The 57,671-nt window shown below is 55.6% G+C and carries 38 protein-coding genes (1 of these 38 running past the window's edge); 29 read left to right on the top strand and 9 right to left on the bottom strand.

Translation table 11 applies throughout. The features are described from left to right. The 10 genes from M0P74_10945 to M0P74_10900 all read left to right on the top strand — a co-directional run. Window positions 1-663, top strand: partial view of an SDR family oxidoreductase gene (locus M0P74_10945; GenBank protein ID MCK9364096.1) — the 3' portion only. It extends 174 nt beyond the left edge of the window; 663 of the gene's 837 nt are visible here — the last part of the coding sequence; its start codon lies beyond the left edge, outside the window; it ends in the stop codon at window positions 661-663. A gap of 111 nt (window positions 664-774) precedes the next feature. Then, complete coding sequence (locus tag M0P74_10940) at window positions 775-2,472, top strand: thiamine pyrophosphate-binding protein (GenBank protein MCK9364095.1); 1,698 nt, start codon at window positions 775-777, stop codon at window positions 2,470-2,472. A gap of 101 nt (window positions 2,473-2,573) precedes the next feature. Beyond that, entirely contained in the window at window positions 2,574-3,212 is a 639-nt protein-coding gene (locus M0P74_10935; GenBank protein MCK9364094.1) for a corrinoid protein, read from the top strand. A gap of 81 nt (window positions 3,213-3,293) precedes the next feature. Further along, window positions 3,294-3,560: a hypothetical protein gene (locus M0P74_10930; GenBank protein ID MCK9364093.1), complete on the top strand. Its 267-nt coding sequence runs from the start codon at window positions 3,294-3,296 to the stop codon at window positions 3,558-3,560. Window positions 3,561-3,578: 18 nt separating this feature from the next. Further along, entirely contained in the window at window positions 3,579-4,664 is a 1,086-nt protein-coding gene (locus tag M0P74_10925; protein ID MCK9364092.1) for a hypothetical protein, read from the top strand. Beyond that, the gene (locus M0P74_10920) at window positions 4,657-5,940 is read left to right on the top strand and encodes an MFS transporter (protein MCK9364091.1); all 1,284 of its coding nucleotides are present in this window, start codon (window positions 4,657-4,659) and stop codon (window positions 5,938-5,940) included. The genes M0P74_10925 and M0P74_10920 overlap by 8 nt, the downstream gene beginning before the upstream one ends. Window positions 5,941-6,110: 170 nt before the next feature. Then, entirely contained in the window at window positions 6,111-7,952 is a 1,842-nt protein-coding gene (locus tag M0P74_10915; protein ID MCK9364090.1) for an aldehyde ferredoxin oxidoreductase family protein, read from the top strand. A 69-nt stretch (window positions 7,953-8,021) separates the two neighbouring features. Continuing rightward, window positions 8,022-8,903 (top strand): GGDEF domain-containing protein, encoded by an 882-nt coding sequence (locus M0P74_10910; protein MCK9364089.1) that lies wholly within the window; start codon window positions 8,022-8,024, stop codon window positions 8,901-8,903. Between the two features lie 76 nt (window positions 8,904-8,979). After that, a complete protein-coding gene (locus tag M0P74_10905; GenBank protein MCK9364088.1) occupies window positions 8,980-10,056 on the top strand; it encodes an STAS domain-containing protein in 1,077 nt (358 codons plus the stop codon). A gap of 141 nt (window positions 10,057-10,197) precedes the next feature. Beyond that, window positions 10,198-11,619, top strand: a complete 1,422-nt coding sequence (locus M0P74_10900) for an NAD(P)/FAD-dependent oxidoreductase (GenBank protein ID MCK9364087.1) — start codon at window positions 10,198-10,200, stop codon at window positions 11,617-11,619. Window positions 11,620-11,817: 198 nt separating this feature from the next. Here the strand turns inward: M0P74_10900 and M0P74_10895 are convergent, their stop codons facing one another. From M0P74_10895 to M0P74_10880, 4 genes are all read right to left on the bottom strand, one after another. Next, on the bottom strand, window positions 11,818-15,561 hold the full coding sequence (locus M0P74_10895) for a hypothetical protein (GenBank protein ID MCK9364086.1): 3,744 nt from the start codon (window positions 15,559-15,561) through the stop codon (window positions 11,818-11,820). A gap of 608 nt (window positions 15,562-16,169) precedes the next feature. Continuing rightward, a complete protein-coding gene (locus M0P74_10890) occupies window positions 16,170-16,298 on the bottom strand; it encodes a helix-turn-helix transcriptional regulator (protein ID MCK9364085.1) in 129 nt (42 codons plus the stop codon). Window positions 16,299-16,826: 528 nt separating this feature from the next. After that, entirely contained in the window at window positions 16,827-17,915 is a 1,089-nt protein-coding gene (corA, locus tag M0P74_10885) for a magnesium/cobalt transporter CorA (GenBank protein ID MCK9364084.1), read from the bottom strand. Further along, entirely contained in the window at window positions 17,912-18,460 is a 549-nt protein-coding gene (locus tag M0P74_10880) for an O-acetyl-ADP-ribose deacetylase (protein ID MCK9364083.1), read from the bottom strand. Before M0P74_10880 ends, corA begins: the two co-directional genes overlap by 4 nt. A gap of 230 nt (window positions 18,461-18,690) precedes the next feature. On the opposite strand from M0P74_10880, the gene M0P74_10875 reads away from it, so the two are divergent. The 15 genes from M0P74_10875 to M0P74_10805 all read left to right on the top strand — a co-directional run bounded on the left by M0P74_10875 (window position 18,691) and on the right by M0P74_10805 (window position 33,953). Continuing rightward, window positions 18,691-19,242: a PHP domain-containing protein gene (locus tag M0P74_10875; GenBank protein ID MCK9364082.1), complete on the top strand. Its 552-nt coding sequence runs from the start codon at window positions 18,691-18,693 to the stop codon at window positions 19,240-19,242. Window positions 19,243-19,333: 91 nt separating this feature from the next. Further along, window positions 19,334-20,488 (top strand): thiolase family protein, encoded by a 1,155-nt coding sequence (locus tag M0P74_10870; protein ID MCK9364081.1) that lies wholly within the window; start codon window positions 19,334-19,336, stop codon window positions 20,486-20,488. Window positions 20,489-20,491: 3 nt separating this feature from the next. Continuing rightward, a complete protein-coding gene (locus M0P74_10865; protein MCK9364080.1) occupies window positions 20,492-21,691 on the top strand; it encodes a thiolase family protein in 1,200 nt (399 codons plus the stop codon). 10 nt (window positions 21,692-21,701) lie between these two features. Beyond that, the gene (locus M0P74_10860; protein ID MCK9364079.1) at window positions 21,702-22,892 is read left to right on the top strand and encodes an SCP2 sterol-binding domain-containing protein; all 1,191 of its coding nucleotides are present in this window, start codon (window positions 21,702-21,704) and stop codon (window positions 22,890-22,892) included. A gap of 11 nt (window positions 22,893-22,903) precedes the next feature. Next, on the top strand, window positions 22,904-24,331 hold the full coding sequence (locus M0P74_10855; protein ID MCK9364078.1) for a 3-keto-5-aminohexanoate cleavage protein: 1,428 nt from the start codon (window positions 22,904-22,906) through the stop codon (window positions 24,329-24,331). 23 nt (window positions 24,332-24,354) lie between these two features. Then, the gene (locus M0P74_10850) at window positions 24,355-26,193 is read left to right on the top strand and encodes a long-chain fatty acid--CoA ligase (GenBank protein MCK9364077.1); all 1,839 of its coding nucleotides are present in this window, start codon (window positions 24,355-24,357) and stop codon (window positions 26,191-26,193) included. A gap of 78 nt (window positions 26,194-26,271) precedes the next feature. Then, window positions 26,272-26,739 carry a Zn-ribbon domain-containing OB-fold protein gene (locus tag M0P74_10845; protein MCK9364076.1) on the top strand — a complete coding sequence of 156 codons (468 nt, stop codon included), beginning with the start codon at window positions 26,272-26,274 and terminating at the stop codon, window positions 26,737-26,739. 12 nt (window positions 26,740-26,751) lie between these two features. Then, entirely contained in the window at window positions 26,752-27,897 is a 1,146-nt protein-coding gene (locus tag M0P74_10840) for a thiolase family protein (protein MCK9364075.1), read from the top strand. Between the two features lie 11 nt (window positions 27,898-27,908). Further along, window positions 27,909-29,066: a thiolase family protein gene (locus M0P74_10835; GenBank protein MCK9364074.1), complete on the top strand. Its 1,158-nt coding sequence runs from the start codon at window positions 27,909-27,911 to the stop codon at window positions 29,064-29,066. 19 nt (window positions 29,067-29,085) lie between these two features. Beyond that, window positions 29,086-29,610: a Zn-ribbon domain-containing OB-fold protein gene (locus tag M0P74_10830; GenBank protein ID MCK9364073.1), complete on the top strand. Its 525-nt coding sequence runs from the start codon at window positions 29,086-29,088 to the stop codon at window positions 29,608-29,610. Window positions 29,611-29,709: 99 nt separating this feature from the next. After that, complete coding sequence (locus M0P74_10825) at window positions 29,710-30,321, top strand: TetR/AcrR family transcriptional regulator (GenBank protein MCK9364072.1); 612 nt, start codon at window positions 29,710-29,712, stop codon at window positions 30,319-30,321. Window positions 30,322-30,340: 19 nt separating this feature from the next. Next, window positions 30,341-31,495, top strand: coding sequence for an acyl-CoA dehydrogenase family protein (locus M0P74_10820; GenBank protein ID MCK9364071.1), 1,155 nt, complete (start codon window positions 30,341-30,343; stop codon window positions 31,493-31,495). A 218-nt stretch (window positions 31,496-31,713) separates the two neighbouring features. Continuing rightward, window positions 31,714-32,886 carry an acyl-CoA dehydrogenase family protein gene (locus tag M0P74_10815; protein MCK9364070.1) on the top strand — a complete coding sequence of 391 codons (1,173 nt, stop codon included), beginning with the start codon at window positions 31,714-31,716 and terminating at the stop codon, window positions 32,884-32,886. 59 nt (window positions 32,887-32,945) lie between these two features. After that, complete coding sequence (locus M0P74_10810) at window positions 32,946-33,383, top strand: MaoC family dehydratase N-terminal domain-containing protein (protein ID MCK9364069.1); 438 nt, start codon at window positions 32,946-32,948, stop codon at window positions 33,381-33,383. A gap of 183 nt (window positions 33,384-33,566) precedes the next feature. Further along, entirely contained in the window at window positions 33,567-33,953 is a 387-nt protein-coding gene (locus M0P74_10805) for a MaoC family dehydratase (protein MCK9364068.1), read from the top strand. Window positions 33,954-34,238: 285 nt separating this feature from the next. On the opposite strand, the gene M0P74_10800 is transcribed toward M0P74_10805, so the two are convergent. From M0P74_10800 to M0P74_10790, 3 genes are all read right to left on the bottom strand, one after another. Beyond that, entirely contained in the window at window positions 34,239-36,401 is a 2,163-nt protein-coding gene (locus M0P74_10800) for a hypothetical protein (GenBank protein ID MCK9364067.1), read from the bottom strand. Window positions 36,402-36,715: 314 nt separating this feature from the next. Further along, window positions 36,716-45,361: a hypothetical protein gene (locus tag M0P74_10795; protein MCK9364066.1), complete on the bottom strand. Its 8,646-nt coding sequence runs from the start codon at window positions 45,359-45,361 to the stop codon at window positions 36,716-36,718. 228 nt (window positions 45,362-45,589) lie between these two features. Then, a complete protein-coding gene (locus M0P74_10790) occupies window positions 45,590-47,005 on the bottom strand; it encodes a DEAD/DEAH box helicase (GenBank protein ID MCK9364065.1) in 1,416 nt (471 codons plus the stop codon). A gap of 836 nt (window positions 47,006-47,841) precedes the next feature. On the opposite strand from M0P74_10790, the gene M0P74_10785 reads away from it, so the two are divergent. The 3 genes from M0P74_10785 (at window position 47,842) to M0P74_10775 (ending at window position 50,464) form a co-directional block, all read left to right on the top strand. Then, window positions 47,842-48,756: an ABC transporter ATP-binding protein gene (locus tag M0P74_10785; protein MCK9364064.1), complete on the top strand. Its 915-nt coding sequence runs from the start codon at window positions 47,842-47,844 to the stop codon at window positions 48,754-48,756. Window positions 48,757-48,859: 103 nt separating this feature from the next. Further along, window positions 48,860-49,699 (top strand): ABC transporter permease, encoded by an 840-nt coding sequence (locus tag M0P74_10780; GenBank protein MCK9364063.1) that lies wholly within the window; start codon window positions 48,860-48,862, stop codon window positions 49,697-49,699. Continuing rightward, window positions 49,700-50,464, top strand: coding sequence for a hypothetical protein (locus M0P74_10775; protein MCK9364062.1), 765 nt, complete (start codon window positions 49,700-49,702; stop codon window positions 50,462-50,464). 149 nt (window positions 50,465-50,613) lie between these two features. On the opposite strand, the gene M0P74_10770 is transcribed toward M0P74_10775, so the two are convergent. After that, on the bottom strand, window positions 50,614-52,884 hold the full coding sequence (locus tag M0P74_10770; GenBank protein MCK9364061.1) for a PAS domain S-box protein: 2,271 nt from the start codon (window positions 52,882-52,884) through the stop codon (window positions 50,614-50,616). Between the two features lie 382 nt (window positions 52,885-53,266). Here M0P74_10770 and M0P74_10765 point away from each other — a divergent pair, with 382 nt between their 5' ends. Next, on the top strand, window positions 53,267-53,671 hold the full coding sequence (locus M0P74_10765; protein MCK9364060.1) for a transcriptional regulator: 405 nt from the start codon (window positions 53,267-53,269) through the stop codon (window positions 53,669-53,671). A 92-nt stretch (window positions 53,672-53,763) separates the two neighbouring features. On the opposite strand, the gene carB is transcribed toward M0P74_10765, so the two are convergent. Then, the gene (carB, locus tag M0P74_10760; protein MCK9364059.1) at window positions 53,764-56,967 is read right to left on the bottom strand and encodes a carbamoyl-phosphate synthase large subunit; all 3,204 of its coding nucleotides are present in this window, start codon (window positions 56,965-56,967) and stop codon (window positions 53,764-53,766) included. Between the last annotated feature and the right edge of the window lie 704 nt (window positions 56,968-57,671).

The raw sequence follows: 57,671 nt of genomic DNA, 5'->3' as shown, positions 1-57,671 counted from the left end.
ATGGAAAAAATCGCCGCCGAACTTGCCGACACTTTTCAGGTAAAAACCTTCGCCGTTGCTGTCGATGTTACCGACGCCTCCTCGATAGGGCGAATGGCTGAGGCGATAAAGACGGCCTTCACGCACGTCGATATTCTCTGCAACAACGCCGGTGCGGTCTTCGGGGTTCCGAACACCGTTTTGAGCTATGGGGAGGCGGATTGGATAAAAACGGTGGATGTCAACCTATTTTCCGTCTTTCGCGTCTCACGGGCGGTGATCCCGCTGATGGCCGGAAAGCCGGGGGTAATCGTGAATACCGCCTCGCGGGCGGGCAAGGTTCCCCCGCTTTTCAACAGCGCCTATGCCGTGGCCAAGGCGGGCGTCATCATGCTGACCAAAACCATGGCTAAAGAACTCGGCGGCGCCGGCATCAGGGTGAACGCAATCTGTCCGGGGCAAATCAAAACGGATCTCGAAAAATGGCGCTTCGGCCTGGAGGCCTCTTTTCTAAACTCGACGATCGAAGAGCGAGAACAGGAGATGTGCAAAACCATTCCGCTCGGCTATATCGGTCTTCCCGGCGACGCCGGCAGTCTCGTAGCGTTTCTCGCCTCGGATGCCTCCCGTTACATAACCGGGCAGGCCTTTAACCTCGACGGCGGACAGTGCATGGAATTATAAATTTTTATATAAACCCCCATGCCCGTGGGGCACAACGAAGCATGAAAATCCCCCCTTACCCCCCTGGTAAAGGGGGGATGGGGGGATTTTCATGCAAAAGGAGGAAGGAAAATGGACAAGGTCATCGGCGCGCAGCTTGTCGCGGAGGCGCTTCAGGAACGGGGGATTGACTACATCTTCTCGCTGAGCGGCGGACATATCACCCCCATCTATCAGTACCTTGAAGGCACGAACATCACGATCTTCGATACTCGCCACGAACAGGCGGCGGTGTTCATGGCCGAGGCCTGGGGACGGATGAACCGGAAGCCGGCGGTGGCAATGGTGACGGCGGGGCCGGGCTTCACCAACGCGCTGACCGGGATTGCGAGCGCCCGGCTCGCCAACGCGCCGCTCATCCTGATTGCCGGCTGCGTCGGCCTCGAAAGCAGGGAAAAACTCGATCTGCAAGACATGAGCCAGCTTCCCGTCATCGAGCCGATGGTCAAAAAAGCGCTGGTCTGCACCGTCCCGGAGCGGATTCCCGAATACATCGACATGGCCTTCCGGATTGCCGGCGGCGGCAGACCCGGTCCGGTTTATCTCGAGCTTCCCTGCGACATTCTGAACGCGACGGTGGACATGACTAAGGTAAGGAAGCTGCACACGGCGATCGCCTCCCGTCCCGTTGATCGCGAAAACGCGAAAAAGGCCGTGGCAATGATCAGCGCGGCCAAAAACCCGATTGCGATCGCAGGCAGCGGCGCCTGGTATGCGGATGCCGGCCAGGAACTCATAGATTTCGTTGAAAAAACGGGAATTCCTGTCTTCACCGCCGGCGCCGGCCGGGGCGTTATTCCCGACACCCATCCGCTCTGTTTTGAATCGTCCCTCGCCATCCGGCCGGGCGCGGCGATGATGAGCCTGATGACCACCGACCTGGTCATTTTTCTGGGCAACCGCCTCAGTCTTTTCTATATCTTCGGCGACATCTTCCCATCGGGCGCAAAATTCATTCAGGTTGATATCTCCCCCGAAGAGATCGGCAGAAACCGGACGATTGAGCTGGGAATCGTCAGCGACCTCAAGTCGTTTCTTACTGAGGTAAACGGCCTGCTCGACGCAGAAAACGCCAGCGCCGCTTTGCGCGAAAAGTTTGGCCCCTGGGTGGAAGCCGTCCGGCAGTACGAAAAGAACGGCAAAGCACAGGCCGAAGCGACCTGGAATTCCGAAGCTCTGCCGATCCATCCCATGCGACTCGCCCGGGAACTCAACGATTTCATGAGCAGGGACGACGACATTGTCGTTGCCGACGGGGGCGATACCGCCACCTGGATGGGGATGACCAGAACGATCCGCCGGGGCGGCCACTACCTCGACTACGGGCTGTACGGCAGCCTTGCCGTCGGCATCCCCTACGCGAATGCCGCGCAGTTGAAGCATCCCGGCAAGCGCGTCCTGCTCGTTACCGGCGACGGTTCGGTCGGCTTCAACTTCATGGAATTCAACACGGCGATCCGCAAGGGTCTGCCGATTGTCGTGGTCGTCGCCAACGATCAGGCGTGGGGAATGATCATGCACAGCCAGCAGTTGCGGATGGGGCATCATATTAATAACGGGACAGAATTGAACTGGGTGGATTACCACAAGCTGGTGGAGGCGCTGGGCGGCTTCGGGGAGCTCGTCGAAAAGCCGGCAGATATCCGCCCCGCCCTGGAGCGGGCCTTTGCCTCCGGGAAAACCGCCTGCGTCAATGTCAAGGTCGATCAGACGGTCATCAGCCCAGGAAGCGTCGCCCTGGCCAATCTCGGCGGCTACAAGGCGGGATAGAAAAACCGCCATCGCAGGGGCGGTTTGCGGGTCGGAACGGTTCGCACGTTGGGGCGGTTCGCGAACCGCCCCAAACACAAAAAAAGGACAGGTTGGCGATCATGACGGATCATCTAAGCATCATCAAAAATGCGGTAATCGAAGGCAAGTACAAAGAAATACAAGCATTGACGCAGCAGGCGCTGGAAGCGGGGCTCACCCCCAGGGCGATCATCGACGATGCGCTGATCGCGGCCATGGACGTGGTGGGAGATGCTTTCGGCAGCGGCGAGATTTTCATCCCGGAAATGCTTGCCTCGGCCATCACCATGAAAAGCGGGCTTTCTATCATTAAACCGCTGCTGACAGGAGACCAGACTAAGTCCCGGGGAACCGTCGTCATGGCGACGATCAAGGGAGACCTCCATGACATCGGCAAGAATCTGGTTTGCATGCTGCTGGAGGGCGCCGGTTTCAACGTCGTTGATCTCGGCACGGATGTGGACATTGACGAAATATTGAACAAGGTGAAGGAGATAAAACCGCCGGTGCTGGGGCTTTCCGCCCTTTTGACGACCAGCATGCCTGAGATGAGGCGGGTGATTGAAGCGCTGGAGGCACAGGGCTTACGGAAAAACCTCAAGGTAATCGTCGGCGGCGCCCCGATTGACCGGGCATTCGCGGAAAAAATCGGCGCGGACGCCTCCGGCGCCAATGCGACCGAAGCCGTAGAACTGGCGCGCCGTTTTACAGATCAATAACAGTGCTTTTTCTGTGCGTTTGTTTTCAAGCGGGCGATGCGCATTTTCTCCCAATATACAGGAAGGCCCTTGAGGTGATTCATGCTGATTATTGGTGAACTTATCAATGCCAGCCGCAAGTCCATTGCCGGCTTTATTGAGAAAAAAGACAGCGTTATTCTGGCAGACGACATCGCCTTCAACAGCGGTCTAATGACGAGGCCAGCGGTTCTCCGTGAGTACTTTTTCCCGTCCCTGTCCCGACAGACAGCAGCGGCGGCGGAGCATAATCTGCTTGCATTCTGTCATTCCGACGGCAATTATAGAAATGAGCCAGCTTGGCAAATTCATTATTGCGGGGAAGTTTAAAGAAGGAGGCATTGCCTTATGAATGGGAAACAGAGGATTATCACCGCCCTGAATCTTCAGCAGCCGGACCGTGTCCCTCTTTATATTCATGGAATTAATGAGGCGCCGATCATCGGCATTGGGAAACACCTGACCGATGGTCTCCCGGATCAATCCAAACAGATTTATGACATGAATGACGCCGAGAAGATGAAACTGCTGGACACCCTTTTTCTGCTGCATGAGGCTTTTGGCGTGGACGGCTTTACCGCTTTTGAGATTGGCCATGAGACCATGCTCAATGACAAAGACGTCCAGGATGACTGGCGAGTTATCTACAGGCGGAACCCCCACGGCCTGCCCGTTCCCATCGGCCACCCGCTGCATGATCCCCATGATCTTGAAAACTATCACATTCCCGAGCCGAATCGCTCCCACCTCCTGCTGCTTGATCTTGCCCGGGAGAGATTCAAGGGACAAAAGGCGCTTTTCTGGCTGATGCGTGGTGTTTTTGTGCATACCTGGCGGCTGACCGGGATGGAAAACTACATGTTCAAGCTGATAGACGACCCCGGCTTTATTCACAGCGTTTCGGCCATCGTGACGGAATATAACTTGAAACAGCTTGAGATGTTAGCCGCGGCCGGCGTTGATGTGCTGGTGGTCGAAGATGACATTGCCTCCACAAACAACCTGTTAATCTCCCCCAGGCATTTTATGGAGTTTGTCAATCCCTACAACAGAAAACTTGTTGACCGCGCCCACGCGCTTGGTCTTAAGGTGGTGCGCCATAGCGACGGCAATCTCTGGGCAATCATGGAGGCGCTTATCGCTTCCGGATATGACGGGCTGAACCCGCTGGAGCCGCAAGCGGGGATGGATTTGCAAAAGATTAAAGACGCCTGGGGGAATAAAATCTGCCTGTTGGGCAATATCGACTGCGAAGAGTTGCTTCCTTCCGGGACTCCCGAGCAGGTTGACGCCGCCGTTAAGCATGCCATCGCTGTCGCGGCCCAGGGCGGCGGTTACATCCTTTGCTCCTCCAACTCGCTGCACCCGGCGGTTAACCCTGAAAACTGCATTGCAATGTTCGAGGCCACGAAAAAATATGGACGCTATGAATAATTTTCCGGTTCCCAAGACGCGCTCGCTGACTTCATCTCCCTACTACATCTTTGCCCTCTTGTTTTTAATCTATATGTTCGACTACATGGACCGGCTGGTAATCGTCTCGCTTTTCCCTTTTATCAAGCAGGATTGGGGCCTTACCGACACCCAGTGCGGCCTGCTTGTTTCCGCCGTTTACTGGTCGATTCTCATCTTTACGCTGCCGGTGTCCATCATCATCGATCGGTGGAGCAGGGTTAAAATTATCGGGTTTGTGACGATTTTCTGGAGTGTGGCCACGGTTGCCTGCGCCTTCACAAAAAACTTCGGGCAGCTTTTCGCGGCGAGAACCGCAATCGGCATTGGCGAAGCCGGTTACGCGCCCGGCGGAACCGCGATGATATCGTCATTGTTTCCCAAAGAGAAACGGGCAAGAATGCTGGGATTCTGGAATGCCTCTATCCCGTTGGGAAGCGCGCTGGGGATCGCCCTGGGCGGAATCATCGCCGAGCGTTTCGGCTGGCGCCATGCGTTTGGTCTTGTGGCCCTGCCCGGCATTATTGTGGCCTTGCTGTTTTTTTATGTTAAGGATTACCAGACGGTAGAGCTGAAAAAAACTGTCGGCAGGGGAGCAGAAAAAACCGGTTCGAGGATGAGGCTCGGAGAAATAGCGGCCCATTTTGGAAGAAGTAAAACGCTGATCTTCAACAACCTCGGCTTTGCCGCCAACACCTTTGTTACCACGGCCCTGCTGACATGGCTTCCCAGTTATTTTCAGCGAGTGGAGGGAATCTCCATGAGCAGGGCCTCGACCAAGGGGGGCATCGTCATGCTGCTTGCGATAATCGGGGCGCCTTTAGGCGGTTATCTGGCGGATAGATGGTTTAAAAGCCGGGGAAATGCGAGACTGCTTTTTCCGGCGCTTTCTTCGTTCACGACCGCCGTTTTGCTGTTTATCGCCTTCAGCGTTTGTCGCGGCCAAATTCAATATGCCGTACTGCTGGCAGCGGGGATCGCCGCGGTAGCCTTCGTGCCGGCGGCTGTTGCCGTAACCCAGGATGTTGTCCACCCGGGCCTCCGGGCCGTATCGCTGAGCCTGTGCATCATCATCCAGCATATCCTGGGCAGCACGCTGGGGCCTCCCGTTATCGGCGCCCTGTCCGATGCCTTCGGTCTGGAAAAAGCCATGGTTTTTCTGCCGCTGTCTGCCACGCTGGCTGGGATTTTCTTTTTTATCGGCTCATTCTTTTATGACGCGGATGCAAGCATGGTGGAAAAAGTGGAAACCGTCTGATCCATATAATGCTGATCTTCATCGGAATGCTGCTTCTTTCCCAAGCGGTTTTTGCTTGACAGTTGTTATCTAAACCGTGCATGTAACGACGCCGGAGGCATCATCTGGCGAAAAAGCTTATCCGGGGCGCAGGCCGTTTCTTGCTGTAGCAAACCTTCAGGAGGGGAAAGATGCTGACGAACAGTTACAACGGAATGATTCTCCATGTTGATCTCTCTTTAGGCATTGCCGACCGGGAAACGCTGCCGGATGAATACGCCCGCAAATTCATCGGCGGCAACGGATTCGTGGCGAAACTGATCAGTGAGCGCGTTCCCGCAAATGTCGATCCGCTCGGCGAAGAAAACGGCGTGGCGATCGCCGTAGGCCCCCTGACCGACACCCCGCTTTGGGGGACAAGCCGCGCCCACATGGCCGTCATTTCCCCGCAGACCGGCCTCTTTTGCGACTCCAATTTCGGCGGCGCTTTCGCCATTGCCCAAAAGCGCACCGGATTGACAGCGATCTTTATTCAGGGCAAGGCTGCACGGCCGGTTTATCTTTTTATCAATGAAGACAAAGCGGAGATTCGCGATGCTTCCCATGTCTGGGGAAAGACGACCGAAGAGACGATCGTGATTCTTCAGGGCGAATGCGGCAAGGGGTCTGTCTGCATGGCGATCGGTCCGGCGGGCGAAAGAAAAATCCCCTTTGCCAACGTCGTCGCTGGTGGCCAGAGGCTCGGCACGGCCGGCCGCGGCGGCCAGGGGGCCGTCATGGGCGCCAAAAACCTCAAGGCTATCGTAGTCAAAGGCGGCCTGAAGACAGCCGTTGCCGACAGGGATGGGCTCCGGGTTTTTCTTACGGAGAAGTTCCCGGAGCTGAAAAAAAGCAAGGGACTCATGACAAGTTTCGGGACCGGGGCACTCCCCGGCATGATAAATGCCAAGGGAATGATCGGAACCCGCAACAATACCCGGGAAACCTTTGACGAATGGCGGGAGATATCCGCCGATTTTTTCCTGCCGAAATGCGGGGCGGGGATCACCGCCTGCCCCGGCTGCGTGCTGGCCTGCGGGAAGAACGTCACTGTTGGCGCTGGCGAGTATGAGGGGCAGACGGTAAAAATGCCGGAATACGAGACCATCTATGCGCTGGGCTCCATGCTGGACAATCCCGACCTCAACTCCCTCTTCAACGCGGCGCATCTTTGCGATTTGCTGGGCATGGATACCATTTCGCTGGGAGTGACGATGGCCTTCGTTGCGGAATGCATCGAGCGGGGGATCGTCACGGAAGCAGATTTGGGGGGACGCGTAAATTTTTCGGATGGCAAAGGGCTGGCGGAGCTGGTAAAACTGACCGCCCGGCAGGAGGGGGTCGGCAAGTTTCTCGCAATGGGCTCCCGGCGGCTTAGCGAGCTATTCGGCAAGGATTCCGAAAAATACCTGCACGAGGTCAAGGGGCTGGAAATAGCGGGGCATTCACCGCGGGGCATCCGCGAGCTGTCGCTGGGATACGCCGTCGCCACCCGGGGGGGAAGCCACCACGATACCCGCCCCTTTTATCAGGGAACGCATCCGGATCCGGGGTTCTCCACGCGCCCCGAATATGTCGTCAAAAGCAACCATTTCACGAGCGTCGGGGACTCGCTTGTCATCTGCCGCTTCATCGAAGAGGGGATCCTCGGCCCCACCGCAATCGGGGAGAGCATGGCACGAGTGGTGAATCTGATTACGGGCTGGGGCATCGATGCCGCCTGGCTGGAGCGCTGCGGCGAGAGGATCTATAATCTGGAGCGGCTCATCAACTGTCGGCGCGGTGTGACCAGAAAAGACGATACCCTGCCCTGGCGGGTAATGCACGAGCCCATCCCCGCGGGACCTTCCGAGGGACGGTTTTGCCCGCCGGAAGCGCTGTCGGAAATGCTGGATCGGTACTACCAGATGCGCGGCTGGGACAAAGATGGCGTCCCGACACCGGAGAAGCTAAGGGAACTCGACTTGCCGAAAGGGCCTCCCAAGGATAGTTGACCTTGCGGCGAATAATCGGGCCGACGCCTGCCGTTGTCATTTCTTCCTGATGCACGGAGGACAGAAGGTATGAACATTCTTGCTCGCCTGGAAAAACAGGATAAAATTTTCAAGATGGCGGTCGGTTTTGCCCTGCTTGCAGCAATCGTCATCCTGGATTTTTTTACGGGACAAAAGCTCGCCATTTCACTGTTTTATCTGCTGCCGATTTCTTTTGTCACCTGGTTTCTCGGCAGATGGCCAGGGATCGTCGTTGTCCTGGCCGGCGTTCTGGTGCTGTTTGCGGCGGGTATTTACTCCGGGCATATCTACCAGAACGAAATTGTTGCTGTTTTAAATATTTTGATCAGATTCTCGTTATTTGTTTTTGTCTTGTTACTCCTGTCGGCATTGAAAAGCGCCATGGAGCGGGAAAAGGAATTGGCATCCACGGATTACCTGACCGGCGCGGCCAATGCCCGCCGTTTTTTTGAACTGCTGGGGCTGGAATGTCACCGTCTGCAACGATATGGACGTCCCTTCACGTTAGTCTATTTAGACCTTGACAATTTTAAGGAAGTCAACGATCGGTTCGGACATCCGGAAGGAGACCGGGCTCTTCGCACCATCGTTCGTTACGCCCGGGAGCATTTGCGGAAAATTGATGTGATTGCGCGACTGGGAGGCGATGAATTGGCATTTCTGCTGCCGGAGCTTGATCAGGAATCGGCCCGCGCCGTTCTCGTCAAACTCCAGAACGGTCTTCTGGAAGAGATGAAGCTGAACCACTGGCCGGTTACCTTCAGTATCGGCGTCGTCACCTGTAACCGGGGTGTGCCCAAAACCGCCACTCAGCTTTTGCAAATAGCCGATGCGCTCATGTACTCAGTAAAACATAACGGGAAAAATGGAATCGCCTATCTGACCTATACCGGCAATGCCGGCGGGCAGCTTGCAGACGATTGCATATAGATTTTTTCTTATAGAATCTGCGAGGGGATGATTTTTAACGAAATATTCTCGAAGGCATAAAATCAAGGAGGCGGTTATGGAGCTTCAAGCTCTCAACAAGTCAACAGGTATAATTGCCATAGCCGGCGTTCTTTGCTCCGACAGCGAAGCCGTCCTGAATAATATTTTCACGGATGCCGGGGTGCGGGGCATGAAAAACATCATTCTCGATTTTCGTCCGCTGGAACAGATGAACAGCGCCGGCGCCAGCGTCCTGGCCAAACTGGCGACAACGGCAAAAAGGCAGCAGGTTAAATTATCCGCCTTCGGACTAAATGAACGCTATCGGGAAATCTTCGTTCTGACCGGCCTTGACGAAGGCATTGTCTTTCTTGATGAAACAGCGGCAGCGCCGGACGCGCTATCGGGAGATGAGCTGCGGCAACTGAAGCAGACAGATACCGGCCACGGCCGGCAGGATGATGGCGGCTGGGCGCCGAATATTCCCACGCTCAGAGTTACGGAGAAACCAGCCGGGGCAATGAACAAAAATGTTGATGGGCGCCGGGTGCTGGGACCGCTCCAGGGATTCGGGCCGCTGTGGCAGAAGACTTACCTGCTTGCCATAGAGAAGCCGGGCTTGCAGCCTCCGGATATCATTGAAATAATGAAAAATCATTTCCCGGATTTTCAGCCCCCCGCAAATAAGTTTTATGCAACCTCCAGGGGCATCGCCGCGGGCGAGATAGTGCTGATAGATTCAGCGACGCCGGGTGGCATAGTTTCCACCGGGGTGCTTGTTTCCTATGCCGACGCCGGAAGCTTTACCCTGATGACGCCCCAGGGACATCCGGAAGCGGGCTGGGTCACTTTCAGCGCCGAGAAAAAGGGTGATTCGGTGCAAATGCAGATTCAGGGGCTGGCCCGCGCCTCTGACCCGTTGTACGAAGTCGCCTTCCGCATTGCCGGTTCGAAATTGCAGGAGTCTATCTGGCGGCACGTATTGTCATCGCTTGCCGCCTATCTTGAAGTGGAGGCGGAGGTGCTGGTGGTAAAAACCTGCGTTGCCGCCGACCTGCAATGGGAAAGAGCGGGCAATCTCTGGTACAGCGCGCAAATCAGATCGCTTCCCTACAATATTCCGCTGCTTTTTAAAACGACGGCGACGTATTGAATTGTTTGTGAAAATCCCCCCATCCCCCCTTTGCCAAAGGGGGGCAAGGGGGGATTTTCATGCTTCGTTGTGCCCGCGTCGGGCATGGGGGTTTATCGGACAGAACAAATTTACCGTGTGCTGAAGGTTGAGACAATAGAAATGCCCGATTCAAAACATAGTTCCGCGATCGTCGTCGGTTCAGGGCCAAACGGCCTCGCCGCGGCGGTTACGCTCGCTCAGGCCGGCCTGGCGGTGACCGTTTATGAAAAAAACGGGATGATCGGCGGCGCCTGCCGCACCGAGGAACTTATCCAGCCCGGATATCTGCACGACGTAGGCTCGGCGGTCCACCCGCTCGCCATTGTGTCGCCGCTTTTCCGGAAATTGCCGCTCGCCGAATACGGACTTAAATGGATAGTGCCTCCCGCTTCCCTGGCGCATCCCTTTGACGACGGGACGGCCGTGCTGCTGGGCGGATCGGTTGGCCAAACGGCCTCCCAGCTCGATGCCGCCGACCGGAATAGCTATAAAAAACTGATGGCGCCATTGGTCAGGCATTGGGAAGAAATAGTTATCGAGGCGATGAAGTTTCCCCAAATACCCCTGCGCCATCCCTTTTTGATGCTCAATTTCGGACGGCATGCCCTCTGTTCGGCCGCGGGACTGGCCCGAAGCATATTTGTGGGGGGGCGCGCCCGGGCCTTGCTGGGCGGCCTCGGCATCCACTCGGTAATGAATATGGAAAGCTCAGGCAGCATCGCGGCCGGGATGGTGCTGGCCCTGGCGGCGCATACCACCGGCTGGCCCCTTCCGGAAGGCGGCTCCCGCAGCATAACCAAGGCCCTGGCTGATTATCTCATAAAACTGGGAGGGAAAATAGTAACCGATTATGAGGTGAAAACGCTGGAGCAGCTCCTCCCCGATCAGCTGCTTATGCTCGATATAACGCCCGGGCAATTTCTGGAAATGGCCGAACGGCGCTTACCGGATTCCTATAAACGCCGCTTGCATAATTATCGCTACGGGCCGGGCGTCTTCAAGGTGGACTGGATACTGGACGGGCCGGTTCCGTGGAAGGCCAGGGAATGCCTGACCGCAGGCGCCGTGCATCTGGGAGGTCTGCTCGAGGAAATACAGGCTGCGGAAACAGCGGTCTGGGAGGGTCGCCACCCGGAGCAGCCCTTCGTCCTGCTGGCGCAACCCAGCCTCTTTGACCGGACGCGCACCGTAGGGGATGAGCAGATTGTCTGGGGCTACTGTCATGTGCCCAATGGCTCGACGCTGGACATGACCGGCAGAATCGAGGGGCAGATCGAACGCTTTGCGCCCGGGTTCAAGGATCGGATAAGATCCCGGCGCGTCATGTCTCCCGCCGATTTTCAGGCAGATAATCCCAACTGCGTCGGCGGCGATATTACCGGCGGCCGGCAGAGCCTGAGAAAAATGGTCTTCCCCGAAATTTCCTGGAAAACGCCGTTGGATAACGTTTTTCTCTGTTCATCCTCGACGCCGCCCGGTCCCGGAGTCCACGGCATTTGCGGCAGCCGGGCGGCGCAGGCGGCTTTAAAAAGGTGGGGATAACGTAATTGCGGTTCATTCGGTTGATGCGTACTTTCGTGAAAAAAGAAGAGATCAGATCCCGATAGCAAGCAATTTCATTGTCACCTGATCGACGAAATCGAATAATCAGGCGCTTGTCGATATTTTATTGAAGTAGATTAATGCGGAAAATGGATGTGCTTGGTAGCTTTCGAACCGTATTGAATTATTTGTCCCTCCCTAAGGAAGGGAGCAGTCTATGACGCAAACTGAAATCAACTCTTTCTTGTCCGCAGGAACTAAGTCAACAAGGAGCTTTTCTAATTCAGCCGTCGAGGTGGGTTTATTACCGTTCGGAGGCATCGGCATGCGCATTCCCCCGAACCAGATTGCCAGAAAGATACCCCTACCTCTTGATTCGGGTTCTCGCGTATAAAGCTCAATAAGCTGGTCGGAGATCGCTTTCCACAGATCCGGATGAGAATCTCGTTTAATCTCAATGGGTATCGCCATCGACGACTTGACAGTCGTACAGGAAACGCGGATGTCAGCCCTCTTGTCGTTGGTGTAGTGACCCTCGGGGATCGCCTCTACGCCAAGTCTGCGCAACCTGTCCTGGAGCCTCGCCAAGAGCGAGTCGCGGCAGGCGTCTTCCGGGCGCGGATCTGTTGGCCGCGCGTACTTATCCACGTTCCAAAATTGTTTGTATTGATCCGTGTTTCCATGGCAAATTTCACTGGCCAACTCCCGCAGGTGCTCTGTAGTTAAAGCGGCAAGATCGGCCGCGTTTGCGGGGTTGCGATTATCAAGAGTGCCGCAGACCTCCTGGACTGTGGGATGGCGAAAAGTGGACTCACGAAGGGAAACTCGATGAGCGTGCAGCGCATGGCGAAGCGCTCCATGCCATGGTGAGAGCTTAGAATCATCAAGAAGGTGTTGAATCTCTTTATTCGCAGCCTGCGTCGGAATACCGACGAGTCGGTTCAGCAAGGCTCGGACAAAATCTGTTGTCTGCATGTCCTGAGAGACCCAGCCTCCTCCCTGAGGCCATTCCGGTGAGCATACGGGCGCAAACAATCTGATAAGATAAGACAAACAACCCACATGCATTCCATCTCGAACGAGCCAGTGTTCAAATCTATCGTTAAAGAAAGAAGCGAAAATTTGCCTTCGATTGCGGCTTCTCCCCATAAACACGTCGTTTGCGGCCTCGTATTGGAAGAAGTCAACGACGATCCCCGCTGCAAGCCAGTAAATGCGCTGCGTGACGTCCATCGTTTTGACAGCGAGTTTCTCATTGATGATGTTCGTTAGCTCCTGGTCGCTCAAATACCTGAGTGCGGCCTTGAGCAAATTCCCTAAAACGCTGGACGATAGCTTCTTGTTTACTCGGGAAGGGAAAGCACGTAGCAGTGGAGCAACCGCAAGGAGGGCAACGCCTTCATACTCTTCATCATTGGCCAAAGGGTAGATACCGTTAATATGCTCCTTCTTTCCCTTCACCTGCATCATTACGTGCTTGATTAACACTTTTGCCACAACATTGGGGCGGTCACGGACGCATACTTTAAACCAAGCTTGTTCGTTGCTTGAATATGTGTATTGGAAAGCAACAACCTTTTCTATGACCGTATCACTGAGGTCCAACACCTGAGATGGATCCGATTTGTAGCGCTCTTCCATTCCTGCAAGGCAGGCTTGCCGAATATAGTGCATCCTGCCTTTGACGTCTAATTCCAGAATTTCATTGACTGCGGGCAAGTCCGGCCGCTCGATAGATCGACGGAGGCCCTCAAGAGCAGCTGAAGTCAATTCTTCGTCGCCGTTTAGAAAACTCTGCAAGCGCTCCAAACCAGTTTGGCCATCAGCATCGATCAGATGGCCCAGATACGCGCTCGCTAGGTCGTGCAGAACCTTCGAGTGAGCATCCCCAGCCAGGATATGAGACAAATGGCTTCTGAAATACTGAATCCATTCCTCCTTGTGTTTCTTCTCTTCCTCTTTGTATTGCCAGTTGCGCTTGGCGTCTTCACGTTTCCAATCGGGTATTTTTACACGGGTGTTGCTCTGATAAACAGTTACAAATCGAGGCCTTTCATTGACCCATCGCTCAAAGAACTCCACAGACAGATCAGCAGCTCCTTGGTCATTAAAGAAATTGCTTATAGCCTCAGAAAAGAGGCAATCCGCTTTTTCCTGATCTTGCTCGACCTCCGCACGGCTAAGCCACCAAGGTCCCATATCATCAGGCGGTCTAGCGACAAATAGTCGCATGATAGTCTTATAGATACACAGCCGATATCTTTCCTCGTTTGCTGACTTTGCGATGCCGACTAATAGAATCCCTTTGTAACACTCGGGATTCGCCTCTATCCATGCCTTGATGCATGCGCTTTCCTCACGGTCGATTCGAGGAAAGTCGTACTTGTCTAGCGCAGTTCCAAGCCAGTCGTAACGCCTTTCATCCGTGATTTTGTCACCGTGCTCCCTTATTGCACGACAGAGGAGCCCACCCACCATTTTCTTTACTCCATGGTTATTATGGTCCTCTAACACTGGCGGTTTTTTTGCTGCCAATATGTCCATCAAGATTGGGACATCTGAGTCTCCGGCCACTTCGCTAATTTTGTGGGACCAGAATATGTGGTACATGCCGATTAGGTGGTCGTTTTTTGGTTTATGCAGATACGAAAATACCTCATCGGCTTTAATCACGTCCGGGAACAGTTCATTTAGTAACACTCCCAGCATTTCGTCTTCAGGATCTTCAATTTTCCCGTCTCTGATATCCTCCGCAATTTCTCGCAGATCATTTTGTTGCGAACCAAATAAATGGATATAGGCAATTAGGGCATTGTTACGGATCCTTGGCCAGCGCGTTGTGTCTGATATAGCAGCGTTCAATTCATCTTTCAATTGCGGCAGGGGATCGCCGAAGTGAACAGCATCGATCACGCAATCAGTAAGCGCTTGAGAACCTTCATCACGCGCGGGTGATGCAAGGATTAATTTGAGGTGGGCCACCATATCCGCAGTTGCCAAAGCACCGAAGGGTTTGGCCGACCAGTCCTGCCACCGAAATCCGCTGTATTGTTGCGCTTGACCATGTATGGCCTTCAGAAGAGTCAACTTGTCATCAACTGAAAACAGTTTGGTATCGCCGTAGAGAACCACACCTAAAGGGTCGATCTGGATCAAGCGATATCTCGACTGGGGGTGATGAACTGACAACCAAGCATTAAGGCCACGCAGCCCAGCCACGACTCCGCCGTCTGCAGCGGTCATGAGTGATAGAACCCTGCCAATTGGCAAATGTTCCTTCTCGATTAGCTGCGAGAGGAAACGGGCAGAGAGATATTCGGCCACACTCCTATGTACCGGAGCGAACTGCCCTTCGCCGATTCCAACGAAAAGTCTCGTCTTCAATGCCTGAGAAACTGTTAACCCGTCCAGAAATCCGATGTCACGTAAAGCAAGAACCTCTTGGCGCGTTTCACCAGTCTCCGTAAAGCCGGAAATATCTGCAAACAATTGAATAGCGCAGAGAGCGCCAGCAGCGTGCAGGAGTGCCGCAGTGTTCACAGCCTGGCCGCGAACAGTAGTTCTGTGCTCTGGATTGGGTTCTGCCGCCAGCTTTTCGCATGCAAGCCGAAACGTCTCTTGGCGAGTTGTCGGCCATTCATTTTCCTTAACTGCTTCTATTAGAAGATTGAGCGTCTGAGGGTTTTGAAGAAGCGCATCGAGACCCCTCTCCTCTGCATTTTTCAAAAAATCCACTGGATCAAGGACAGCGGGGTGATGCGCCAGGATATCTCGAATTTGTTCTTGAGTAAGTTGGTACAGATGTACAATTGATAGCTCGCGCACCGGCGCTACGGCTTCAAGAGCGTTCCGATCACTGGCCCCAAGCCAGTCTGCTTCCCTGCATGACAAACGAAATGACGGACGACCCAGCTCGTCTAGGCGACTACGGATCCGGTCCAATGGGGTACGCCCGTCCCCCTCGCCTGCGCGGCTTTCGTCCAATCCATCAATGAATATCGTCTTACCGCAAGCACTTGTTGGGAGTGATAACGCCAGAAAATCACGCGCGGTCACATAGTAGCCATTGCATGCCTTAGCCTCCGCCTCAAACGACGCCGTCTTTCCTGATCCTGGATCACCTAGTAGTACGTAGGCCCTCCGGCTTCGGAGATCCTCAATAGACTGCGATACTTTCTCCCCAGTCGATTGTACAACCTCCGTGCAGGTCCTTGCGACCAAATACGTCATTTGCCGAGATCTCCCAGAACCAGAGTCTAAAGCCCTTACATTAGCGGGTATGCCTCAATTAACGCTTTCCGATCCTTAAAAGCCATCGGAGTGCATAATTCAAAGGAACAACTGATTAAGTCGGGCTTCACTATCAAATTTTTTCGTTTGTTCGAGGACACACAAGTATCGCCGATGAGCGAAAAAAGCAATTTTAAATTATGACACATTTCATCCTGAATTCAATGATCAGGACCGATCAGCAAAACTGAAGAGTAGTATTTGTTACATGCATATAATTTTACGAAGAGATTCGTCCGAACTTTAAATTGTATGGCAGACTATGCCGTAACGAACTCGATTTTAATTCGCATACCGGTTACTTCGGCGATTTTTTCCAAGGTCTTGAGCGTGAAGCCCTCATACTCGCCGCTCTCTATCCTTGAAATCGCCTGCTGGCTGGTTCCCATAAGCTTTGCAAGTTCCTGTTGCGATAATCCCTTCTAATCACGCAGTTCCGCAATCTTCATTGCCAGCTTTAGAGCTTGTCTCTCTTCTTGATAATGCGCTTTGAACTCGGGATCCCTCATGTCTTCCTGCAGCCTGCTTTGAAATGTCCGAACTTTGCTATTTTTCATATTTCACCTCCCTTAGGAAACCTCCGCATCCAGTCTTCCATGCGTTTTTCAGCTAACTCAATATCCTGCTTTTTCAATTGCGGCGTTTTCTTGGATAATGCATGTACCAACACAATCTGATCAAACATCTGGAAGAAGTATAGGATGCGGAACTGGTTGGAACTGTAATGTATTCGCAATTCTCTTATTTTACCCCTGACAATATTGAGCACGGCCATAGAAAATGGGGGACAAATAATCTGATTTAGCCAAAAAGGGTGAGGGGAAGTAAAAGGAACCCCCTCGCGTTTCTTGGCCGATTCGATGAAGGGATTCCTGCCCAGAGAAAGGCGGGAGTGATAGTTACGGAAGAACTTATTTTCACAACCATTTGCGCTTTTTGAAAATGGCCAGCATGATAATCGCAAGCGCCGCCATAAACCCCAGAAGCGTAAAATAACCCCATTTCCATTTCAATTCCGGCATGTATTCGAAGTTCATCCCATAGACGCCGGCAATGAACGTCAGCGGGATAAATATTGTGCCGATGATGGTGAGTACCTTCATGACCTGGTTCATCCGGTTGCTGATGCTGGACAAAAACGTGTCGTGCATGCCGCCGATGATGTCGCGATACGTCTCCACCATGTCGATGATTTCGATTGTATGGTCGTAGAGATCGCGCAGGAAGATTTTGGTCGAAGCGCCGATCAGCGGCGATTCGCTTTTGGCAATGGCGGAAATTTCTTCCCGGAGCGGCCAGATGGCCTTGCGCAGAAACAGAACCTCCCATTTAAGGCGGTGGAGTTTCTGCATCGCCACGGCGCCGGAGGACGCCAGAATCTCGTCATCGAGATCCTCAATATGATCGCCGACTTTTTCGATGGCAATAAAATACTCGTCGATCACCGCATCCATGATGGCGTATGCCAGATGATCCGCCTTTTCGCCGCGTATACTCCCTTTGCCGGCCCGAATCCGCTCTTTCAGATGATCGAGGATATTGCTGTCACGCTCCCGAAAAGAGATGACAAAATTTTTACCGAGGATGATGCTGACATTTTCATAGTCGATCGCGGCAGTATCATCAGAATAAGTCATTATTTTTATGACAAAAAATATGTAATCGCCAAATTCTTCAACCTTGGGGCGCTGACTGGTGTTGGCGATATCTTCGGCGGTCAGGGGATGAAGGCCGAAGAGAGTTGCCAGATTCTGAATCAAACTTACGTCATGGATGCCGTTGACATTAATCCAGGCAATGTTGTCGCCGCTCTTGAAACGCGCGCAATCATCAAGGTTCGCCTCGGGAATGTCCTCGAGGTGATCCTGGGAATAATCAAGGATGCTGATGTTTGTCTTGTCCTGTTTCCGCTCGCCGATAAAAACAGGCGTTCCGGGCGCGAGGCCCGCCTTTTTGCCGGAGCGGGGATTCTCGCGGCTTCTTTTGCGCTTGCCGTTTTTCTTCATTTAATCAAGTCCTCCAAGCCCAGCTCCTTGAGACGCTTCTGGTAAGCCGCCAATATCTGTTCATTAAAGCAGACGAAGCTCACCCGTTCAAGTGTATCATCCGTCTTTAAAAATTCAGCTACGGTCTTCAGGGCCACCCGGACCGCCTGTTCCACTGGATAGCCGTAGATTCCACAACTGATTGCGGGAAACGCCAGCGTTGTTAGCTGTTTTTCCGCCGCAATTCTCAGGCATTCGGCATAACACGAAGCCAGTAATTCAGGCTCGCCGGCGACTCCGCCCTGCCATACGGGCCCCACTGTATGGATAACATACTTTGCCGGGAGTTTATAGCCTCGCGTAAGTTTGGCCTGACCGGTTTTACAGCCGTTGAGCAAACGGCATTCCCGGAGCAGTTCCGGCCCTGCGGCCCGGTGGATCGCGCCATCCACCCCCCCGCCGCCCAGCAGCGAACTATTGGCGGCATTGACGATCGCATCTACCTTGAGTCTTGTAATATCTGCTTTAATTGCTTTGATTCGATTTTCCATTTTCATATTGTGCATGCATAGCCTTTTTAGTAAATAACCGCAATGAATTTTGTAACCAGTGAATACAGTAAAAGATTTTTAAAAAAGCAAACTTTCCTGTTGACAATTAATATCCGGGGGAGTAATCGAATAATCATTGGTTGAACGTCCAATCAGAAATTATATTAATCGTCCAAGAAAAATATTAGCGGATAAGCAAATCCGGCGAACTGTTATTTTTTTGAGTGAACAACAGGTTGGCCCCCATGCTCCTCAAAGGCTGTTTACATACGCACACAACTTGCTCGGATGGTGAACTTTCCCCCCAGGAAGCGGCCGCTGCCTACGAAGCAAAAGGATATGATTTTATAGCCTTTACGGATCATGATCACCTGCTGAAGAAAAACTATCTGGACGTTTACCGGCAGGTAAAAACGGACATGATTATTTTTTACGGCATCGAGCTGACGGTCTTTGTGAATGGCTATGTCCATGTGGGAAAAATCGCCGGCGACCAGGAAGAGCTACATATTTTCAACCACATCGGTGAATATGACTTTACCCCGGAGCAGTTGCTGGCGCGGCTTGCGGAACTGGAAAAGCTGTATCCCTTAGATGCGGTGGAAATAACGAAGAAGGGCTTTCGCGATCGTGTTTTTGAAGCGCTGGAGATAGCCTATCCCAAAATCGCCTCCGATGACTCGCACACACTCGCCGGCATCGGCAGGGCCTGGGTGGAGCTGGATGCGAAGCGGGAAAAGGATTCGATCATCAAGTCAGTAAAAAAGGGAGAATTCTGGAATTGCTATCTGCACTGAAACGGGTTTTCGAAAATTGCAGTTCCAGCAGATCAGTCATCGAAAAAACGGGCATTTATCAAGTCCGCTCAAACAGGAAGGAGCGTTGGCAATGGATAAAAGATTAGCTGTCTGTGCAGTGGCGCAGATTAAAAATCATCCCAATTATCATTATTTGCGTTTTCAAAACATGCTGCTCGAGTGCTTTGAGCCGATCCTTGAGCAGACGAAGGCGACCTTCGACATGGAAACGGGCATCCGCACCATCATCACCTGCTCGGATGACGTGTTCGATGCGCGCACCATCTCCGACAATGGCATTACGGATGTCGTGGGGGCGCATTTCCGCGGGGAGGAAAAGATCGCGCAGGAGAGCATCAACGGCCTCGGCTACGCGATGGCCTGCATCCTTTCCGGTCACGACGACGTCATCCTGTTTATGGGCCACTGCAAGGAGTCGCAGGGGGAAAGCCGCCGGATGGTTTCCAACCTCGCCTATGACCCCTTCTATTGCCGGCCTCTCGGCATGGACTACCACAACGTGGCCGCCCTGCAGGCCCGGACTTATATGGAAAAATCGCAGGTTACCGACGAGCAGATGGCAAAAATAGTGGTGCGTTCACGAAAGAACGGGGCAAAAAACCCCTATGGCCGCGAAAATAAAATCGTTGACGAGGATGAAGTGCTGAATTCTCCTTTGTACTCGGACCCGCTGCGGGAGCTGCACCTCTATCCGGTCACCGATTGGGCGTTCGGAATGCTGCTGTGCAGCGAAGTGCGGGCAGAGGAGTTTACGACAAATCCCGTCTGGATCACCGGCTATGGAAGCTGCATGGACCGGTATTTCATAGGTGACCGGGACCTTGCGTCCAACTTTTCGCTGAAAAATGCCGCCCAGCGGGCATACGCGATGGCCGGGATCAAATATCCCCGCGAGGAGATACAAATTTTCGAGCTTGGCGACCAGGCCGCGTATCAGCTCCCGCTGTGGGCCGAGGGGGTCGGCATTGCCGATGAAGGGCAGGGCGGTAAGTGGCTCGACGAGGGCGGCATGGAGACATTCAACGTGAACCTGTCCGGGGGACAACTGAATGGCAACCCGCTTCTCCTCGGAGGGGCGGCCAGGGTTATTGAATGTTACTATCAGCTCTCCCATCAGGCCGGTGAGCGACAAGTCAAAAACGTGAAACGGGCCGTCGCCCAGGCGGCAACCGGCGGGGCCGGGCAGCATCAGGCCGTAATCGTCATGGAAGCGCAGGGAGGTTGAGCAATGGCGCATCACAAAAAAAACAGAAATGTCGGCATTATCGGCATCGGTCAGACGAAGCATTCCAGCCATCGCGAGGACGTCAACCAGCCGGAATTGATCCATGAAGCCGTCAGATTGGCGCTGCAAGACGCGAACCTGACCATGAAAGACATCGACTGCGTCGTGCACGGCAACATGGAGCTCTTTGAGATGGTCCACCAGCCGGATCTCTGGCATGTTTTGGGAACCGGCGCTTACGGCAAGGACTGCATCCGGATCACCACCGGCGGCACAGTTGGAGCAACGCTTTCCTGCGCTTCAGACAATCTCGCGGCTTCGGGAATGTACGATATCGTCATGGCGATCGGATTTGAGAAACTGCAGGAGGGACACACCACGGGAGGCATCACCAACATGGCGGATCCCCTCTGGTTTCGAAAAATTCAGGCGGGGGCGCTTACCGGCTCCTCGGCCTACGACGTCGAACGGGAATTCGGTTTGGAGCGCGCCAACCGGGCGTCGCTTACCTACCGCATCATTATGGACAAGCACGCGTGCCTCAACCCCAACGCACACCGCGCCTTCGGCCTTGAATTCAGCCAGATCGACGATTTGATCCGAACCTCGCCTAAACTCGTGGGCGAGCTGAAACTCATCGAAATGTGCTCCCAGTCCGACGGGGCTTGCTGCGTCATCTTCGCCTGCGAGCAGAAGGCGAAGGAGCTTGCCCCGACGCCGGTCTGGATACGGGACCATATCACCGTCCACCGGGAGGAGACATTCAACATCTTCGGCTACGACCGGACAGTCCCTGTCATAAAAACTCATAAATTCGCGGCGGAGCAGCTCTTCCGGCGCAACGGGATCAAAGACCCGATAAACTACTTCGATGTGTTCGAAATGTACGATCCGGCCACCTGGTGGGCCATTGACTGGCTCAGGGACTTTTTTGCCCTGCCCGGCGATGAGCATCTCAAGCTCGTCGAGAACAAGGAGATCATGATCGGCGGCAGGATGCCCATCAACCCGTCGGGCGGCGTTATCGGGTCGAACCCCATCGGGGCAACCGCGCTGATCCGGGTGGCCGAGGCGGCGCTGCAGGTGCGCGGCAATGCCGGCCCGCACCAGATTCCTACCCCGGTCAGGCACGCGCTTGCCTCCGGGTTCGGCGGCACCATGTGGACCGTGATGACAATGCTGGAAAATGAACTGAACTGGTAGGAGGACAATCATGGCAGAATACTGGGGCGTAACAGTAGCAGATATCTTCAACTCGATGCCGGAGCGTTTCCGACCCGAAGGGGCCAGGGATGTCGCTGCGGTGTTCGGCTACGACATCAAGGATGAAGGGAAATGGCAACTGACGGTAAAGAATAACTCAATGGCGCTCGAAAAGACCGACGACCTCTCCTGCTGCGTCGCGACCATGGCGGCCGACGGGGAGACCTTTGTCGGGGTCAACGTCGGCAAAGTCGATGCGACAAATGCCTTCATGAGCGGCAAGTTCAGGATTGAAGGCGACATGGTCGCCTTCGGAAAGACCGGCCGGCTTTTTCGCAAATTTGTCCTTGCCGGAAAGGGGATGACGACAAGGGAGTATCTCGCCGACATGTTTGCGACGATTGTGCCGCGGTTCAAGGCGGAAGAAGCCGAGGGGCTTGATGCCTCCTTTGCTTTTGCGCTTGGCGGAGCGGATGGCGGCCAGTGGAGCGTCTTCATCAAGGACAAGGCCTGCACGGTCACGACGACCATTGAGGGCAAACCGACTGTAACGCTTGAATTTAACGACGCCAGGGATTACGTTGACTTCATCCTCGGGAAGATCGACGCCCAGAGCATCCTGGCTGCCGGAAAGGCGGCCGCGAAAGGCGACATCAACATGATGGCGTCGAAGTGGCCTCTCCTGTTCGAGAAATACAAGGACCCCCTGGGCGGGAACGTCAAGGAGCAGGAACTGCTGACGCTCAAAAAAACCATCTCGATAAACCAGAGGTTTGCAACCGGCCCCGTGATGGGGAAGTTTCTCCGGGGGCTGAAGGATAAAAAAATATACGCGAATAAATGCCCCCAGTGCGGCCGCCTGCAACTCCCGCCGCGGGAGGTTTGCGCGGAATGCCGGGTGCGCGCCGCTGACTTTGTGGAGGTCGGGCCCAAGGGCGAAGTCCGCTACATGGACGTTGTTTACTACGCCATGCCCGACCCGCTGACCGGCGTGGCCCGGGAAACCCCCTACGGATCAATCAACATCCGGCTGGACGGCTGCAAGGGCAATGAAACCCTGCCGCACTTTATCCGGAAGGATCAGATAGAAAAGATTCAGATGGGCTGGAACGAAATGCAGGGAACCCGCGTCCGCCCCGTCTGGGAGGAAAACCGGAGCGGGGATATCTGGGACATTAAATATTTCGAGATAGACGAGTAAGGAGAAGGGATATGGCAGCAGAGCAGCTTAAGGGATTGGAAGAAAGCTATGAAGTTGAAGGCAAAATGGCGCTCCCCTACACCTACTTCGCCGGGCGGGTGGGCAGCAAATTTATTACGACCATCCGTGATCAGCAGAAAATCATGGGCGTAAAATGCCCCGCCTGCAACACCGTTTATCTGCCGCCCCGCCAGGTATGCGACAAAGACTTTACCGACATCCGCGACAACTGGGTAGAACTCAGCAATACCGGCACGGTGATTAACTTCACGGTAGTGCGCTACGACGATCGGCACCTGCCGCGGAAGGCGCCCTTTGTCCTGGCCCTCATCCAGCTCGACGGCGCCGGCACGCCGTTCATGCATATCGTAGAGGAGTGCAAAATAGCGGACGTGAAGGTCGGGATGAAGGTAGAGGCGGTCTTTGCCAAAGAGACGACGAATACCATCCTCGACATCGATCATTTTAAGCCGGAGGCTGAGAAAATTTCGATCCACGCGCTGAACGCGGCCCGGAAACAGTGGATTCCTGTGGAAGAACCAGTGACTAACGAAAAACGAAGAGGAGGCAAACCCGATATGGCAACGCCAGTCATCATTACCGCAGCGCTCACCGGCGCGGCAACCATGAAGAATCAGAACCCGTCCGTGCCCTACACGCCGGAGGAATTTGCCGAAGAGGCCTGGAAGTGCTGGCAGGCCGGCGCGGCCATGGTGCATGTGCATGCACGGGAAGACGGCGGCATGGCCACCCATGATCACGGCCGGATCAAGGCAACCCACGACGCCATCAAGGACAAGTGTCCGGAACTCATCGTCAACCTGAGCTCCGCCGTCGGCATGGGCAAAACAGCCGAGCAGCGGATCTCCCAGATCGTCGCGATCAAGCCCGAAATGGCGTCGCTGAACACCAACACGATGAATTTCGGCATCGTCGAACGCAGAACCGGAAAGATATTCATTGATTATGTGTTTGAGAACACCTTCACCATGCTGCAGGATTTCGGCCGGGCGATGGAGGAAAACGGCGTGAAGCCGGAAATCGAATGCTACGATATGGGCGGTTTGGACAACACCCTGCTTATCGCCCGGCAGGGCATCTTCAGCGACCCGATGAATTTCAACTTTGTCTGGGGAGTGGCGGGCGGGCAGGCTTTCCGCGCCGAATCATTCATCGCCATGATGAACGCGCTGCCGCCGCGGGCCAACTTTACCACCTGCGGCGTCGGCACGGACGAGTTCCCCTGCATTATGCAGTCGTGCCTGCTCGGGGGGCACATGCGGGTGGGGCTGGAGGACAACATCCGGATGCCGGACGGCAAGCTGGCCCGGGGAAGTTACGAACTGGTGGAAGTGGCGGTGCAAGTTGCAAGCGCCCTGGGACGACCGGTGGCGACAGCGACCGAGGCGCGTCTGATTATGGGCCTGAAGCCAAGATAGCCTTTAACTGTGGGGGATGCGCTATGGAATCATCAGAAAAAACCATGAATGATGTTTTTCGGAACCGCGCCAAAAAATACGGGGAGCGTCTTGCCGTCGAAAAAAAGATGAACGGCGTCTGGCAAGGCGCCTCCTGGCATGAGTATTACGAACGGGCGCGCGCCATCGGCCTGGGGCTCTGGTCGCTGGGAGTCAGGAAGGGGGAGATGGTTTCCATCCTTTCTGAAAACCGGCTGGAGTGGCTTTATGCGGATATGGGCGCGCTCGGAATCGGCGCCTGCGTCATCCCGATCTACCCGACGCTGGCGGCCGAGGAGATCGAGTATATTGTCAATAATTCCGAATCGAAGGTTATTATCCCGGAAAACCGAAACCAGCTCAAAAAGGTGCTGGAGATTGTGGAACAGTGCCCCCGCCTCAAAAAGATCATTGTCATGGAGGAGACGGAGGCCCACGGGCATCCCCTGATTATCAGTTTCCAGACTCTGCTGGAGCTCGGCCGGAAGAAACACGCCGCAGACCCAAATCTTTTTGAGAAGCTGTCCCAGGAAGTCACCGTTGACGATTTGGCGACGATTGTTTACACATCCGGGACCACCGGAATGCCCAAGGGCGCGATGATTACCCATGGGAATGTTTTCTGGGTGGTCCAGTCCTTAGACAGGATTCTGCCCCATTTTGCCTCCGACCGGGACTGCACGGTCCCCTTCCTGCCCCTTTCCCATGTTTTTGAACGGATTGCCGGCCACTTCTATGGCATGTACTGCGGCATCACCGCTTCCTACGCCCAGAGCATCGACACGCTGCTTAATGATTTTGCGGAGAAACGGCCCACGATGATCCTCGCAGTTCCGCGCGTATGCGAAAAGGTTTACCAGAAGATCATGGCGCAGGTTAAGGAGCAATCCCCCTTCAAACAGAGAGTTTTTTCCTGGGGGCAGAAGGTAGGCAGCCGCATCAGCGAGCTCCGCGAGGGGCACACGCCCATCCCATTTTTTTTGAAGCTCCAATACAAACTCGCCTATGCGATCATCTTCAAAAAACTCCAGGACAAATTAGGCGGACGGGTCACCTGGATGACGGCGTCCGGCGCCCCCACGGCCCCGGAGATCATTCGCTTTTTCAACGCCGCCGGCATTACGGTCATTCAGGGATACGGCATGACGGAAACGACGGCGCCCGCCACTATGCAGTCGCTGGCTGATTACCGGATAGGGACAACCGGCAAGCCGCTCCCCGGCCAGGACATCAAGATAGCCGCCGACGGAGAGATTTTGATCAAGGGCGGCAACGTGACGAAGGGATACTGGAAATTGCCGAAGGAGACCTGCGAGTCCTTTACCGCGGATGGATATTTCCTGTCGGGCGACATCGGAAAATTCGATGAAGAAGGCAATCTTCTCATCACAGACCGCAAAAAGGACATCCTCATTACCTCGGGCGGCAAGAATGTCGCCCCGCAGAAGATTGAGGGTTTGTTCAAGTCGGATCCGCTGTTCACCCAGTTTATCGTCATCGGGGAAAAGAAAAAGTACCTGACCGGGCTTTGCAATATCGATCTTGACCTGGCGGCGATGATCGCGGCAGAAAAAAATATCCCCTATCAAAAACCGGTCGATTTGCTGGATAACGCCCTTTTTCTCGCCATCGTCAAAGAGCGCGTCGAGGAGCGCAATGCGCACCTGGCCAGGTATGAAACAATCAAGGATTACCGAATCATCAGGGATGATTTTTCACAACAGGGCGGCGAGCTGACGGCAACGCTCAAACTGAAGCGGCGGGTGGTTATCGAGAAGTATCAGGACTTAATCGCCGAGATGTATGAAAAAGAGGCCATAGATGAGCTTTATCGGGTAAAATAGTCCGCATCCGGTAATGACTGCCGAAAACGCGCCCCGGCGCTCCTACGGGTACAGGCGCACAAGAAGAGGAGAACAATCATGTACGAGCAATTTCCAGGCATTGAGCCGATGGTCTGCCAAAGCAAAATCAATGTCCCCTATTCCTGGTGGGCCGGCAACACGGCGAGCAGATTTTTTGCAGCCCTGCGGGATGAAAAAATAATAATGGCGACAAAATGCCCGGTCTGCGGCAGGGTTTTTCTCCCTCCGCGCAAGGCCTGTCCTGCCTGCTTTACCGAAAATACTCAGTGGGTGGAGCTGTCCGGCGAGGGGTGCGTCCTTTCCTTTACCGTGGCGAGGCGCCAGTTTGCCGCCATCCCGAATAACAAAAGGGTCCCGGTCATCTGGGGGCTGATAAAACTCGAGGGCGCCGATACCGCTATGCTGCATTATATAGAGGAAATAGAGCCGGAAAACGTGACCATCGGCATGCGCGTAAAGGCGGTGTTCTCCGAGGCGCGCAAGGGCGCCATCCTGGATATTTCGCATTTCCAGCCAATAAAATAAGGAGCCAGTGACATGGACAGAGCGGCGATAATCGGCGTCGGCATGACCAAAATAGAAAAAAACAAGGTGCGGGAGACCTTCGCCGACATGGCGTGGGAGGCCGTAAACAAGGCCCTGAACGATGCGGGCATGACGATTGCTGATATCGACAACGTGGTGACCACCTCCAGCGACTTCTGGGACGGACGTACAATTTCCTGCATGGCCGTAGGAGACGCCAGCGGCGCGGCCCACAAAAACGTCTCCTGCGTCGAGGGAGACGGCGCCTACGGGGCGCTTTACGGGATGACCAGATGCCTTTCCGGCTCATACAAAACCACGCTGGTCACCGGACACTCCAAGGGTTCCGAGGGCGTGTCGAGCCTCATTACCAATGCGGCCTTCGATCCCATCTACGAACGCGCCCTCGGCATGGACATGGTTACCGCCTGCGCGATGCAGGCCAGGTCATACATGCACCGCACCGGGACCACCGCGGAGCAGTTGGCGCTGGTCTCGGTGAAGAACCACGGCAATGCGCTCAAAAACCCGCTGGCGCAACTGCCGCTGAAAATTACCGTTCAGGACGTGCTCTCATCCGAGCTGATCGCGGACCCGCTCCACAAGCTGGACTGCTCTCCGGTGTCCGATGGGTGCGCGGCGGTCATTATCGCCCACGAATCGGTGGCAACCAGGTTCAGGCAGAAGCCCGTCTGGATCAGGGGCGTGTCGTTTTGCGCGGACAGCTTCTTTTTTGGCGACCGGGACCTTTCCCGCGCCCAATCGCTTGTCGAAGCGACGAAGAAGGCCTACGCGATGGCCGGCATCAATGATCCGAAAGCAGAGATCGATGTTGTGGAACTGCACGACGCTTTCACTTATCAAGAGCTTATGTGGCTCGAGGAAATGGGGCTTGCCGAGGCGGCGACGGCCGGGAAACTCCTCGAAAAGGGAGATTTTGACAGAGACGGCCGGCTGCCGGTGAATGCCTCCGGCGGACTGCTTTCCGGCCACCCGGTCATCGCCGCCGGCCTCTACAGCCTGGCCGCAGTGGTCAGGCAGATTCGGGGCGACGCCGGAGGATTTCAGGTAAAAAAGGCGAAAACCGGTCTGGCGCACGGCGTAAACGGGCTTGCCGGCCAGTCCCACTGCGTGTTTATCCTTGACAGGGACAAGTAGGAGGAAGAACCATGGCAAAACGAGTGGCAATTGTCGGAACCGGCCAGACATTCCATACGAGCCATCGCCCGGACGTAAACGGACAGGAGCTCATTAACGAGGCGGTTCTCCGGGCGCTCAACGACGCCGATCTGCAGATGAAAGACATTGATGCCATCGTCATCGGCAATATGGACCACTTTGAAGGGATCAATTACGTCGATTGCTGGAGCGTGGACGGCTCCGGCGGCACGATGAAACCAATCATCAAGCTTACCACCGGCGGAACCACCGGCTGCACCGTCGCTATTGGCGGCTTCCATCTGGTCGGGTCGGGCATGTTCGACAGGGTGCTGATTATCGGCTGGGAGAAGAACTCCGAGTCGAACACCACCGGCGCCATCACCACCGCTTTTGATCCCATCTGGGATCGCCTGGTATTCGCCGGCGCGATTTCGGGACTGGCGGCGGAGGCCCAGGCCTATATGGCCCGCTACGGCGCCACCGACCGCGACGCCGCCCGCGTGAGCGTTCGCGACCGAAAACACGCGCTGAACAACCCCCACGCGCATCTCCGCAGGGAGGTGACCCTCGAACAAGTGCTTGCCTCTCCGATGCTGGCCGATCCGATCCATCTGCTGGACGTCTGCCCCCGTTCCGACGGCGCGTGCGCCGTAATCATGGCCAGCGAAGACGTTGCGGAAAAGAGCTGCCCACAGCCCGACTGGATTTTGGGCACGGCTGCGCGCCATTCATACAGTTATCTGGGCGACGCCGATTACGGACGGCTCACCAGCATGCGCGAGGGCTCGCAGGAACTCTGGAAGAAGGCGGGCATCAAGGAGCCACGCAAGGAACTGGACGTAATCGAGCTCTACCAGCCCTATTCGTTCGGCGGTCTGATCTGGATTGAGGACATGGGGCTTGTCGGCCCCGGCGAGGCGCCGCGGTATATCTGGGATGGCAATACCGACATGGGCGGCGAGCTCCCCATCAACCCGTCCGGCGGCGTTATCTCTTGCAATCCCATCGGGGCAACCGGGCTTATCCGGTGCGCCGAGGCGGCGCTGCAGGTGATGGGGAAGGCAGAGGACAGGCAGGTTCCGGACGTCAAGCTTGCCTTCAGCAGCGGGTTCGGCGGCTGCTGGTGGACCGATATGATCCTGCACGGCAGGAAAAAACCGCAGTGATTTTACGGGAGTGAACATTATGGTCAGGCAGGAACAGCTCATCATCGCCTCAGGCGACGCGGTTCAGCCCTTCGCGTATAGCGTGGGGATGCACGGGAGCAGGTTTTTTACAGAGATACGGGACAACTGCCGTTTTATGGCGGTTCGGTGTCCCCAGTGCGGGAAGGTTTATATCCCGCCGCGCGCGGTCTGCGGAGACTGCTTTGTGGAGATGAAGGAGTGGGTCGAAGTAGGGCCGCAAGGGGTCATCGGCACCTTTACCATTATTCGCTTTGCCTTCCTCGATCCGGAAACAGGCCTGCAGAAGCCGGTCCCCTATGGTTACGGCTTCATCAAATTGGACGGCGCCGATACCCTTTTTCAGCACTACATCAGCGTTGAGGAGGAAAAGAGGCTCCGAATCGGCGCCCGGGTCGAACCGGTATTTTCCAAGGAGCGAAAAGGCAGCATCCGGGATATTGAGTATTTTAAGGTAATAGAGCCAATTGCAAAACTCCCAACGCTGTCATTCCCGCGACGCTTCTGGGCGGGAATCTGGTTCTAACTGCTTGAAAAACCATATTCCCGATAGAGACATTCGGGAATGACAAATGGTTTTGCAATTGGCTCAATAGATTGATCTTTATGGGGGAGAGCGCCAATAATGATGGATGAGCAAAATAAAAGTGATTTATTAAATCTGCGACGCGCCCAGTTGACCAAAGCGGCGTACAAGGTCGTAGGCGAGAAGGGTTATTCCGATTTCACGATAAGGGACATCGCCGAGGAGGCCGGCCTGTCAACGGGACTGGTCCACTATTATTTCAAGAACAAGGCGGACCTTCTGTTCAAGCTGTTGAAGGAAATGAACGCTAAACTCAGCAATAATCTCCAAAGGGCGCTTTCAGCGCTGACCGAACCGCAGGACAAACTGCTGGCCTTCTGCGACGAAGCGTTCGATCTGGTGGATAAGGAAAAGGCTTATTTTTACGTGCTGATCGATTTTTGGGGGCAGATGAATCATGACAGCCGGATCCGCCAGGCCAATATAAAGCTTTACCAGAGCTACCGCGACGAGATCGCCGCCATTCTTGAGGAGGGTGCGGCAAAAGGCATTTTCATGTCCCTGGATGTGAAAGTGACTTCAGTCATCATCATCTCCCTGATTCAGGGAACCATCATCCAGTACGTGATTGATAACGAGGCATTTGCCTACCGCGAGCTCAGAGAGAAAATCAAGGAACAGATTCTCTCTATAGTCATCAAGCAAAAATAATATATCGAAAGGGGCTTTCATGGAATTCGGCTACACGGAAGAGCAATTAATGTTTAGAGATTCGGTCTATAAATACGCAAAAAAGGAAATAGTGCCGCTGGTCGGGGAGGCTGATCTCAAAGGGGAGTTTTCGCTGGAAGTGTGGCGGAAACTGGGGGAGATGGGACTTCTGGGCCTGCCGTTTCCGGAGGAACTGGGGGGGGGCGGCGCCAGCGTCGTGACCTGTTGCCTGGCAGGCGAAGCCCTGGGACATGCCGGCGTTGATCAGGGACATCTGCTGGCGTTGGGGGCGCATACGTATTTGTGTACGGATACCATCTTCAAGCATGGGACGCCCGCCCAGCTCACAAAGTACGTGCCTAAGCTCGCGAGTGGCGAGTGGATCGGCTGCATGGGGCTCACCGAGCCGGGCGCTGGTTCCGACGCCGCGTCGCTCACTACTACGGCGCTCAAAAAAGGCGACAAATGGATCCTCAACGGCACAAAGACCTTCATTACCAACGCCCCGGTCTGCAATGTCTGCGTTGTTTATGCCACGGTAGATAGGGCGCTGAAGCACAACGGGATTACCGCCTTCATCGTCGAGCGGGGCTTCCCCGGCTTCTCTACCGGCAAGCCCTTCCACAAGACGGGGGTGCGGGCCTCCGCCACCGCCGAGGTGATTCTCGACAACTGCGAAGTCCCGGAGGAAAACCTGCTGGGCGAGATCGGCAAGGGCTTTGAATACACCCACGAGACCCTCTCCTGGGACAGAAGCTCGCTGCTTTCACCCTTCATCGGCGGCATGCAGTTCGCAATCGAGGCTTGCGCCAAGTACTCGCAGGAGCGGGTGCAGTTTGGGAAGCCGATTAACGCGTTCCAGGCGATACAGCACAAGCTGGCGGATCTCAAAATTATCAAAGAGGCCGCGCGAATGGTAGTTTACCGGGTTGCCCATGACAAGGATTCCGGCAAACCGCTCGATCACATGCACACCTCAATCGCGAAGGCGATTGTGGGCGACTGGGGCATAAAAGCCGCCAACGATGCAGTCCAGGTATTCGGCGGGTACGGTTACATCCATGAATACCCGATCGAGCGGTTCCTCCGGGATGCGAAGCTCGGGCAGATCGGTGGCGGCACCTCCGAAATTCAACGGCTCATCATCTCCCGCATCCTGAGCTACTTCTCATGACACGCCCGGAAGCAGAATAATTAGACAGGAGAGGCAATTGAAAAACCATTTGTCATTCCCGAAAGCGAAGCTTAATGTTCATAATGTCTCTATCGGGAAAGCGAAGCTTAATGTTCATAATATGGTTTTTCAAGCAGTTAGAACCAGATTCCCGCTCAGAATCGTTGCGGGAATGACAAGAATGGGGAGTTTTGCAATTACCTAAGGAGAATAATATCATGAACTATGATTTGACCCCGGAACAGTTATCCATAAAGGACAATTTTACGAAGTTCTGCACGAAGGAAATAGAACCGCGCGCTGAAATTCTTGATAGAGCTGCGCATGAAGAAGCGGGCAGGCTGATGAAGGAAAACATCAAAATGATGGCGGGCATCGGCTATCTGGGGATCGGCCACGAAGAGGCTTACGGCGGTACAAATCTCGATTTGATCAGTCAGGCGATCGCAGGAGAAGCGGTGGCTGCCGCCTGCGCCTCCACGTTTTTATCCTGCGGCGCCTCCAGCGGCCTCTTCGGCATGCCGCTTAGGCTGTTCGGCACTGCTGCGCAGAAAGAAAAATACCTTCCCGGCATCATCAAGGGCGATCTCATCGGCTGCTTTGGCCTTACCGAACCGGAAGCCGGCTCGGATGCTGCTTCCATAAGGACAACCGCTGTGAAAAAGGGCGACAGGTGGATCCTCAATGGAACCAAGATCTTCATCACCAACGCGACGATCGCCGATGTGGCGCTGATCTTCGCCTATAACGACAAAGAGAAGGGACCGGCGGCCGGCGTTACCTGCTTTCTTGTAGATCGCGACACCCCGGGATTTTCAGCGGGCAAGCCGTTCGATAAAATGGGCTTCCGCGGCTCCCCCACTGCCGAACTGGTCCTGATGGATTGCGAGGTCCCGGAGAGCGCGGTGCTCGGCGTGGCGGGCAATGGTTTTATCCAGGCGATGCAGACCCTCGAATACGGTCGGATCGGCATGGCGACTGTCTGTCTGGGAATCGCGGCCAAGTGCCTGGAACACGCGAACAAGTATTCCAAGGAGCGCAAGGCCTTCGGCAAGCCGATCAACCGCTTTCAGGAAATCGCCTTCAAGATTGCGGACATGATGATCATGTCCGATACGGCCAGGCTCCTCATTTACCAGGCCGCCTGGGCCAAGGAGACGAATCAGCCGGACTCCGCGGTGCTGGCGTCGGTGGCGAAGGTTTGGGCTTCCGAGGCCGCCACGCAGATCTCCAGCATGGCGGTGCAGGTTCATGGCGGTTACGGCTATATCAAGGAGTTTCCGGTGGAGCGTCTCTACCGCGATGCCAAACTGGGAGAGATCGGCGAGGGAACTTCGGAAATACAGCGGGTGCTGATCGCCAAGGATCTTATCCGCAAGTATTCAGCTTAAAAGGTAAAATTGTGTTGTCGCCCGGACTTCGGGGATGACAGGAACAGGGAGAGATAACTATGTCAATAGATACCAAATTCATCGGCAAAACATATCCGGCTTACACATACGAGGTGGGAAAGGAAAAAATCAAGGAGTACGCCAAGGCGATCAAGAATCTCGATCCCCATTATCTCGATGACGATTTCGCCAAAAAATCCAAATACGGCGCGATTATCGCGCCTCCCACCTTCGCGGTTGTCATTGGCGCGTACCTGATCGAGCCCGTTTTCCTGGACAAGGATCTGAACCTGAACATGCCGATGATCGTCCACGGCGAGCAGGAGCTGGAATTTCTGGAGGTTATCAAGGCGGGCGATTGCATCACCAGCAGCGCCAGGATTGTCGCCATCAAAAACAAGGAAAAGCTGGATGTCATTGCGATCGAGGTCAAATCAACAAACCAGCGCGGCCAAGAGGTATGCCGGGGGATATATACCTTTGTCGCCAGGCACTAAAGCATTAGACCTACACAATTGACAACGACGGGATAACTACGCGAGAAAACGTAAAAAGTGCAGGTTTGACACCCATAAAAACCCCCATGCCCGAAGCGGGCACAACGAAGCATGAAAATCCCCCCTTGCCCCCCTTTGGCAAAGGGGGGATGGGGGAATTTTCATACAAACAGGAGACTCACGATGACAGTTGAAAAAGGACAAACATTCACCGGCAGCGAGAAGGTCGATAGATACCGGTCAATATACTACGCCGGCGCCTCGGGCGATTTCAACCCGATCCATATCGATCCCGAGTTTGGAAAGATGGTGGGGCTGGGAGGGTCGATTCTCCAAGGCCTATGCACGCTGGCCTTCGCGGCGAAAGTCGTTACCGATTGGACCGGCGACCCTGGCCGGCTGAAAAAAATAAAGTGCCGCTTCAGCGCCCCGGTCATGATGGAAGATACGATTTCCGTTGAGGGAGCCGTGACAGGCGTGCAGGCGGGCCGCGCTAAGCTTTCCATCCAGGTCGTAAACCAGAACGGGTCGGAAGTGCTCCAGAAAGTCGAAGCCGAGATCGATGCGTAAAGCATACCAATGAGCCAATTGCAAAACTCCCAACGCTGTCATTCCCGCGACGCTTCTGGGCGGGAAAATGAAGTTTAATGTTCATAATCCAGTTTTTAACTATTTTAAATCATGGATGCCCGACAAAAGCATTGTGTACATTAAGCTCCGCTTTCGGGCATGACACGGAGTTTTGCAATTACCTCCAATGGGATGTTCCGGCTATGCGCGAATTCAGATACAGGCTCGCCAAAAGTATCATAATAGGTACTCGTTGATCTTATGAAAGCGGCTTCACAAAGCAAATTACCGGGTAAGATATAAAATCAAGACCAGGGCGATCAGCAAAACTGCACAAACGTACAATCGCCAATGACTTTTTTTTTCGGCAAAGGGGTCATTGAACTGCCGGGACGACCCCGACGGAAGCGCCGAGAGGTGACTGAGCGTTCCACCGAAGGGAACGTTGATCTTTAACTTGCCGTTTACCGCCCACCCCTCCGCATTCAGGAGCGGGCCGATATTGCGCCGCCGGAGTTTCATGTAGGCAAGAATCATTGACGGGCCGGAAATTAACAGGATCACACCAATAATGCCCACCGGCATCCAGACGCCCATCCCGAAGAAGATGCCGAGTGAACCGGTCACCATGGCCCCGATGCTGCCCAAAGCGACGCCGATTGCCGCAACTGTGCCGACATCGATCTTTTTCGCGGCCGCCGGCAGACCGGCCTTGGCCTCAGCGCCGCCTTTAGTAGAGGCCGCTGCACCGGCAGAATCCTTCATCTTGTTCAGCGATTCCGCCTCGGCAGCCGCGGCCCGCTTCATAGCGAACCCTTCAACTGTGCGCACAAACCACTTGTAGGGGCTGAAGAAGGCCTCCCTGATGCTGATCGGCTGCACGACAACCTTCGTTATCACCGCATCCCAGTCGTTATTTTCGGCGTCGTAAAAAATGCCGTTCCGGCCGACAAAAATGTCGCCGGCATCCCCGGCGGTAAATGCTGACATGACTGATTTCTTCGTGCCATCCTTTTTGGTCAGATCGCAATAGATAAGATACATCGAGGAAAGACCGGCGGTTGCGGCATGGGCGGCAGCGTTGGTAACATCCATGCAAAGCTCCAGTTCCCGGCTATCGAGAAAAAGCCGCCCCGATTGAAAAATGCCCCGTTTGTTCAGATAGAACTCATCCAGATTTACAAAGTTCTTCAGAATCCGCAAGAAATCGCGTTTTAAAAGGGCGACCTGTCGCAATCTCTGCAGTTGCAAGGCAACATCAGCCATCTTTTTGTCCGCTTCTATCAATGCCTCAATTTTCACAAGATCACCGCTATAAACAATGGCTGAGAGGGTTGCGGCGCCCAGCGCCTCCGCATTGACGATCGGCTTTGCGCTCAACCACGCTTGATATGATGCAAACCGGGCTTTTACCGCCTCCCACTTTGCCGATGTCAGTTCGTTATCCAGTTCGACAAGGGCGAAGAAGGCGCGCAGAGTTTTTTCATATTCCGGATGCAGCGGTCCGTCGAGATGCAATATCCCGTCACTGTTGGGAAAAGCAACCGGAAGGGCCTTCAGTGCCTCTGAATCAGGGGAAACCGTTTGCGAGAGAACAGCCGAAAAAGCCGCCTCCAGTTCCTTCGTCGTCGCCTTCGCATCCGCCATCGCCAGAAGCTTGCAGCGCCGGAAATATTCATCAAGCTGAAGATGGATTTCCTTAAAAAGGGAAACTGCCTCGCCGCTTTTTTCCCCGGCAGGCAGCAGTTCCGGATTTCTCTCGAGCTCCTCGGCCCACGCCAGATATGCCTTGGCATCCGAGACAAATTTTTCGCTGCAGGCCGCATCCAGACCTTGCGCGCCGCTTGCATCGGCGACAGAATAGCCCGCCTCGATGAGCGTCCGCAGAAGCGCCTGCAAGCCTATGTCATTCGTCGATTCGGGAACCACCACGCCATCGCCGTTGAGCGGCAGTTTGGAAAACAAGGATATTGCCTTGCCGATGCCGACGAGATCAGCGCTGCTGTCGTTAGTCTGACCGGGAACAGGGGTATTTCCGGAATCAGGGGGAAGGTTTTGCGATTTTTCACTAATGATTTCATTAACATTGACAATAGCCAGACGCAGCTCTGCATCGGCTGCCTGACCGGTGGAGATTTTATCCGTCTGCTCAAAGAGAATATCGAGAGACGATAGCGCCGCCTTCAGTTCCCCAATGGTTTTGAGGATATCCGGCACCCGGATTCTGCCATCCTGGTCGGCATCGAGGTGTTCGAGGGTATCGCGCATCAGATGCTGCCGGGCCGGCATGGTAAGCACCGCCCAAAGCTTCTGATCGAGCTCGTGCAGACAGGCAATATCGTCCCCACTCTTTAGAACTACCTGGTCAACACCGCCAATGCGGCTGAACGTCCATCGATGCAGCGCCTCATTCATAGCATTACCGCCCCTTTCCCGGTTTGCAGTCATTCGGATAACCCCCCGAAACCGCGTTTAGAGAATCTTTCCGAAATGGTAAATTCCCACATAGTAAACAAGCAGGTGATTGACTATAACAAGAGAAAATATTTTTCAAGCGCATGCTTTCCTTTTGTAAAGAACCCCCATGCCCGTGTCGGGCACAACGAAGCATGAAAATCCCCCTCAAATCCCCCTCTATCTCCCTTTGCTAAAGGGGGACTTCATTGTTCCCCTCTTTGGCAAAGAGGGACTTCATTGTTCCCCCCTTTGCTAAAGGGGGGTAAGGGGGGATTTTCATATAAATGGGCACTCTCCGTCACGCTCTATTTTTCAAATATTCGGACCTCGACCGAGTGTTCCCGGCGGTCATCCACGAGGGTAATTGACTGCCCGGTCCGCAAGTCGCCGTCAACCGTCACCCCCGCCCGACCAGCGACGGCCGGCGTGGACAGGACGGCGATGTGGTAAACGGTTTCCCGATAACGGTAATGCACCGTGAAGCCCTCCCAATCCACAGGAAGAAGCGGTGCGAAACTCAGTCTGTCCCCCTCGATGGTCAAGCCGAGGAGCGACTCCATAACGAGCCGGTAGAGCCAGCCAGCCGAACCCGTGTACCATGTCCAGCCGCCCCTGCCGGTGTGCGGCTGCACGGAATAAACGTCAGCCGCAACGACGTACGGCTCGACTTTGTAGGTTGCAATAGCCTCGGGAGATTTGGCATGGTTCACAGGATTGATCATCGTCAGCAGTTCCCAGGCGTGCGGGGCGTCGCCCAGGGCGGCAAAAGCCATAGCCGCCCAGATCGCCGCATGCGTGTACTGCCCGCCGTTTTCCCTGACACCGGGCACATACCCTTTTACGTAGCCGGGATTCAGCATTGACTTGTCGAAGGGCGGATCGATGAGCTGGATCAGACCGTATTCCCGGCGCACGAGCCGCCGCTCCACCGCTTCCATGGCCAGTCGGGAGCGGCCGGGATCCCCTGCCCCGGACAGAACCGACCAGCTCTGTGAAATGGAAGAGATTTGGCATTCGGCGTTTTCGGCAGAACCCAGCGGCGTGCCGTCGTCAAAGTAGGCGCGGCGATACCACTTGCCATCCCAGCCATTTTTCTCTATATTCTGACGCAACTGCACCGCTTCCAGTTCACAGCGGTCGGCAAAGGAGATGTCGCCGCGTGTGCGCGCCAACCCGGCGAACCACGTCAGAACATCATAGAGAAAGAACCCCAGCCAGACGCTTTCGCCTTTTCCCTCGGCGCCCACCAGGTTCATGCCGTCGTCCCAGTCTCCGGAGCCGATGAGCGGCAATCCATGTTCGCCGAACCGGAGCCCCTTCTGAATCGCCCGCACACAGTGTTCATAGAGCCCGGCCGTTTCCCCGGAACGGGAGGGCAGATCGTAATACGAATCTTCCTCCGCATTGACCGGACGCCCCAGGACGAAAGGAATGGACGCGTCGAGGACGCCGGTGTCTCCGGTAGCCGTGACGTAGCGGCACGTCGCCAGTGGCAGCCAGAGGTAATCATCCGAGCAGTGGGTCCGCACGCCCCGGCCTGAGGGGGGGTGCCACCAGTGCTGGACGTCCCCTTCGGAAAACTGACGGGACGCGCAGAGGAGCAGATGCTCGCGGGTAAGCCGCGGTTCGGTGTGGATGAGGGCCATCACATCCTGCAACTGGTCGCGGAAACCGAAGGCCCCTCCGGACTGGTAATAACCGCTGCGCGCCCAGAGGCGACACGCCAGGGTCTGATACAAAAGCCAGCCGTTGGCCAGCACGTTGAGGGAAGCATCGGGCGTTTCCACCTGGACGGCGCCGAGCGTATGTTTCCAGTACTGCCACACCGCTTCCAGCGCCTCCCGCGCCGCCGCCGCTCCCCGAAAACGATTCGCCAGGCGCCGAGCGGCGGCGAAATCCTTCTCCGCACCGAGCGTGAAGACGATCTCCCGCTCCTCGCCATCGGCAAGCCCAACATAAACCTGAATCGCGGCGCAGGGATCCAAAGAGGCCCCGACGCGGCCGGAAAGCCGCGACCGGCTCATCGCCGCCGGACTTGCATGCGTGCCGTTACGTCCCAAAAACTCCGTCCGGTCGCCGCTCACTGTCCGCTTCGCGCCGTCCGTGTTGAAAAAAGCGGTCCGGCCGGGAAATTCAGTATTGTATGGGTTCCGCGCGAAGAGCCCCCCGCTTGCGGGGTCAATTTCAGTCGCCACGTGCATGGCCGATTTCGGTCGCAAATCCCCCAGCACCCACTCTGCATAGCCCGTGACGGAGAGCTGCCGAAAACGGCCCGACTCGTTTTTGATCTTCAGCACTGTGAACTTGACGGGCGCGTCCGGGGCCACATAAACCCACACCTCGGAGCGGATGCTGCGCTCCGTGTGTTCGAAGACGCTGTAGCCGAATCCGTGCCGGGCGACGTACGGCGTCATCCCGCGGGCAGGCAGCGACATTGGGGACCAGAAGTCGCCGCGCTCTTCATCGCGGATGTAAAAGGCCTCCCCGCTCGTGTCGCTTACGGGGTCGTTGTGCCAAGGGGTCAGACGAAACTCGTGGGCATTTTCGGCCCAGGTGTAGGCGGAGCCGCTTTCGGACAGAACCGTGCCGAAATTTGGATTCGCCAGGACATTCACCCACGGCGCCGGGGTCGTCTGGCCCGGCGCGGTAGAAATGACGTACTCCCGCCCATCGGGGGTGAATCCGCCGAGTCCATTGAAAAAAATCAGGTCGGGGCGGGGAAGCGCGGCCAGAACCGGGCCGGCGGCGCGGTGAGTCCGGGACAGCGTCAGGCGCGGCACGGCCATCTCGACAGTCTTTTGTCGGCTGAGCTGGTCGGCAAGAGATCCTCGGGAGTCGCTGATGATGGCGCGGGCGACTGTCTGGATCAGGATACGGTCCTCGTTCGCGATCTGGTCTGCGGGTCTCACGAAGATACTGCCGCGTTTTTCCGTCACGTTGGTTTCGACGCCGGCGGCAATCAGCCCCATGATCTGGTCGTGGAGCAGTTGCCGGTAACCCGCATGATCTTCGTTCCAGATCACCAGATCCACCGCCAGTCCCTTGAGCGACCAGTACGCGTGGGCCTGCACAAGCTGGCGTACCAGCTCGATATTCGCCGGATCTTCGATCGAAAGCAGGACGATCGGCAGATCGCCGGAGATGGAGTATCCCCACAGCCCCGATTGACCGCGGCGGTTCTTCAGGATAATGCCCGCATCGGCCCGCATCGAGGCATTGGCATAGATCACCGAACCGGCGAGACGCCCGTAAAGCTGGGCGTCGGCCTCGGTGGCGTTGATCTGCTGCAGAAGCACATGACTGTGCGTCCACGCCAGATCGAAGACCCGGTCCGCCAGACGCCGATCCTGGTATTTTTCCACCAGGCCCAGAGCGGCGGCGCGCGTCTCCCCCACCCCGGTGACAATGCTGAGAGTGGCCTTTTCGTCCGGCTCCAGCGTGATTAGACAACGGATCGAGACGATCGGATCCAGTACGGAACCCTCACTGCCCGTCAGGTCCGATAAATCCGTCATCGCCCGGGGGTTGGCAACGGTATTGCCGCGGCCGATAAACTGCAGGCGATCGGTTTCATAGGATATTTCCCCGAGATCCGCACACTGAACGGCCATCAGATGAAACAGACAAGGGGTTGGCTCCCCCTGGGAACGGGGGCGCCGGGTGCAGAAAATCGCCCGCTCCCGGTGGAGAATCTCTGTCTGCACAAAGAGATTGCTGAACGCCGGATGTAATGCATCGGCAGCCGGCGAGGCGAGCACGACCTCCGCGTAACTCGTGACGTCAATGGTTCTTTTCCTTCCCGACGCGTTGGTGATGGTGATGCGGCGCAGCTCGATATCGTCTTCGGGGGAAACGGCGATCTCCGTATGGGTATCGATGCCGTGGTCGAGGCGACGGAACTCCGCCCGCCCCTCTGAAAAGATCGCCTCGTAACGATCCGCTCGTTGGGGAGTCGGCTGAGAGGAAGCGGCCCAGAACTCACCGCTCTGGACATCACGGATGTAATAGAAGCTCCCCCAGGAGTCGCAGGTGCTGTCTTCGCGCCAGCGCGTGACGGCGAGATCCTTCCAGCGGCTGTAGCCGCCGCCCGCACTCGTCACCATCACATGGTAGCGGCCGTTCGACAGCAACTGCACCTCCGGAATCGGTGAATCGGGACTGCTGAAAACACGAATCGGCGTCGCCTGAGGGCTTAAGTCCCGATGGTTGTCGGAGGAATCGGCAATGTGCGCATAAAACGCTGTTGACTGGGGAATTCGTTCCTGGAGCAGCAGCAGGGTCGCCTGAAACCGGGGTTCCGACTCAAATCGTTTCTGCATTGGCCGGTCGAGGAGCAAAAATGCCAGAGACAGGAGGCTCATGCCCTGGTGATGGGTCATGAAGGAGCGGACCACGGCGCTTCCTTGCCCGCGCGGCAGACGCGAAGGCGTGTAGTCGATCGCCTCATAGAAGCCGTAGCGCCCGCCAAACCCATCCGCCGCAAGGCGTTCGAGATTCCGGCACGCCTCTTCCGGGGCAACCATCAACGCCATCGCCGAGGCATAGGGCGCAATGACCAGATCTTCGGCAAGCCCGCGTTTGAGGCCGAGGCCCGGCACGCCAAAGGCCCGGTACTGGTAGTTCTGGTGCACATCGATTGCGTTGTAACCCGATTCGGAACTGCCCCAGGGCGTCCCGCGCTGCCGCCCATATTCGATCTGCCTGGCCACCGCCGCCTTCATGGTCTGATCGAGCAGGGTGTTTTCGTAAGTCGGCATCACCAGAAGCGGCATCAGGTATTCGAACATCGAGCCGCTCCACGAAAGGAGGATCTGCTCCCCGCCGGCAGTGGTGAGCAGACGTCCCAGGGCGAACCAGCTCTCCTGAGGCAGAAGCCCCTGGGCAATCGCCACGAAGGTGCTGAACCGTGCCTCAGAAGCCAGCAGGTCATAAAAACTCTGATCCTGCTTGTGTTCCGTGACGTTGTACCCGATGGACAGCAGCTTGCGGGCCTTATTGAACAGGAATCCGTATTCGCTCCGGGCGAGCCCGCCGCATTGCCGTGCCAGTTGTTCGATTGTCTCTATCCGTTCTGCGGCGCGCTGACTTGCCGCGCCTCCCCCCAGTTTGGCTAATTGGCGCAGCGTCGGAATCCCATCCCACTCCCCGGAATCAGCGGGCGGGGCAGGCCCGGCCGCCCCCGGCACCAAAAAGGAAAGCTCAGCGAGCGCCGCTTGGCATTGTCCGGCAAGGGCCCGCGTCCATACCCGCAGGGAGCTCTCGGGATCGGTGTCGAGACCTTCGCCTTCGGCGATCAATTCCGCGGCGGAAGCTGCAAGCTGTTCCAGGCAAAGAATCACTGCGACGAGCGTTGCCGGCGGGGAGGCGAGCGCGGCCTCCAGAAGCTGCGTAAACTTTGCGAGTCGGACCGGAGGAATCATTCCCGGGGTGACGGCTGCCTCGTCCGCAAGGACCTTCAGTGTGTCGCCAAGCCCCTCCCATAGTCGCGGCCCCGTGATTTTTTGATCGGGAAGCGCCAGCAGCCCCGGCCGCAGCGTCAGCAAGTGACCCGCCAGGTTGCCGCTGTCCACTGAAGAGATGTAGAGGGGCGTCAGCGGTTTCAGGGAGCGGGTGTCGTACCAGTTATAGAAATGTCCCTGATAACGTTCCAGGGCTTCCATGGCTTGAAAGGCATTCTGCGTGCGCTCGATGAGTTGTCCCGCCAAGAGGTAGCCGAAGTCATAGGCAGACAGGTTGGCAAGGAGCGCCAGGCCAATGTTGGTCGGCGACGTGCGGTGAGCGACCACGGGGGAGGGTTTCTCCTGAAAGTTGTCCGGTGGCAGCCAATGATCTTCCGGCCCAACGAAGGTCTCGAAGAATGCCCATGTTTTCCGCGACAGCGCTCTGAGAAAGAGGGTTTGCTCCTTCGTCAGCCTCGCTTCGCGGCGTACCAGCGGCCTGCTTATCCACCAGGCAAGCGCGGGGGATAAAAACCAGAAAAGCAGGATGGGCGCGGCCACGCCCAAGGAATTCGAACGAAACATAGTAAGGGCGATAAAAGCGGCAGCGGCCAGCGCCGGGGCGAAAAACATGGTCCGAAAGGCGCCGACCAGATCGCCGCGGTTACGCTCCGGCCCCCCCGACGGATTCCATTCGAGAAACTTCCGGTGCGAGATCAGCATCCGCCAGGCCGTGCGCAGGATTGCCTCCATGCTGAAAAAAGCCTCGTACGGCAGACAGGCGAATGTAAAGGCGGCCTGGGCGAAGCGCCGGCCGGCGGAACGCAGGACGACGCTCAGATGCTGGCCGAAAAGGACCTCCGCCGGTTTCTGAAGCCCATCAAGGAGGGAAGTCAGCACCGCGGGAATCAGGATAATCCCCAGCACCGCGAGTGTCCAGTACCAGGCCGGCGACAGGGAAGTCCAGGCCAAAAGCAATAAACAGGTCAGGGCCGCCGGCACCAGAGAGCGCCGCAGATTATCGAGGATCTTCCAGCGGGACAAATTGGAGAGCGGATTTTTTTGCGGTTGCCCGGTGGGGCCGGGAACGCCTGGCAACAGCCATCTGAAAAGCTGCCAGTCCCCGCGGATCCACCGATAACGGCGGCTCACATCCGCGCTGTAGCGGGAGGGATGCTCCTCATAGAGCTGCACATCGCTCAAGAGACCCGCCCGGGCGTAACACCCTTCGATAAGATCGTGACTGAGAATCCGGTTCTCGGGAAAACGCCCCTTGAGCGCCGCTTCGAAGGCATCCACATCATAGATGCCCTTGCCGATGAATGATCCCTCGCCGAACAGGTCCTGGTAAACATCGGATACGACCCGCGTATAGGGATCAATGCCGGGATCGCTCCCGCACATGGCCGCGTACCGCGACCGGTTCAGGCCGGTCAGGCTTACCGCCACCCGGGGCTGGAGGATTCCATATCCCTCGCTGATGCGCCCCAGGGCATCGTCGTAGCGGGCCCGGTTGAGCGGATGCGCCATGGCCCCCGCAAACTGACGGGCGGCATCGCGCGGCAACTGGGTATCGGTGTCTAAGGTGATCACGTATTTCACATTTGTCAAAGCGGCCGTGTCACCGACAACAAGCGAAAAGCGGGCCCCGGAACCATCCTCGGGGTCGCCCCGCAGCAGGGCATTCAAATCCGCCAGTTTCCCCCGCTTGCGTTCGTAACCCATCCAGATCCGGTCCTGCGGATTCCAGCGGCGCGGACGATGGAAAAGGAAGAAGCTGTCGCCATTCAGGTTCCTGTACTTTTTATTGAGGCCTTCGATCCCCGTTTGGACCAGCCGCAGCAGACCTTCATCCTCCGGCAAAGTTTCAGCGGGGGCATCGCGAAAATCGGTCAGCAGCGCGAAATGCAGGTTATCGTCCCGATTGGCAAGGAAACGGACCTCCATGGCCTCAATCAGTTCCGCAATGTTCCGGGCGCTGGCAAGCATCGTCGGAACCACGGCCAGGGTGCGAAATTGCGCCGGGATTCCCTCGGAGAAGTCCAGGCGCGGCAACGGCTGCGGCATAACCAGCAGCGTCGCCAGCCAGTTCACCAGGGCGATTGCCAGATGACTGGCGCCCAAAAGCAGCAGCACGCCCGTGAGCAACAGCGGCCACTCCCGCAATCCTCCGTTATATGCGTTATTCAGCAATATCCATAAAAAGGACAGTGTCAAAAGGAGGATCGCGCCGCCATAGAGCAGGAAAGGACGTCGCCGGCTCCATTTCCGGAGCGCTTCGGAGGGCGGCCAGCGCACCTCGGCCAGACTGTCCAGCTCGGCAGCTCCCTGATCGATCAGGTAGAAGCCGACATGCGCCGTGCGGTTAGCGACGCCCTTTTCGGCCTCTCCCTTCCGGGCGAGCCCGATCGCCAGACGCGCGATTTCTCCCTCGGATAATCGGCTGAACTTCGCGATCTTCTCTATAACATGGCGGTACCGGTCCCGGGTCGAAAAATCCATCAAGCCATAAAGAGCGGCGGGATCTTCCTGCAGAATCTGATTGACTGCGCTCATCGTCTCGACGAACTCCCGCCAGTCCATCGCACCAAGGAAACGGAGGCTGCCGATGCTGTTGCTCATGGAGATCTGGTCGGCGGCCTGCTGCTGGGTCTCCGCATCCACGAGTTGTTTGATAGCCTGACCGTCCTCGGAGAGGCGCTGCTCGATCCAGGTCAGGGGCAGCGCCAGAGCGGGGCCCTGACCCTGCAGGCGGCGGGTCATTTCTGCGACAAACGAACTGACTAAGGGCGGATTCGATCTGGCCATGTCTGCAATCACCAGAATCAGGTTCTTCGGATCCTTGGCGGCGCTCTCGGTCATCCGATCCGCCCAGTAATCGGCCAGATTACGGTCGATTCTGTCCGTCGCGATCCGGGCGGCAATGCGACGAAGATTCTCGATCAGCGCCAGGCGCAGCATGATGGGGATGGCCCACAACTCGCCCAACTTGAGGACAGTTATGCCCTGATAGGCGGCAACAAACCGGCGGAGACTCTCCGGATCGGCCCGCCCATCGCCGTGGGAAATAGTCGAAAGCGCAATGTCATAAACACGCGGAAGGTCGGCCGAGGGGCCATTCAGCAAACGGGGCAGCTCCCGGCTATAACCCTTTGGCAGATGCCGCCTGGCAATGCGAATCTGCTCTTCGATCAGGTAGAAGTTATCGAGCAGCCATTCTCCGGCAGGCGTAATCCGGCGGTTGTCCTTAGCCGCTTCGGTCAACAGGTTGCGGACGCCCAGCAGAATGTCCTCGTTTTCCGCCAGCCGCGCCAAAAGCAGCTCCGGGGTATGCACAGGATTCAATTGGTGCAAACTCGCCAGTTTCTTGCCGTGCTGCTCCATCTGGTCGGCGCTGAACAACTCTGCGCGCAGCGGCGGCTCATCCACGTCATGTTTTTTCCCAAGGTCCCTGCGCAGGTGCGACTTCAGACGGAGCAAAAGCTCCCCTATCTTGTAATTGCTCACGTTCACGCCCGATATCTCCAAAATAAAAACCCCGTTTCTGCCATTGCGAGAAACGGGGTCTAATTTGTATCCGCCCATTTCCCCAAAAGGTTAGGGGTTAAATGATCAGGCTTACCTCATATATGTATGGGGTGGCCCTTGCGGGTTAATTATCGCACAATTTTCAATAAATTACACCCTTTTATTCCGGGAAAGAGGCGCACTCACCGCTTTTGACGCTTTTTCGCGTTGCCGTTACCAGGCGCGGCGCACCGCCGCAGACGAGGGAAGCGCTTTGCGACGCTGGGGGGTGGTTTGACTGCGGGAAGTCCGAGCGCCCGCTGGATCGCCGCCCCGCCTCTGGGCCACATAAGCCGGCCTGGTTCTGGGAGCGGCCTGTCCCTGGGCAGGGCGTGCCGCACCCGTATTCAAACGTCTTACCTGCGGCCTGGGCTGCTGGGGGCGCGTGGAAATAAAGGCGCTTTCCTGCACCTGATTTCCGTAGTCAAAATCGGGAAGGCGGCGGCGTTCGATCCGGGCGCCCAGAACCTGCTCGATCTGCCGGATAATAATCTCGTCCGCGGGAGAGGAAAAGGTGAAGGCCTCGCCGGTCTGCAGGGCCCGTCCCGTCCTGCCTATCCGGTGGGTGTAGGCGTCCACCGTATCGGGCATGTCGAAGTTGATTACATGCGAGATCTCCGAAACGTCAATGCCGCGCGCGGCGATGTCGGTGGCAACGAGGATGTCGTACTTGCCCCCCTTGAACCCGTTGATCGCATCCTGACGGCGATTCTGCGTCATATTTCCCTGGAGGGCCGAAACGCGGTAATTGCTCTTTTCCAGGCTGCTGGCCAGGTTGCGGGCACGGTGTTTGGTGCGGGTAAAGATCAGAACGCGCCCGGTCGGCGTCTGCTGCAGCATCGCCAAAAGCAGATCCGTTTTGCGACCGTCCGGCGCCGGATAGAGGGCATGGGTGACGGTCTTGGCCGGGGCGATCATGCCGATCTGCACGCTGATCGGATTGCTCAAAATCCCATCCGCCAGGGAGCGGATGTCATCGGGCATTGTCGCGGAAAAAAAGAGCGTCTGACGCTTTGCCGGAAGAGAGCGGATTATGCGCTTGATATCGGGCAAAAAACCCATGTCGCACATGCGATCCGCCTCGTCGAGCACCAGCACCTCGACATGGCCGAGATCGATATTGCCCTCGCCAAGGTGGTCGAGGAGCCTTCCCGGACAGGCTATGACAATATCCACGCCGCGTCGCAGGGTAATAAGCTGTGGTCCCTTGCTCACCCCGCCGTAGATGGTGGCGCTCTTCACGCTGGTATTGCGCCCCAGGGAAATCGTCGCCTGATGGATCTGTTCGGCCAGCTCCCGGGTCGGCGCGACGATGAGGGCGCGGATATGACGCTTCGTTCCCGGGGCTTTGTCCCTTTCATGAGTGGGACGGGCCCTTTCAACTAAGCACTGTTCTGCAATTAGGCGCTGGAGGATGGGCAGCACGAAGGCGGCGGTTTTACCGGTGCCGGTCTGCGCCAGTCCCAGAACGTCCCTGCCGGCCAGAACGGGGGGCATCGCCTTCTCCTGGATCGGGGTAGGCGACGTGTAGCCTTCCGCCCTGATGGCGGACAAAAGATGCGGATCTAAAGAAAACTGTTCAAAATTCACTGAAAATACTCCTTGACTCCTTCTTGCCAAGTCGCACTCTCAGCGTGATGAAGCTCTGCAAATTTCTTTGCGGTGATGCCCGCGAAAACGGAGTTTAATGACTCCAAAATTTTCCTCGCGGGGGTGAACGGCGGCAGTTGCCTGCCGCGTGACGGTTTGAAAGGGGACGTCTTGTTCCGTGGCGTTTGATGGGCAAAAGCCCCTAACGCCGGAGATCAGTGCGCGTGTTTCGCCTGGCGGAAACAACATCCCTTGACAACCGCGATAACAATCATTTCAAATAACGAGCAACCGGCATTTTTCAACAAAAAAGGGGCAAGCTTCCGCTTAACCCCTCATAAATGGCCTGCTGAAGTCGGCAAGAACAGAACGTGCGGCACATCTATGCTGCCGCTTACGCACTCACCCCGCCGATACTGCAACCCTGCACGCACGGCTTTCGCTTACTGTCGGGCGGCACCTAACACGTAATTGCGCATTCTGTCAACACATTTTTGCCGAGCCTGCATCCGGATTAATAATCGGCAGCGTCATCGACGGTGACGCAGGGAGACCTTTGAAAAACGTCCCTTCTTTGTCATTCCCGCGCAGGCGGGAAAGCGAAGCTTAATGTTCATAATCTATAAGTTCCCGAAAAGACCAGATTCCCGTTTTCACGGGAATGACAATTAACAACATTTCGGGAGAAATTCAAAGTTCTCGCAGGCTGTTGAAGCAACAGCATTTTACCAACACATATTCTTTGACATACAAGCTTTTTCCGTCCTATACTCGCGGACGCGAAAAGGCGAGTTCCTGTCAAGTATCAAGGCAATCGATCAGGAGACCGTGGGATCATGTCCGAAACCGTACTGCGCACCATTGGGCTTACGAAGCGTTACAAAAACCGACTGGCAGTGGATCATCTGAACATCGAGGTTCAGAGGGGAGACGTGTTCGGTTTTCTCGGACCCAACGGCGCAGGTAAAAGCACCACCATCCGGATGATTCTGCATCTCGTCTTTCCTGCGGAAGGGGACGTGGAGATCTTCGGGGCGTCGCTCAAAAAGGCCGGCCACAAGGCCCTGGCGAAGGTAGGGGCGGTGGTCGAAAAGCCGGCGTTTTACAATCACCTCTCCGCTCTGCGCAACATGGAAATCCTGGGGGGACTCCAGAAGCCCGTTTCCCGCCGTCAGATCATGAAGCAGTTGGAGCAGGTTGGGTTGGCAGACCGGGCCGATGATCCGGTGAAAACCTATTCGCACGGGATGAACCAGCGCCTTGGCCTGGCCCTGATCCTTCTGAACGAACCAGAGTTGGTGATCCTTGATGAGCCGACGACCGGCCTCGATCCGCAAGGGATGAAGGAGGTACGTGAGCTTATCCAGGAGCTTGCCCGCGAGCGCGGGGTGACCATTTTTCTCTCCTCCCACCTTCTTTACGAGGTGGAGTTGATCGCAACCCGGATGGCGATCATACATCAAGGCAAGCTCCGCGTGGAGGGAAGCGTACAGGATCTCCTGAAAAAGGGGCCGTCTTATGTTTTGGTGAAGACGGACCGTCCCGAAGAGGCCCTGCAGTTTCTCAAAACAAATGCATTCGGCAGGTCCGCGGCAATCCAAAGCGACGGCATCAACGTGGAGCTCGATCTGGAGCGTATTCCGGAGCTCAACAGGCAACTGGTCAATGCCGGCTTCAACGTGAACGGCCTCATTCCCCAAAGGACACTGGAAACCTATTTTCTGAACCTGATCGAAGGGCGCGAGCCGTGAGGCATTCATCGCTGTCAAGAAAGCGTAGCTTAATGTTCACAAATAGAAGATTAATGTCCATAAAGCGTAGCTTAATATTCATAAAGGGGAGAGCGGACATACCATGATGCATCTAATCTGGTTCGAACTGATCAAGACCTTTACCCGCTGGCGCACTTATATCGGGTTTTTGGCCTTCGGCATGATCGTCCCCCTGGTAGTGATAGGCCTGAAGCTGGGAGGAAAGCTTTCTTTTGAACGGCACCTGCTTTCCCTGCTGCAGAACGACTTCGTGATCGGCGGGAATGTCTTGAACGGCTGGTTTTTCGGCTTTTTCTTCATGGGCGCCCTCTGGGTGCATGTTCCGATCCTCCTGACCATAGTGGCCGGGGATCAGATCGCCGGCGAGGGAAATGCAGGAACCTTCCGCTTCCTTCTCATTCATACAGTTTCCAGAACCAGGATCATCACGGCCAAGTTCATCGTCACCCTCATCTATACGGCGCTTATGGTACTTTTCATCGGCGGCCTGACGCTCGGCCTTTCCCTTTGGGCCTTCGGCAGCGGCGATCTGCTGGTTATCCGCCGGGGAATCCTCGTTATCCCGGAATCCCATCTGCCCGCATATTTCCTGATGGCCTACGGTCTGGCCACACTGGCGATGTTCGTCGTCTCCTCCCTCAGCTTTCTATTTTCGGCGTTTACCGACAACTCCATCGGTCCGATCATTGCCACAATGGCGGTCATTATTGTCAGCATCATCATTATCAGCCTGCCCTTCGAGCTGTTCCAGGCGATCCGCCCCTATCTGTTCCTCAATTACTTCGATGCGTGGCAGAAGGTGTTCGATGATCCGATTCCCTGGGGCGTCATCCGCACCAATGTCATCATCCTGGCCGGCTTCATCATTGCTTTTTTCTTGGCGGCGATCGTCTATTTTTCCAGAAAGGACATTCTTTCGTAAATGAAATTTCCTACCCTGAACAAAGTATTGACGTTTTGCCTGTTCTTTCTTCTCATTGCCCCAGCGCAGGCAGCAACGCAGGAAAAACCCGGCGCGAAGCAGAGGCCTGATCCCCGGCATGTCTTTACCGAACTGGTAAAGCCTTATCGGGACTTGAACGACTACACCGTCAGGATTCACGCAAAAGTGAACATGCCAACCATCCGGATTCCCGATTTCAGCGCCACCCTTTACTTCAAGAAACCAGACAAGTTCCACATCGAAACCAGGAGTTTTGCACCGATCCCCCGCGACAGCGGCGTGTTCAACCCGTTCCAGTTCGATCCCGCAAAAAATCTGATCACCTACGAACGGACCGAGAATCTAAACGGGAGTACGATGGACGTGTTCAGGGTGGAACCACTCGAAACCAAGGCACTTATTAGGTATTATCATGTCTGGGTCGGGGGAAATCCCCTGCGGATCCGGCAGATGGAAAGCCTCTCCGTCAAAGGGACAAAAGGGCAGGTGAAGCTCACTTACAGGACCGTTGAGCAGGGTCTTGAGAAATGGCCGCTGCCGGAAAAGGTCCACATCCACCTCACCTTTCCCGAAGAGATGCGCAATGCCGATGCCGCATTTTTTAGCACAAGCGATAATCCCGTTTCCTCAGGCATGCGCAGACTCGATGATGTGTCGGGGGAAGGAGACATCGATATTTCTTACAGCGAATGGCGGATCAACACCGGTCTCGATGACAGCCTTTTTCAAAAAGATAAGAAATAAGGCTCATCCGGTTGACGCGTATAGCAGGCTGAAAGCAGTAATGGGAGACAAGGGCGGAAAGAAAGATAAGGAAAAGGGTCAGAAACAGAACGGCCAAATTGATTTGTGTACGCGTTCTGTACATCAGTCGTGTAACCGATTGTTCCCGATTACATTCTCTGGTTCGCTTTCGCTTTTTTCTGGGCGTACATCCGCTGATCGGCAGAGGACATCAGTTCATCCAGGGACAGAGGTGATTCGGGATCGTAGACGGCAGTGCCCCAACTCATCGCCAGCTTGTAGGGCCGGGATGCCCTTGCATTGAATTCAGCAATATGCTGTTGAAGACGTACCGAAAAGTCCTCAAGATTCATGACCGCTGCATCGATGGACAGGACGGCGAATTCATCCCCGCCCGGGCGGGCGATGATGTCCGATTCCCGAAACGTCCGGCGGAGCACATCAGCCGTATCGATCAGTGCCCTGTCCCCCTCTGTATGACCCAGGGTGTCGTTGATCCGTTTAAGGCCGTCGTAATCAATGAAGGTGACTAACACTGCCCTCTTGCCCCGGTTGGCCGCCCTGATCTGCTGCTCCGCCAGGGTGATGAACCCCCGCCGGTTGTAGAGTTCCGTAAGCCCATCCCGGAGGGACATCTCCCGGATCTCCTCCTCCATCCGCTTGCGGTCCGTGATGTCCCCGACTACGATCATGTTCCGCCCGGGTATTTCCCCAGGCTTCCAGAGCGGCGACACCGTGATGTTCACCCAGACGGTCTCCCCGTCCTTCCGGAGGTAGCGCTTCTCCAGGCTGTAGTGCCCGATCTCCCCGGCCAGCATCATTCGTCTTTTTTCATCGTGCAGATGAAGATCTTCCGGATGCGTGATCGCCATAACGGTGGTGGCCATCATTTCACCCTGAGTTCTGCCGACCATTTCGCAAAGCCGCCGGTTCACCGTCAGGAATTGGCCCGTGTTCATATCGATCTCGGCCACGCCCACCGCGGCCTGCTCCACCAGGCCGCGGAAACGTACCTCGCTCTCCCGCAATGATTTTTCCGCCTTTTTGAGATCGGAAAACAACTGCGCGTTGGCGATCGCCCCGGCAATCTGCGCCCCGATCCTCTCCGCCAGGCGGAGATCGTTCTCTGTGTAGGCATTCGGCGTTTTCGACCGGAAATGGATGGCGCCGATCAATTCGTCCCGGTAGATCAGGGGAACACTCATAAACGAGTTTATCCCCGCCTGAAAAGTGGATACGATATGAGGATATTGTCCCGCCAGTTCGTCCGCGCCTGTCGGATGGAGCAGTATGCCGGTCTTTGTGTGTGCAAGCGCCTCATTTATCGACCCCTGCAGAGGTAAAGAATCTCCCAGTCTTCGGCCGGGAACATTTGACCCGAAAGCGTATGCGACAGTAACGGTATTCTGATCATAGTCGTTCAGGTTGATAGTGAGCCTGTCAAAAGGGATAAGTTTCCGGACCTCGGCAGCGACCCGCTCGTACACCTCATCGATGTCCAGCGTGGAGCCGATCAGCCGGCCGATGTCGGAAAGGATGGCCGCCTCTTTCTCAATCTGCTTCCGTTTAGTGACGTTTCGCATGATACCGCGAAACCCTATCGGTTGATTGGATGTATTTCTTATGAGAGATATAGAGGACTCAATGTGTAGTTTTCTTCCATCTTTTCTAATAATTTCATTACCTACTCCTATTGAGGGCTCCCCTGTCTTGAAGACTTTGTTAAAGGCTCGATATAATATTTCACTGTTCTCCTTGTCGGCATATTGACGGTTATTCATACCCATCATTTCAGCGCGGGTAGATCCGGTCATTCGGCAAACCGCGTCGTTAAAGAAAGTCAAATTACCGGCAATATCAACTTCGAAGTAGCCATCCTCGATGTTTTCAAGAATCGTGCGATATCGCTCCTCGCTCGCCCGCAAAGCATCTTCCATCTGCTTGCGATCGGTGATGTCGCGGACATTCATCACGAAGCCTGCAACAATCGGATCATCAAGGAGATTCTTGCCGATCCCCTCCAGAATGTGCTCGGCGCCGTCTTTATGCATTATGCGGAAAACGTTATGGATGGGGACTTCTTTTGTCAGTAATGCCCTGCTAAAATCCTCAATAGCCCTCGGCTTATCGTCAGATACAATCAGATCCAATGTTCTTTTCCCGATCAACTCGTCCGGCGCGTAGCCGAGAAAACGCTCAGTAGAGGGACTCGCATAGGTAATGGTTCCAACCTTATCCAATATGAGAATGATATCGGATGAGTTCTGGATGATCGCCTTGAAATATGCCTCACTCTTCCGAGCTGCCTTAGAGGCTCTCACACCTTCCGATTCCGATTGTTCCAGTTCCTTGATTTTCTGTTTCAGGGCGGACATCTCTTCCAACAGGTCTTTATTATTCGCCTGGGATGAATCCTTCATCGCATACCTCACGCAACCTTCCCAACCCCACAAATAATCAGCAGTCAAATGTATGTTCTTATAGTCTCGATATTGATATTTATGTCAAGCCGTTTTTTTTAAGCGGTTCACTATTACGCAATGAAGTCAAAGCTTTTACAAGAACATGATCGTTATTGACTTCGGGATGAAACACGCTGGCTTGGACGGCAGAAGCGGTCGGGCCCTGGTCTGCGTGCCATGCACTGAAAAAAGCATTGCGATTATTATCATCTGATGATAACGTATCTCTCCATGAAGGGGAAAAGACATCGCCCTACGATTACGAATCGGCGGAACAGTTGCTGGAGGACTTCTGGCGCGAGGCCGAGCGGATCATGGGAGAGAAATGAGAGGAATAAACATGGCCCGGAAAGTGCTCCACATCGGCATCATGCCCTATCAGGACTATAAGAAGCGGTCCTTGGCCATCGCCCGCGGTGAACACCATCCGCGGCCTGACGAACCCAAGGTGTGGTTTGAATCGGTGCGATCCATGGCGCAGGTCTTGAGCAACGAAAACCAGTTGCTGCTGAAGACCATCCTGGAACGGAAGCCCGAATCGCTCAAGGAGCTGGAAGAGGCGACAGGCAGGAGCAGCAGCAACCTCTCCCGGACGCTCAAGACGATGGCCCGCTACGGCATCGTGAGGATGGAAAAGGTGCGCCGCAACATCCGGCCGGTGGTCGAGGCGACGGACTTCACGGTTCAGTTCGGTTTGTACGCCTCTTCCCGCCCTGAACAGGGAACGGACGCCGCACGGTTTTAAGCCAATGGCACAGGCAAGAAGGCAACCCTGGTTCGCACAGGGTTGTCTTCTCTTTTTTTCTCCAGTCATCCTCTCTGATTCAGAACGGGATCTCAGTGGATATCGCGATGGTAATCCTGCAGGGACTTCGCCCGGCCGTGTCCCTGACGGAAAGCGGCGATGCCCTTCGCGGCGGCGACGGCGGCGGCGATCGTCGTAATATACGGGACTTTATACTTTATTGCCGCCTTGCGGATGTAGGAGTCATCCGTCTGGCTCAGCCTTCCCGCCGGGGTGTTGATCACCAGATCGATCTCCCCGTTCTTGATTGCATCGACGATATTCGGACGTCCCTCGTGCGCTTTCAGGATTGACTGCGCCGGTACGTTGTTGGCGGCGAGAAATTCCTGTGTCCCTCCGGTCGCCAGGATCGCAAAACCCATCTGCCCAAAGGCCCGGGCCACTTCCAGGGCGCCTCCCTTGTCCTGATCATTGACCGTGATGAGAACCGTGCCTTCCCGCGGGAGAACCTGCTGGGCGGCCTCCTCTGCCTTGTAAAACGCCAGGCCGAACGAATCCGCGAGACCGAGGACCTCGCCGGTGGAGCGCATTTCCGGTCCAAGAATCGGGTCAACCTCCTGGAACATGTTAAATGGGAAAACCGACTCCTTTACCCCGAAATGAGAGAACGAACTCTGCTTGATCTGCAAATCCGCCAGCTTTTGCCCCAACATCACCTGTGTGGCGATTCTCGCCATCGAGATGTTGCAAACCTTCGAAACAAGGGGAACCGTGCGCGAGGCGCGGGGATTAGCCTCGAGGATATAGACCATCTCTCCGGCAATGGCGTACTGGATGTTCATCAGGCCAACCACTCCCAGTTCGATGGCAATGCGTTTTGTGTAGTCCCTGATCGTCTCCTGGTGACGTGCGGAAATGCTGATCGGCGGGATGACGCAGGCGGAGTCGCCCGAATGGATGCCGGCAAGTTCTATGTGCTCCATGATCGCCGGGACAAAGGCGTCCGTCCCGTCACAGATCGCGTCCGCCTCGCACTCGATCGCGTTTTCGAGAAATTTGTCGATCAGAATCGGCCGCTCTGGGGTCACCCCGACCGCCGCTTCGACGTAGCGCTTGAGCATCTCCTCGTCATGAACTACCTCCATGCCGCGACCGCCGAGGACATACGACGGTCTCACCATCAGCGGATAGCCGACCCTTTCGGCAATGCCTATCGCTTCGGTGAAATTGCTCGCCATGCCCGAAGCCGGCATGGGAATGCCGAGCTTCTCCATCATTTTCTTGAAGAGATCACGGTCTTCGGCCAAGTCGATCGTATCGGGGGAGGTGCCGATGACGCGAACCCCCGCCTGGGAGAGCTGCCGGGCCAGATTCAGCGGCGTCTGACCGCCGAACTGGACGATAACCCCTTCCGGCTTTTCCTTTTCGTAGATCGCCAGCACATCCTCGACCGTCAGCGGCTCGAAGTAGAGCTTGTCGGAGGTGTCGTAATCGGTCGAAACAGTTTCCGGGTTGCAGTTGACCATGATCGACTCATATCCCTCGTCCCTAAGCGTGAAGGCCGCATGAACGCAGCAGTAGTCGAATTCTATCCCCTGTCCGATCCGGTTGGGGCCTCCGCCCAGAACCATGATCTTCTTTTTGTTCTTGCTGGCGCTCACCCGGTCGGGGGCGTTGTAGGTCGAGTAGTAATAGGAGGCGTTTTCCACCCCGCTTACCGGGACCGCGTCCCAGCACTCGACAACACCCAGCGCTGTCCTCCCGCGGCGAATTTCATCTTCCGGAACCCCGAGAATCTGGGCAAGATAACGGTCGGAAAACCCCTCCTGCTTGGCCCTTTTGAGAAGCTCGTCCGGCATGACCTTTCCTTTATAAGCGAGAATTTCCTCCTCCGTCTCGACCAGTTCCTTCATCTGTTCGAGAAACCAGCCCTTGATATGAGTCCTTCTGTTCAGTTCCTCAAGGCCGGCCCCTTTGCGGATGGCCTCATAGAGGATGAACTGCCGCTCGCTGGAAGGCTCGGAGAGCATTTCGAGAAGGTCGTCAACCGATTTTTTGTTGAAATCCTTAACAAAACCGAGACCCGCCCGCCCCTTTTCGAGGGAGCGAATCGCCTTCTGAAAGGCCTCCTTGTAGTTTTTGCCGATGCTCATCACCTCGCCGACGGCGCGCATCTGCGTTCCGAGCTTGTCGATCGCGCCGGGGAATTTCTCGAAATCCCAGCGGGAAAACTTCACGACGACATAATCTCCCCACGGTATGTATTTGTCGAGGGTTCCCTCCCGCCAGTAGGGTATCTCGTCAAGGGTCAATCCTCCCGCCAGGAACGAGGAAATAAGCGCGATCGGGAAGCCGGTAGCTTTCGAAGCCAGGGCGGAGGAGCGGGAGGTGCGGGGGTTGATTTCAATGACAACGACCCGATCCGTTTTCGGATCGTGGGCAAACTGGACATTCGTCCCGCCGATCACCTCGATCGCATCCACGATATCGTACGAATATTTCTGAAGGCGGGTCTGGAGTTCCTGACTAATGGTGAGCATCGGCGCGGTGCAGTAGGAATCGCCCGTATGTACACCCATCGCGTCCACATTTTCGATGAAGCAGACGGTAATCTTCTGGTTTTTTGAGTCCCGCACCACCTCCAGCTCCAGTTCCTCCCAGCCGAGGACGGACTCTTCGACAAGTATCTGGCCGACGAGACTCGCGGAGATTCCCCGGCTCGCAATAAGGCGGAGCTCCTCCACATTATAGACAAGGCCGCCGCCGGTGCCGCCCATCGTATAGGCGGGACGGATCACAACCGGGTAGCCGAGAGCGAGGGCAATCTTCTCCGCATCTTCGACATTGTAAGCCGGTTCGCTTTTCGGCATGTCTATCCCAAGCCGGTTCATCGTCTCTTTAAAGGCGATCCGATCCTCACCTCGTTCGATGGCATCTACCTGCACGCCGATCACCTTGACGCCGTATTTTTCCAGCACCCCTGCCTTGTAGAGCTCCGACGTCAAATTGAGGCCGGTTTGCCCTCCCAAATTGGGAAGCACCGCATCGGGGCGCTCATTTTCAATAATCTCCGTCAAGGATTGCAGGTTAAGCGGCTCGATGTAGGTAACATCAGCCATGCCGGGATCGGTCATGATGGTCGCCGGATTGGAATTGACCAGCACGATCTTGTACCCCAATTTGCGCAGGGCTTTACAGGCCTGTGTCCCCGAGTAATCGAACTCGCAGGCCTGACCGATAACGATCGGACCCGAACCAATAATCAGAACTTTATCAATGTCGCTTCTTTTGGGCATGGTCACTCTCCTTGGATGGCGGTGTATTTGTATGAAAATCCCCCCACCCCCCCTTTGCCAAAGGGGGCAAGGGGGGATTTTCCTCCTTCGTTGTGCTTGCCCCAAGCATGGGGGTTTTTAGTTAATATAGACCTGTTTAACTTACCTGCGGGTATATAGGTAAAGGGCGCCTGCGTGTCAATCAATTTTTCGGGAAAATCAGGATGTATGCCGATGCCCCGGACGCGACGGAGCGCGTCCCTCCAATTACATTAAGGCGTGCCGTAATGAATGTTTCATCACTATTTTCCGATTGTAATTATCTCCAGATATGTTAAGAGGCCTAAACTTTCCGGTATCGCTCGCTTTTTACAACCTCTGTTTACATGCGACTCCCACGAAAGCGCACCGTCACCAAGAAAGATGGAAACGCAGTTTAATGTTCATAAAATTGGAGAGACGCGCTCCGTCGCGTCCGGGGCGCAGATAGGGGCACGGCATGACGTGCCCTTACACCCCACACCCGGGGTGAGAGCTTTGAAAATCTATACCCTTTTGTCATTCCCGCGCAGGCGGGAAAGCGAAGCTTAATGTTCATAATCTATAAGTTCCCGAAAAGACCAGATTCCCGTTTTCACGGGAATGACAATTAACAACATTTCGGGAGAAATTCAATAATTCTATAGAAAATAGTCAAGCCCAAAATGGACATCGTCAATCATGAA

The organism is Syntrophales bacterium, assembly GCA_023229765.1.
In the GTDB taxonomy this organism is placed as follows: Bacteria; Desulfobacterota; Syntrophia; order Syntrophales; family UBA5619; genus DYTH01.
Note: the sequence above shows the minus strand (reverse complement) of the source record. Positions and strands in the feature narration are given on the sequence as shown.

Coding starts and splice junctions, on each gene's coding strand:
- M0P74_10770 (MCK9364061.1), bottom strand. CDS start 52,884: ATGAAGGATTCATCCCAGGCGAATAATAAAGACCTGTTGGAAGAGATG.
- M0P74_10765 (MCK9364060.1), top strand. CDS start 53,267: ATGGCCCGGAAAGTGCTCCACATCGGCATCATGCCCTATCAGGACTAT.
- M0P74_10920 (MCK9364091.1), top strand. CDS start 4,657: ATGAATAATTTTCCGGTTCCCAAGACGCGCTCGCTGACTTCATCTCCC.
- M0P74_10845 (MCK9364076.1), top strand. CDS start 26,272: ATGTACGAGCAATTTCCAGGCATTGAGCCGATGGTCTGCCAAAGCAAA.
- M0P74_10940 (MCK9364095.1), top strand. CDS start 775: ATGGACAAGGTCATCGGCGCGCAGCTTGTCGCGGAGGCGCTTCAGGAA.
- M0P74_10930 (MCK9364093.1), top strand. CDS start 3,294: ATGCTGATTATTGGTGAACTTATCAATGCCAGCCGCAAGTCCATTGCC.
- corA (MCK9364084.1), bottom strand. CDS start 17,915: ATGAAGAAAAACGGCAAGCGCAAAAGAAGCCGCGAGAATCCCCGCTCC.
- M0P74_10775 (MCK9364062.1), top strand. CDS start 49,700: ATGAAATTTCCTACCCTGAACAAAGTATTGACGTTTTGCCTGTTCTTT.
- M0P74_10910 (MCK9364089.1), top strand. CDS start 8,022: ATGAACATTCTTGCTCGCCTGGAAAAACAGGATAAAATTTTCAAGATG.
- M0P74_10935 (MCK9364094.1), top strand. CDS start 2,574: ATGACGGATCATCTAAGCATCATCAAAAATGCGGTAATCGAAGGCAAG.
- M0P74_10800 (MCK9364067.1), bottom strand. CDS start 36,401: ATGACTGCAAACCGGGAAAGGGGCGGTAATGCTATGAATGAGGCGCTG.
- M0P74_10785 (MCK9364064.1), top strand. CDS start 47,842: ATGTCCGAAACCGTACTGCGCACCATTGGGCTTACGAAGCGTTACAAA.
- M0P74_10870 (MCK9364081.1), top strand. CDS start 19,334: ATGGATAAAAGATTAGCTGTCTGTGCAGTGGCGCAGATTAAAAATCAT.
- M0P74_10905 (MCK9364088.1), top strand. CDS start 8,980: ATGGAGCTTCAAGCTCTCAACAAGTCAACAGGTATAATTGCCATAGCC.
- M0P74_10810 (MCK9364069.1), top strand. CDS start 32,946: ATGTCAATAGATACCAAATTCATCGGCAAAACATATCCGGCTTACACA.
- M0P74_10820 (MCK9364071.1), top strand. CDS start 30,341: ATGGAATTCGGCTACACGGAAGAGCAATTAATGTTTAGAGATTCGGTC.
- M0P74_10890 (MCK9364085.1), bottom strand. CDS start 16,298: ATGGGAACCAGCCAGCAGGCGATTTCAAGGATAGAGAGCGGCGAGTAT.
- M0P74_10915 (MCK9364090.1), top strand. CDS start 6,111: ATGCTGACGAACAGTTACAACGGAATGATTCTCCATGTTGATCTCTCT.
- carB (MCK9364059.1), bottom strand. CDS start 56,967: ATGCCCAAAAGAAGCGACATTGATAAAGTTCTGATTATTGGTTCGGGT.
- M0P74_10850 (MCK9364077.1), top strand. CDS start 24,355: ATGGAATCATCAGAAAAAACCATGAATGATGTTTTTCGGAACCGCGCC.
- M0P74_10780 (MCK9364063.1), top strand. CDS start 48,860: ATGATGCATCTAATCTGGTTCGAACTGATCAAGACCTTTACCCGCTGG.
- M0P74_10805 (MCK9364068.1), top strand. CDS start 33,567: ATGACAGTTGAAAAAGGACAAACATTCACCGGCAGCGAGAAGGTCGAT.
- M0P74_10855 (MCK9364078.1), top strand. CDS start 22,904: ATGGCAGCAGAGCAGCTTAAGGGATTGGAAGAAAGCTATGAAGTTGAA.
- M0P74_10830 (MCK9364073.1), top strand. CDS start 29,086: ATGGTCAGGCAGGAACAGCTCATCATCGCCTCAGGCGACGCGGTTCAG.
- M0P74_10865 (MCK9364080.1), top strand. CDS start 20,492: ATGGCGCATCACAAAAAAAACAGAAATGTCGGCATTATCGGCATCGGT.
- M0P74_10875 (MCK9364082.1), top strand. CDS start 18,691: ATGCTCCTCAAAGGCTGTTTACATACGCACACAACTTGCTCGGATGGT.
- M0P74_10840 (MCK9364075.1), top strand. CDS start 26,752: ATGGACAGAGCGGCGATAATCGGCGTCGGCATGACCAAAATAGAAAAA.
- M0P74_10880 (MCK9364083.1), bottom strand. CDS start 18,460: ATGCACAATATGAAAATGGAAAATCGAATCAAAGCAATTAAAGCAGAT.
- M0P74_10860 (MCK9364079.1), top strand. CDS start 21,702: ATGGCAGAATACTGGGGCGTAACAGTAGCAGATATCTTCAACTCGATG.
- M0P74_10835 (MCK9364074.1), top strand. CDS start 27,909: ATGGCAAAACGAGTGGCAATTGTCGGAACCGGCCAGACATTCCATACG.
- M0P74_10925 (MCK9364092.1), top strand. CDS start 3,579: ATGAATGGGAAACAGAGGATTATCACCGCCCTGAATCTTCAGCAGCCG.
- M0P74_10900 (MCK9364087.1), top strand. CDS start 10,198: ATGCCCGATTCAAAACATAGTTCCGCGATCGTCGTCGGTTCAGGGCCA.
- M0P74_10825 (MCK9364072.1), top strand. CDS start 29,710: ATGATGGATGAGCAAAATAAAAGTGATTTATTAAATCTGCGACGCGCC.
- M0P74_10815 (MCK9364070.1), top strand. CDS start 31,714: ATGAACTATGATTTGACCCCGGAACAGTTATCCATAAAGGACAATTTT.